The organism is Stenotrophomonas sp. YJH_SMC_46 (assembly GCF_059370315.1).
This window is the reverse complement of record NZ_JCAFTO010000003.1, coordinates 672,548-729,740: the sequence shown is the minus strand read 5'-3', so window position 1 is coordinate 729,740 and position 57,193 is coordinate 672,548. Positions and strand designations below refer to the sequence as shown.

Annotated in this window: 51 protein-coding genes and 1 pseudogene (2 of these 52 cut by a window edge); 15 read left to right on the top strand and 37 right to left on the bottom strand. The window is 63.9% G+C overall.

Annotated elements, in window-relative coordinates; translation table 11 throughout:
• Positions 1-1,533 carry the 3' end of a discoidin domain-containing protein gene (locus tag AC5P8C_RS12955; protein WP_019661350.1) on the top strand. It extends 1,587 nt beyond the left edge of the window, so the window shows 1,533 of its 3,120 coding nt (coding positions 1,588-3,120); its start codon lies off the left edge, out of view; its stop codon occupies positions 1,531-1,533.
• A 59-nt stretch (positions 1,534-1,592) separates the two neighbouring features.
• Here AC5P8C_RS12955 and AC5P8C_RS12950 read toward each other — a convergent pair whose 3' ends face one another.
• The 9 genes from AC5P8C_RS12950 to AC5P8C_RS12910 form a co-directional block, all read right to left on the bottom strand.
• Positions 1,593-2,570 carry an ABC transporter substrate-binding protein gene (locus AC5P8C_RS12950; RefSeq protein WP_019338456.1) on the bottom strand — a complete coding sequence of 326 codons (978 nt, stop codon included), beginning with the start codon at positions 2,568-2,570 and terminating at the stop codon, positions 1,593-1,595.
• A gap of 16 nt (positions 2,571-2,586) precedes the next feature.
• Positions 2,587-4,332 (bottom strand): amino acid ABC transporter permease/ATP-binding protein, encoded by a 1,746-nt coding sequence (locus AC5P8C_RS12945; protein WP_275949185.1) that lies wholly within the window; start codon positions 4,330-4,332, stop codon positions 2,587-2,589.
• Positions 4,329-4,880: a GNAT family N-acetyltransferase gene (locus AC5P8C_RS12940; RefSeq protein ID WP_019661348.1), complete on the bottom strand. Its 552-nt coding sequence runs from the start codon at positions 4,878-4,880 to the stop codon at positions 4,329-4,331. The genes AC5P8C_RS12945 and AC5P8C_RS12940 overlap by 4 nt, the downstream gene beginning before the upstream one ends.
• Complete coding sequence (locus tag AC5P8C_RS12935) at positions 4,877-6,097, bottom strand: M20 aminoacylase family protein (protein ID WP_019661347.1); 1,221 nt, start codon at positions 6,095-6,097, stop codon at positions 4,877-4,879. Before AC5P8C_RS12935 ends, AC5P8C_RS12940 begins: the two co-directional genes overlap by 4 nt.
• A gap of 4 nt (positions 6,098-6,101) precedes the next feature.
• A complete protein-coding gene (locus tag AC5P8C_RS12930) occupies positions 6,102-7,445 on the bottom strand; it encodes an LLM class flavin-dependent oxidoreductase (protein ID WP_019661346.1) in 1,344 nt (447 codons plus the stop codon).
• 18 nt (positions 7,446-7,463) lie between these two features.
• Positions 7,464-8,441 (bottom strand): MsnO8 family LLM class oxidoreductase, encoded by a 978-nt coding sequence (locus AC5P8C_RS12925; protein WP_019661345.1) that lies wholly within the window; start codon positions 8,439-8,441, stop codon positions 7,464-7,466.
• Between the two features lie 14 nt (positions 8,442-8,455).
• On the bottom strand, positions 8,456-8,818 hold the full coding sequence (locus AC5P8C_RS12920) for a DUF3088 family protein (protein ID WP_010484654.1): 363 nt from the start codon (positions 8,816-8,818) through the stop codon (positions 8,456-8,458).
• 157 nt (positions 8,819-8,975) lie between these two features.
• Positions 8,976-9,557 carry an FMN reductase gene (gene msuE / locus AC5P8C_RS12915; RefSeq protein ID WP_019661344.1) on the bottom strand — a complete coding sequence of 194 codons (582 nt, stop codon included), beginning with the start codon at positions 9,555-9,557 and terminating at the stop codon, positions 8,976-8,978.
• 81 nt (positions 9,558-9,638) lie between these two features.
• Positions 9,639-12,215, bottom strand: coding sequence for a TonB-dependent receptor plug domain-containing protein (locus AC5P8C_RS12910; RefSeq protein WP_019661343.1), 2,577 nt, complete (start codon positions 12,213-12,215; stop codon positions 9,639-9,641).
• A gap of 337 nt (positions 12,216-12,552) precedes the next feature.
• Here AC5P8C_RS12910 and AC5P8C_RS12905 point away from each other — a divergent pair, with 337 nt between their 5' ends.
• The 3 genes from AC5P8C_RS12905 to AC5P8C_RS12895 all read left to right on the top strand — a co-directional run bounded on the left by AC5P8C_RS12905 (position 12,553) and on the right by AC5P8C_RS12895 (position 14,657).
• On the top strand, positions 12,553-13,554 hold the full coding sequence (locus tag AC5P8C_RS12905; protein ID WP_019661342.1) for a helix-turn-helix domain-containing protein: 1,002 nt from the start codon (positions 12,553-12,555) through the stop codon (positions 13,552-13,554).
• Positions 13,555-13,648: 94 nt separating this feature from the next.
• The gene (locus tag AC5P8C_RS12900; protein ID WP_019661341.1) at positions 13,649-14,092 is read left to right on the top strand and encodes a BLUF domain-containing protein; all 444 of its coding nucleotides are present in this window, start codon (positions 13,649-13,651) and stop codon (positions 14,090-14,092) included.
• Positions 14,093-14,189: 97 nt separating this feature from the next.
• Complete coding sequence (locus AC5P8C_RS12895) at positions 14,190-14,657, top strand: chemotaxis protein CheW (RefSeq protein WP_026347175.1); 468 nt, start codon at positions 14,190-14,192, stop codon at positions 14,655-14,657.
• An 11-nt stretch (positions 14,658-14,668) separates the two neighbouring features.
• Here AC5P8C_RS12895 and AC5P8C_RS12890 read toward each other — a convergent pair whose 3' ends face one another.
• Both AC5P8C_RS12890 and AC5P8C_RS12885 read right to left on the bottom strand, forming a co-directional pair.
• On the bottom strand, positions 14,669-15,169 hold the full coding sequence (locus AC5P8C_RS12890) for a hypothetical protein (RefSeq protein ID WP_019661339.1): 501 nt from the start codon (positions 15,167-15,169) through the stop codon (positions 14,669-14,671).
• 92 nt (positions 15,170-15,261) lie between these two features.
• Positions 15,262-15,849, bottom strand: coding sequence for a TetR/AcrR family transcriptional regulator (locus AC5P8C_RS12885; protein ID WP_019661338.1), 588 nt, complete (start codon positions 15,847-15,849; stop codon positions 15,262-15,264).
• Positions 15,850-16,084: 235 nt separating this feature from the next.
• On the opposite strand from AC5P8C_RS12885, the gene AC5P8C_RS12880 reads away from it, so the two are divergent.
• From AC5P8C_RS12880 to AC5P8C_RS12870, 3 genes are read left to right on the top strand one after another with little or no spacing between them, the layout of a single operon-like run.
• Positions 16,085-16,540 (top strand): SRPBCC family protein, encoded by a 456-nt coding sequence (locus AC5P8C_RS12880; RefSeq protein ID WP_019661337.1) that lies wholly within the window; start codon positions 16,085-16,087, stop codon positions 16,538-16,540.
• A gap of 11 nt (positions 16,541-16,551) precedes the next feature.
• Positions 16,552-16,866, top strand: coding sequence for an ArsR/SmtB family transcription factor (locus AC5P8C_RS12875; protein WP_005416268.1), 315 nt, complete (start codon positions 16,552-16,554; stop codon positions 16,864-16,866).
• A 2-nt stretch (positions 16,867-16,868) separates the two neighbouring features.
• The gene (locus tag AC5P8C_RS12870) at positions 16,869-17,327 is read left to right on the top strand and encodes an SRPBCC family protein (protein WP_026347174.1); all 459 of its coding nucleotides are present in this window, start codon (positions 16,869-16,871) and stop codon (positions 17,325-17,327) included.
• 111 nt (positions 17,328-17,438) lie between these two features.
• On the opposite strand, the gene AC5P8C_RS12865 is transcribed toward AC5P8C_RS12870, so the two are convergent.
• Complete coding sequence (locus AC5P8C_RS12865) at positions 17,439-17,858, bottom strand: hypothetical protein (RefSeq protein WP_019661335.1); 420 nt, start codon at positions 17,856-17,858, stop codon at positions 17,439-17,441.
• Between the two features lie 103 nt (positions 17,859-17,961).
• The gene (locus AC5P8C_RS12860; protein WP_154081349.1) at positions 17,962-20,190 is read right to left on the bottom strand and encodes an RHS repeat-associated core domain-containing protein; all 2,229 of its coding nucleotides are present in this window, start codon (positions 20,188-20,190) and stop codon (positions 17,962-17,964) included.
• 558 nt (positions 20,191-20,748) lie between these two features.
• Between AC5P8C_RS12860 and AC5P8C_RS12855 the strand changes: the two genes are divergently transcribed.
• Positions 20,749-21,513: a COG4705 family protein gene (locus AC5P8C_RS12855; RefSeq protein ID WP_026347173.1), complete on the top strand. Its 765-nt coding sequence runs from the start codon at positions 20,749-20,751 to the stop codon at positions 21,511-21,513.
• Here AC5P8C_RS12855 and AC5P8C_RS12850 read toward each other — a convergent pair.
• From AC5P8C_RS12850 to AC5P8C_RS12835, 4 genes are all read right to left on the bottom strand, one after another.
• The gene (locus AC5P8C_RS12850; RefSeq protein WP_019661333.1) at positions 21,510-22,292 is read right to left on the bottom strand and encodes a 3-hydroxybutyrate dehydrogenase; all 783 of its coding nucleotides are present in this window, start codon (positions 22,290-22,292) and stop codon (positions 21,510-21,512) included. The genes AC5P8C_RS12855 and AC5P8C_RS12850 overlap by 4 nt on opposite strands.
• Before the next feature lie 1,358 nt (positions 22,293-23,650).
• A complete protein-coding gene (locus AC5P8C_RS12845) occupies positions 23,651-24,130 on the bottom strand; it encodes a hypothetical protein (RefSeq protein WP_245541225.1) in 480 nt (159 codons plus the stop codon).
• Between the two features lie 79 nt (positions 24,131-24,209).
• Positions 24,210-24,941, bottom strand: a complete 732-nt coding sequence (locus AC5P8C_RS12840; protein ID WP_019661328.1) for a hypothetical protein — start codon at positions 24,939-24,941, stop codon at positions 24,210-24,212.
• A gap of 98 nt (positions 24,942-25,039) precedes the next feature.
• The gene (locus AC5P8C_RS12835) at positions 25,040-25,879 is read right to left on the bottom strand and encodes a type 1 glutamine amidotransferase domain-containing protein (RefSeq protein ID WP_495218886.1); all 840 of its coding nucleotides are present in this window, start codon (positions 25,877-25,879) and stop codon (positions 25,040-25,042) included.
• A 96-nt stretch (positions 25,880-25,975) separates the two neighbouring features.
• Between AC5P8C_RS12835 and AC5P8C_RS12830 the strand changes: the two genes are divergently transcribed.
• Both AC5P8C_RS12830 and AC5P8C_RS12825 read left to right on the top strand, forming a co-directional pair.
• Positions 25,976-26,899 carry a LysR family transcriptional regulator gene (locus tag AC5P8C_RS12830; protein WP_495218885.1) on the top strand — a complete coding sequence of 308 codons (924 nt, stop codon included), beginning with the start codon at positions 25,976-25,978 and terminating at the stop codon, positions 26,897-26,899.
• 551 nt (positions 26,900-27,450) lie between these two features.
• Positions 27,451-27,807 (top strand): hypothetical protein, encoded by a 357-nt coding sequence (locus AC5P8C_RS12825; RefSeq protein WP_495218884.1) that lies wholly within the window; start codon positions 27,451-27,453, stop codon positions 27,805-27,807.
• 69 nt (positions 27,808-27,876) lie between these two features.
• Here AC5P8C_RS12825 and AC5P8C_RS12820 read toward each other — a convergent pair whose 3' ends face one another.
• The 4 genes from AC5P8C_RS12820 to AC5P8C_RS12805 all read right to left on the bottom strand — a co-directional run bounded on the left by AC5P8C_RS12820 (position 27,877) and on the right by AC5P8C_RS12805 (position 32,575).
• The gene (locus AC5P8C_RS12820) at positions 27,877-28,476 is read right to left on the bottom strand and encodes a hypothetical protein (protein WP_495218883.1); all 600 of its coding nucleotides are present in this window, start codon (positions 28,474-28,476) and stop codon (positions 27,877-27,879) included.
• Positions 28,477-28,787: 311 nt separating this feature from the next.
• Complete coding sequence (locus AC5P8C_RS12815) at positions 28,788-30,503, bottom strand: hypothetical protein (protein ID WP_495218882.1); 1,716 nt, start codon at positions 30,501-30,503, stop codon at positions 28,788-28,790.
• 77 nt (positions 30,504-30,580) lie between these two features.
• Complete coding sequence (locus AC5P8C_RS12810) at positions 30,581-31,654, bottom strand: RES family NAD+ phosphorylase (RefSeq protein ID WP_495218880.1); 1,074 nt, start codon at positions 31,652-31,654, stop codon at positions 30,581-30,583.
• A 168-nt stretch (positions 31,655-31,822) separates the two neighbouring features.
• Complete coding sequence (locus AC5P8C_RS12805; RefSeq protein WP_495218879.1) at positions 31,823-32,575, bottom strand: hypothetical protein; 753 nt, start codon at positions 32,573-32,575, stop codon at positions 31,823-31,825.
• Between the two features lie 984 nt (positions 32,576-33,559).
• On the opposite strand from AC5P8C_RS12805, the gene AC5P8C_RS12800 reads away from it, so the two are divergent.
• Positions 33,560-35,089: an LA2681 family HEPN domain-containing protein gene (locus AC5P8C_RS12800; RefSeq protein WP_495218877.1), complete on the top strand. Its 1,530-nt coding sequence runs from the start codon at positions 33,560-33,562 to the stop codon at positions 35,087-35,089.
• A gap of 414 nt (positions 35,090-35,503) precedes the next feature.
• Here the strand turns inward: AC5P8C_RS12800 and AC5P8C_RS12795 are convergent, their stop codons facing one another.
• Entirely contained in the window at positions 35,504-35,641 is a 138-nt protein-coding gene (locus AC5P8C_RS12795) for a DUF2274 domain-containing protein (RefSeq protein WP_495218926.1), read from the bottom strand.
• 76 nt (positions 35,642-35,717) lie between these two features.
• Positions 35,718-35,867 (bottom strand): annotated as a pseudogene (locus AC5P8C_RS12790) (TrbI/VirB10 family protein); the annotation flags it as partial.
• A 518-nt stretch (positions 35,868-36,385) separates the two neighbouring features.
• Between AC5P8C_RS12790 and AC5P8C_RS12785 the strand changes: the two are divergent.
• Positions 36,386-37,069 carry a hypothetical protein gene (locus AC5P8C_RS12785; RefSeq protein WP_495218876.1) on the top strand — a complete coding sequence of 228 codons (684 nt, stop codon included), beginning with the start codon at positions 36,386-36,388 and terminating at the stop codon, positions 37,067-37,069.
• Between the two features lie 137 nt (positions 37,070-37,206).
• Here AC5P8C_RS12785 and AC5P8C_RS12780 read toward each other — a convergent pair whose 3' ends face one another.
• The 14 genes from AC5P8C_RS12780 to ndk form a co-directional block, all read right to left on the bottom strand.
• Entirely contained in the window at positions 37,207-37,911 is a 705-nt protein-coding gene (locus AC5P8C_RS12780) for a hypothetical protein (protein WP_495218874.1), read from the bottom strand.
• Between the two features lie 409 nt (positions 37,912-38,320).
• Positions 38,321-39,886: a glutamine-hydrolyzing GMP synthase gene (gene guaA, locus AC5P8C_RS12775; RefSeq protein WP_089240554.1), complete on the bottom strand. Its 1,566-nt coding sequence runs from the start codon at positions 39,884-39,886 to the stop codon at positions 38,321-38,323.
• The gene (locus AC5P8C_RS12770; RefSeq protein WP_019661317.1) at positions 39,883-40,344 is read right to left on the bottom strand and encodes a hypothetical protein; all 462 of its coding nucleotides are present in this window, start codon (positions 40,342-40,344) and stop codon (positions 39,883-39,885) included. The genes guaA and AC5P8C_RS12770 overlap by 4 nt, the downstream gene beginning before the upstream one ends.
• Positions 40,345-40,451: 107 nt before the next feature.
• The gene (guaB, locus tag AC5P8C_RS12765) at positions 40,452-41,909 is read right to left on the bottom strand and encodes an IMP dehydrogenase (RefSeq protein WP_026347169.1); all 1,458 of its coding nucleotides are present in this window, start codon (positions 41,907-41,909) and stop codon (positions 40,452-40,454) included.
• A 459-nt stretch (positions 41,910-42,368) separates the two neighbouring features.
• Complete coding sequence (folD, locus tag AC5P8C_RS12760) at positions 42,369-43,244, bottom strand: bifunctional methylenetetrahydrofolate dehydrogenase/methenyltetrahydrofolate cyclohydrolase FolD (RefSeq protein WP_010484605.1); 876 nt, start codon at positions 43,242-43,244, stop codon at positions 42,369-42,371.
• 168 nt (positions 43,245-43,412) lie between these two features.
• Entirely contained in the window at positions 43,413-45,245 is a 1,833-nt protein-coding gene (locus AC5P8C_RS12755) for a monovalent cation:proton antiporter-2 (CPA2) family protein (RefSeq protein WP_019661314.1), read from the bottom strand.
• Positions 45,246-45,614: 369 nt separating this feature from the next.
• Positions 45,615-46,751: a molybdopterin-synthase adenylyltransferase MoeB gene (moeB, locus tag AC5P8C_RS12750; RefSeq protein ID WP_026347168.1), complete on the bottom strand. Its 1,137-nt coding sequence runs from the start codon at positions 46,749-46,751 to the stop codon at positions 45,615-45,617.
• A 175-nt stretch (positions 46,752-46,926) separates the two neighbouring features.
• Positions 46,927-48,324, bottom strand: coding sequence for a ribosome biogenesis GTPase Der (gene der / locus AC5P8C_RS12745; protein WP_019661312.1), 1,398 nt, complete (start codon positions 48,322-48,324; stop codon positions 46,927-46,929).
• 15 nt (positions 48,325-48,339) lie between these two features.
• The gene (gene bamB, locus AC5P8C_RS12740; protein ID WP_019661311.1) at positions 48,340-49,548 is read right to left on the bottom strand and encodes an outer membrane protein assembly factor BamB; all 1,209 of its coding nucleotides are present in this window, start codon (positions 49,546-49,548) and stop codon (positions 48,340-48,342) included.
• Positions 49,548-50,186, bottom strand: coding sequence for a YfgM family protein (locus AC5P8C_RS12735; RefSeq protein WP_019661310.1), 639 nt, complete (start codon positions 50,184-50,186; stop codon positions 49,548-49,550). The genes bamB and AC5P8C_RS12735 overlap by 1 nt, the downstream gene beginning before the upstream one ends.
• Before the next feature lie 65 nt (positions 50,187-50,251).
• Positions 50,252-51,124, bottom strand: a complete 873-nt coding sequence (locus AC5P8C_RS12730) for a RodZ domain-containing protein (RefSeq protein WP_019661309.1) — start codon at positions 51,122-51,124, stop codon at positions 50,252-50,254.
• An 18-nt stretch (positions 51,125-51,142) separates the two neighbouring features.
• Positions 51,143-51,928, bottom strand: coding sequence for a type IV pilus biogenesis/stability protein PilW (pilW, locus tag AC5P8C_RS12725; protein ID WP_019661308.1), 786 nt, complete (start codon positions 51,926-51,928; stop codon positions 51,143-51,145).
• On the bottom strand, positions 51,915-53,120 hold the full coding sequence (gene rlmN, locus AC5P8C_RS12720) for a dual-specificity RNA methyltransferase RlmN (protein ID WP_019661307.1): 1,206 nt from the start codon (positions 53,118-53,120) through the stop codon (positions 51,915-51,917). The genes pilW and rlmN overlap by 14 nt, the downstream gene beginning before the upstream one ends.
• A 10-nt stretch (positions 53,121-53,130) precedes the next feature.
• On the bottom strand, positions 53,131-53,556 hold the full coding sequence (gene ndk / locus AC5P8C_RS12715) for a nucleoside-diphosphate kinase (RefSeq protein WP_005409295.1): 426 nt from the start codon (positions 53,554-53,556) through the stop codon (positions 53,131-53,133).
• 346 nt (positions 53,557-53,902) lie between these two features.
• Between ndk and AC5P8C_RS12710 the strand changes: the two genes are divergently transcribed.
• The 3 genes from AC5P8C_RS12710 to AC5P8C_RS12700 form a co-directional block, all read left to right on the top strand.
• A complete protein-coding gene (locus AC5P8C_RS12710) occupies positions 53,903-54,556 on the top strand; it encodes a TetR/AcrR family transcriptional regulator (protein ID WP_019661306.1) in 654 nt (217 codons plus the stop codon).
• A gap of 39 nt (positions 54,557-54,595) precedes the next feature.
• Positions 54,596-56,968 (top strand): 3-hydroxyacyl-CoA dehydrogenase/enoyl-CoA hydratase family protein, encoded by a 2,373-nt coding sequence (locus AC5P8C_RS12705; protein WP_019661305.1) that lies wholly within the window; start codon positions 54,596-54,598, stop codon positions 56,966-56,968.
• A 74-nt stretch (positions 56,969-57,042) separates the two neighbouring features.
• Positions 57,043-57,193, top strand: partial view of an acetyl-CoA C-acyltransferase gene (locus tag AC5P8C_RS12700; protein ID WP_019661304.1) — the 5' portion only. 1,058 nt of this gene lie beyond the right edge of the window; the window shows 151 of its 1,209 coding nt (coding positions 1-151); it begins with the start codon at positions 57,043-57,045; its stop codon lies off the right edge, out of view.

Sequence of the window (57,193 nt, the reverse complement as noted above, 5' to 3'; positions counted from 1 at the left end):
ACCGCCCCCGCCGATGCCAATGGCGTGTTGCCCCAAGCGCCTGCGCTGGATCTGACCACGCTGCCCCGCGATGCCAATGCGGCGTTTGATTCACTGGCCACGCAGGCCTCCGCCGACTGGCAGGCACGGCTGGGCCGGGTCGGCCTGCGCCTGCCCGATCCCTCACTGGTCGACATGCTGCGCGCGCAGGCCGCCTACATGCTGATCAACCAGACCGGCCCGGCGATGCAACCCGGCCCGCGCAACTACAACCGTTCCTTCATCCGCGACGGCATGGCCACCTCGGCGGTGCTGCTGCGCATGGGCGAAGCCAAGGTCGCGCGCGACTACCTGGCCTGGTACAGCGAACACGGCGTGCATGCCAACGGCCTGGTCTCGCCTATCCTCAACGACGATGGCAGCGTCAACACCGGCTTTGGTTCGGACATCGAATACGACAGCCAGGGCCAGTACGTGGCGCTGGTGGCCGATGTCGCGCGCCTCGATGGCGGACCCGAATCGGTACGCGCCTATCTGCCGAAAGTGAAGGCAGCGCTGCGCTTCCTGCAGGAACTGCGCGAACGCACGCTGGCGCCCGGCTACAAGGCCGACCAGCCAGCGCCGGAGCGCTTCGCGGGCATTCTTGCGCCGTCGATCAGCCATGAGGGTTATCCGTCTCCCACCCACAGCTACTGGGACGACTATTGGGGCCTGAAGGGCTGGCACGACGGCGCGTGGCTGGCCGAATCGCTGGGCGACCACGAGACCGCAGCGTGGGCACGCGAACAGTACAAACTGCTTTACGACGCGCTGCATGCCTCGATCCGGGCGACGATGGCGTGGAAGGGCATCGACTTCATTCCCTCCTCGGCCGACCTGGGCGATGGCGATCCCACCGGCGTTTCGATCGCACTGGACCCGACCGGCGCACAGAGCGTGTTGCCCGCCGAGGCGCTGCGGACCACCTTCGCGCGCTACCTGGAGGACGTCCGCAAGCGCAGCCAGCCCGGTGCGCTGTACGCGTACACACCGTACGAGATCCGCAATGTGCTGAGCTATGTGCACCTGGGCCAGCCGCAGGTGGCCGATGAGCTGCTGCAGGGACTGCTGCATGATCGGCGCCCGCTTGAGTGGCAGGTGCTGGCTGAGGTCGTGCACTCACGCCTGCGTTTTCCGCGTTACCTGGGCGACATGCCGCATACCTGGATTGGTGCCGAGTACGGCCGCACGCTGTTCGGCATGCTGATGCGCGAGGACGATGATGCCCTCTCACTGCTGCCGGGCACGCCACCGTCTTGGGTGGCTGGCGATGGGTTGGCGGTCGAACGCCTGCCGACAGCGTATGGCACGTTGCAGATGCAGGCGCGGCAACGCGACGGGGTGCTGACGGTGGCGCTTGGTGAGGGGCTGCGCAGCGGGACGGCGGTGAAGGTCTGGTGGCCGGAGCGCACCATGCCGAAGACGGTGCGTGTGGATGGACGTAGCGTTTCCGACTTCGATGCCGAGGGTGTGCGGCTGGTGAAACCGTTCCGGACACTGGAGGCGCGTTGGTAGAGCAGCCGAGCATGGCTCGGCTCTACAAAGACGGAGGTAGCGCCGGGCCACGCCCGGCGTCATTGCAGCGTCGGCAACCCCGGCGGATTGGTCTGCGACTGCGGCACCGCCTCCTCGGCCACATTCCATCGCTTCAGCGCCTGCGCATAGGTGCCGCTGCCGATCTGGGTATTCAGCGCCTGCGTCACCGCGTCGGCCAGGCCGCTGCCCTTACGGGTGGTCACCGAAATCGCCGCAGCGTTCGGCCATCCCCCTGGGAACAGGCCAACACGCCGCACCTTGCCATCGCGTGCCGAATACGCGCCGGTGGCATTGGGCTCGAACGAGACATCGGCGCGGCCGGTGATCACCGCCAAGCGGCCGACCACCGCGTCGTCGAAGTACTGGTACTCCACCGGCTTCAGGCCGGCAGCGATGTTCTGCTGGTCCCACTGGCGCAGGATCTGGTCCTGGTTGGTGCTGGCGCCCACCACCACCTTCAGCCCGGCGACGTCGGCGGGCTTTTCGATCTTCTGTATCGGCCCATCGGCGCGCGTGTAGATGCCCAGCAGGTCGTAGCGATAACTGGAGAAATCGAACTTCTTCTTGCGCTCCTCGGTGACCGTCACATTGGAGAGCACCGCATCGTACTTGCCCGATTCCAGCCCCAGCGGCCAGTCAGGCCAGGCCACCGGTACGATCACCAGCTTCAGGCCCAGCCCATCGGCGATCAGCCGCGCGATGTCCGGCTCGATGCCGACCACGTCCTTGCTGTCGGCACCATAGTCGGCCAGCGGCAGCTGCCCCGGATGAGTGGCCACGGTGAACGTACCGGGGGTGACGAAGCGATAGTCGGCCGGGATCAACGCCTGAGCCTTCGGGTCAAACGTGCCCTTCAGCACGGCCGTGTTCGCACCGGCCAGACTGGTCGCGGCCACGGCGCCGGCATCCGGTGCCTGGCGCACGCGCGAATAGACGATGCCGGCGATGCCGATGACCAGCACGCCCACGATCAACAGGGTGCTGCGCGAGGGGCGACGGGGTGCTGCAGGGCTCATGGTGTTCCTTCCAGGGCTATAGGGTCTTGGCCAGGAAATCGGCGGTGCGTTGCTGGCGCGGGCGCTCGAACAACGCCTCGGGCGTGCCCTGCTCGATCACCCGCCCCTGGTCCATCATCACCACGTGGTCGGCCACGCGGCGGGCGAAACTCAGCTCATGGGTGACGATCACCAGCGTGGTGCCGGAACGGGCCAGCTCCTCGATCACGCTGAGTACTTCAGCCACCAGTTCCGGGTCCAGTGCCGAGGTCGGTTCATCGAACAGCAGCACCTTCGGTTGCAGCGCCAGTGCGCGGGCGATCGCGATGCGCTGCTGCTGGCCACCGGACAGCTGGCGTGGGAAGGCATCGGCCTTGTCGGCCAGGCCGACCCGCTCCAGCAGTGTGCGCGCCTGCTGCTCGGCCTGCGCGCGCGATACACCACGTACCGCGATCGGTGCCTCGATGATGTTCTCCAGCGCGGTCAGATGCGGGAACAGGTTGAAGCCCTGGAACACCATGCCCACCTCGGCACGCCGACGGCGGATCTCGCGCTCGGGAAGTTCGTACAACGTGTCACCCTCGCGGCGGTAACCGATCAGCTGGCCGCCGACAGTCACGTAACCACTGTCCGCGCGTTCCAGGTGGTTGATCAACCGCAGCAGCGTGGATTTCCCGGCACCGGACGGGCCGATCAGCACCGTCACGCTGCCGGCGCGCAGGTCCAGGCTCACGTCTTCCAGCACCGGCTGATCGCCGAACACCTTGCCCACGCCATGCAGCGATATCGCCGCACCCTCGCCCGCTTCCACCTGGGTGGCGATGCGCGGGCGGTTGGCCACGCGCGGCGCAGCATCACTGGATGTCCGCACCGGTGACGACACCCGCGACACCGAGCGCTCGCGCTGCAGCTGGCCGCGCGCGAAGCGCTGTTCCACGCGCCGCTGCAGCAGTGAAAGTACGGTCAGGATCACCAGGTACCAGACCGTGGCCACCATCAGCAGCGGCACCACTTCCAGGTTGCGCCGATAGATCACCTGTACGGTGTAGAACAGCTCCGGCAGCGCCAGCACGTAGACCACCGAGGTGCTCTTGGCGAGGCCGATCACATCGTTGAACGCCGCCGGCAGGATCGAACGCATCGCCTGCGGCAGGATGATGCGGCGCACCTGGCGGCCACGCGGCAGGCCGAGCGCGGCCGCGGCCTCGTACTGGCCGTGGTCAACCGAGAGAATGCCACCGCGGATCACCTCGGCCGAGAACGCTGCCTGGTTCAGGGTCAGGCCCAGCACCGCGGCGGTGAACACACCGATCAGCTGCGTGGTCGGGTACGAGAACAGGCTGATGCCGGTGAACGGCACGCCCAGTTCGATGGTGCTGTACAGATAGCCCAGGTTGTTCAACAGCAACAACAGCACGAGTAGCGGAATCGAGCGGAACAACCACACATAGCCCCACGACACCGCCGACAGCAGCGGCGAGCCGGAGACGCGTGCCAGCGCGAGCAGCGTACCCAGCACGAAGCCGAGGCCGGTACCGAGCGCGGTCAGCAGTAGCGTGCGACCCAGGCCTTCCAGCACCGGGCGTGCGAAGAACCACTCGGCGAAGGTGCCCCAGCCCCAGCGCGGATTGCCCAGCACGGACTGCAGCCCGATCAGGATCAGCGCCAGTGCCAGCACCGTGCCGAACACCTGCAGCGGATGCCGGGCCGGCACGATCTTCAGTGCCGGTCCGGGCGCCGGACGAGCGGCGATGCCCTCCAGCGCGGTCGACGGTGTGCTCATGCGTGGGCTCCGTGCAGCGGTACCTGTGCAGGGGTAACGACAGGCGTCGTCGCCCGCAGGTGCTTCTCGAACGGCAGATGCGCAACCGTTTCCGGGTCGGCCTCCAGATCGAACAACGCGGTGTAGCCGTGGCTCAGGTACAGGCCAACAGCTTCAGGCTGGCGGAAGCCGGTCGTCAGGAACACCCTCCGGTACCCTTGCCGCGCCGCCTGCTCTTCCAGCTCCTGCAGCACGCGCCGCGCAATGCCCTGGCGACGCAGCCCGGGCAGTGTCCAGATGCGCTTGAATTCGGCGGTATCCGGATCGCGGTGCGGCATGAACGCACCGCCGGAAATCGCCACCCCGTCGCGCAGCAGCAGCACGAAGGCGCCCACCGGGGCCGCAAAGGCCTGCGCCGGGTAGCGCTGCAGCTCCTCGCGAGCGCTGCCACCGATGCGTCGGCGCACGTCGGCATAGCGGGTGTCGTACTCCTGTTCCAGGCCGTCGAACAGCGGCCGCGCCAGCGGATCATCCACCGAGGTATAGAGGAAGCGTTCGCTGCTGCTCATGCCACGTCCTTCACCAGATAGTCTTCGGCCAGCCGCGCCCACAGGCTGGCGGCGGGGGCAATGGCGGCGTCGTTGAACACATAGCGCGGGCTGTGCAGCGGTGCGCTCTCGCCGTTCCCGACGAACACGAAGCTGCCCGGTCGTGCCTGCAGCAGGAACGCGAAATCCTCGCTGGCCGTGCGCGGTGCGAAGTCGGGCACCACCTGTCCGGCGCCGAAGCCCTGCACGGCCACCTCGCGGATGTAGGCGGTCTGCTGCGGATGGTTGATCACACTGGGGAAGCCGCGCGGGAATTCGATCTCGGCGCGCGCACCGAACGCGGCGGCGGTCTGTTCGGCAATCTCGGTGACCCGGCGCCGCAGGGTATCGCGCACCTCCGGTAGATAGGCGCGCACGGTCAGCTTCAGCTCGACCATGTCCGGAATCACGTTGGCGGCCTGCCCACCGTGGATCGAACCGACGGTCACCACCCCCATCTGCCGCGGATCGACATTGCGCGACACCACGCTCTGCAGCGCAGTGATGATGTGCGCGGCGACCAGAATCGGATCCACGCTGCCCTGTGGTTCGGCGCCATGGCCACCCTTGCCGATCACCTTCAGCCGTGCCCAATCCACCGATGCCATCGCCGGGCCATCGACAAAGCCGAAGTGGCCCACCGGCACGCCCGGCCAGTTGTGCAGCCCATAGATCGCATCCACCGGGAAACGCTCGAACAAGCCATCGGCCATCATCTTCGATGCGCCCGAGCCCGTCTCCTCGGCCGGCTGGAACACCAGCTGCAGGGTGCCGTCGATATTGCCGTGATGGGCCAGATAATGCGCCGCAGACAGCAGGATGGCGGTGTGACCATCATGACCGCAGGCATGCATCAGGCCGTCGGTCTGGCTGGCGTAGGCCAGGCCGGAGTCCTCATGGATCGGCAGTGCGTCGATGTCGGCGCGCAGGCCGAGGCGACGGCTGCCCTGCCCGCGATGCAGCGTGCCGACCACGCCGGTGCCACCGAGGCCGGTGGTCACCTCATAGCCCCATTGCTGCAGCAGCTCGGCCACGCGGGCGCTGGTGCGGTGCTCCTCGAAGGCGAGCTCCGGGTGCTGGTGCAGGTCATGGCGGATCGCGATTGTGGCCTCGGCGCGTGCCGCGATCTCGGGCAATATGCCACTGGTTGGGGAAGTCCGCCGGGCGTGGCCCGGCGCTACCGCGGTTTCTCCGCTCATCGCCTTATCCCGCCTTCCGTGCCGGCTCGGCGTCGGTCGAATAGCGGCTGGCCTTGTACGGCAGACCCAGATGCTCGCGCAGGGTCTGTCCTTCCAGCTCGCGCTGGTGGTAGCCGCGCGCCTGCAGGATCGGCAGCACCTGGGTCACGAAATCGTCCAGGCCCTCGCGCTGCGCGGCGAAGCCGAGAATGAAGCCATCGCTGGCACCGGCATCGAACCAGCGGATCAGCTCATCGGCCACATGCTCCGGTGTGCCGATGAAGTTCGGCCGTGGGCTCACTGCTTCCAGTGCCACCTGGCGCAGGCTCAGGCCCTTCTCACGCGCATCCTGCTTGATGCGGTCGGTGGTGGAACGGAACGAGTTGCTGCCGATGTCACCCAGCTCCGGGAACGGTGCATCCGGATCGTACTGGCTGAAATCGTGGTGATCGAAGAAGCGCCCCAGGTACGCCAGTGCATCCTCCAGCGTGGCCAGTGCGGCAATCGCCTGATACTTGGCTTCGGCTTCCTCGGCGGTGCGGCCGACGATGGGGCCGATGCCCGGAAAGATCTTCACGTCATTGCCGCTGCGGCCGTGCGCGATCGCCGAGTTCTTCACCTTCTGGGTGAATGCACGGGTTTTTTCCAGCGATGGCGAATGGGTGAACACCGCATCGGCGTACTTGCCGGCCAGCGCGATGCCATCGTCAGACGAACCGGCCTGGAAGATTACCGGCTGTCCCTGCGGCGAACGCTGGATGTTGAGCGGGCCTTCCACCTGGAAGAAGCGGCCCTTGTGGTCGAGGCGGCGGAATTTCTCCGGTGCGAAGAAGGTGCCGCTGTCGCGCTCACGCACGAAGGCGTCGTCGTCCCACGAATCCCACAGCCCCTGCACGACGTCCAGGTACTCATCGGCGATCTGGTAGCGCAGCGCGTGATCCGGGTGCGGCCGGCCGTAGTTGCGGCCCGAACCCTCCAGTGGCGAGGTCACCACGTTCCAGCCGGCGCGGCCGCCACTGAGCAAATCCAGTGAAGCGAACTGCCGTGCCACCGTGAACGGATCGCTGTAGGACGTCGACAGCGTGCCCGCCAGGCCGATCTTTTTCGTTGCCGTGGCCAGCGCCGACAGCAGCGAGATCGGCTCGAAGCGGTTGAGGAAATGCGGGATCGACTTCTCGTTGATGTACAGGCCATCGGCCACGAAACCGAAGGCAATGCCGTTGTCCTCGGCGGTGCGCGCAATGTCGATGTAGAACTGCAGGTTGACGCTGGCATCGGCCGGATTGGACGGATGCTTCCAGGCATGCATGTGGCTGCCGGGGCCCTGCAGCATGATGCCGAACGGAATGTGGCGCGGGGTGGTGCTCATGGGAATCGCTCCTGCAGGTCAGGCCACCGCCGCGCGCGGCGCGGGCGACAGCAGTTCAAGGGATGTCAGGCGTGCGTCGAGGTCGGCCACCGGCGCGTCGAGGATGAATTCGCCCACGCCGAAGCGCCGATGCAGCGCATCCAGTTCGTCACGCACGTGCTGCGCATCGCCGGACAGCACGCTCGGACGCGTTTCCTCGATGCGGAAGTCGGCAACGCCCACCTGGCGCGCGTACTCGGCAGCCGCCTCGGGGCTGGGCAGGTTCACCGCCTGCCCGGGACCAAGGTGCAGCTTGTAGACGCGTAGCGCACCGATATGCCGTGCAGCCGCTTCGGCCGTAGGTGCGGCGAAGGCCACCGTGGCCAGCAGCGGGGGCTGCGAGGAGACGCTGCGGTAGGCGTCGAATGCGGCCTCGATGTGCTTCGGATCACCATCGAAGTGCGCGGCGTAGACGAAGCGCCAGCCCAGCTCGGCCGCCTGCTTCGCGCTCTGCGGGCTGGCACCGAGCAGGAAGCGCTCCGGCGCCTGCTGCGGGATCGGGCGCGCCTGCGCTTCGGCGTCGGTACCCGACAGGTAGCCCTCCAGGTCGCGCAGTTGCTGGTCGAAGTCGGCAAACGCCGGCCGCCCTGCTGCCAATGCAGCCGTAGAGGCCGGCAGGCCACCGGGTGCCTTGCCCACGCCCAGATCGACACGCCCCGGCGCCAGCGCCGACAGCAGGTTGAAGTTCTCCGCTACCTTGTACGGCGCATAGTGGCGCAGCATCACCCCGCCGCTGCCGATTCGGATGCGCCGGGTCTGCGCCAGTACCCAGGCCGCGAGCACTTCCGGTGCGGGGCTGGCCAAGGTCGGCGCGGCATGGTGCTCGGCAAACCAGTACCGGTGGTAACCCAGCTGCTCGGCGCGCTGAGCCAGCTGCAGGCTGTTGCGCAGCGCCTGCTCCGGTGAGGCGCCCTCGGCCGCCGGGCTCTTGTCCAATACGCTGATCTGATAGCTCATCGTCGCGTCCTCGCTCAGGGGTGGGCCACGGGAATGCCGAGCAACCCGTTCAGCGCAGCCAGGATCGGTTCGGCACCGGAGATGTACTGGCGGTTCTGGTGCGCACCACTGGCCAGCTCGCTGTGCACGCCCTGCGGCAGCACCAGCTTGGGCAGCGACTGGTCCTGCTCGCCGATCTCGGCGATCACCTCGCGGCGCGGCCGCGCGAAGCCGATGCGGCGCACGTCCAGCTGCGCGTCCAGGCCGTCGATGCTCGACAGCGCCCCTTCCAGCAGCAGGCTGTGCCGACAGAAGAAGCGCTGGCCGGGAATCTGTCCGTCCTCGAACTCGCGGTCGAGCAGGAACAGGATGGGCTTATCGGTTGCGTCCAGACTCACGGGGTCGTCCTCATCGGGGGGCGGCAATGCGATGCCGCTTCGATATCGATGCTAGAGATGACCGCGACCGCGACAGCGATGCCAGGCGACAATCGGCGGTCAGATTCGGCCACGCAGATGCGCCTTGGCCATAAGCAAAGCGCCGCCGGTTATGCCCTCAGGCGATGCGTCGCAGCGGCGCCGCTACCGCCAGCGACTGCGTGGCCAGATGTCCGGCCGCACGCTCGGTCGCCAGCGCGATGCGAGCCTGCAAGGCCACACTGGTGATGTGCTCACCCTCGAAGTCGGCCGGCGTGGCGTACACCCCGATCGGCAGCGTGTGCGCCTGCAGGAAACTGAACAACGGCCGCAGCTGGTGATCGATCACCAGCGCATGGCGCTCACTGCCACCGGTTGCCGCGAGCAGTACCGGCGTATCCACCAGCGCTTCCAGGCCGATGAAGTCGACCAGATGCTTGAACAGCCCCGGATACGATCCCCGATAGACCGGCGCAGCCACTACCAGCAGCCCGGCCGCCTCGATCGTCTGCAGCGCCTGCTCCACGGCGGGCTCCACTTCGTCGCGCGACAACGACTGCCCCAGCGAACGCGCGATCGGTGCCAGCTCCACCAGATCCACACTGGCATGCACCCGCTGCTGCAGCGACGCCAGCAGGTACCGCACCAACAGCAACGTGCGCGACGTCGCCGAACTGGTCGGCGACCCCACCACTGCAACCACCCTCAATGCAGAAGACATGAACTGCTCCTCGATGATGCCGAACTACCGCCGGCCGCCTTTCGCCTTGTGTAGAGCCGAGCCATGCTCGGCTGCTCCACCTCAGAACCGGTAATTGATCCGCCCGTACCAGAACGCCCCGATGCGGCTCAGCACGTCGCCCGAATCCCAGGTCGTCTCGATGCTCGCCACATCGGTGGCACTGCGCGCGTACTCCGGCACCTTGCGGGTGCGCTTGTCGAACACGTTGTTAATGCCCAGCGCCGCACTCCAGCCCGCACCCAGTTCCACGCCACCGGAGAGATTGGTCACCAGCACCGGCGGCTGTTTGTACTCCACGCCGTTGTTCAGGCGCTTGATCGGGCCGTAGTAGGTGAAGTCGACGTTCGAGCGCCAGCGCCCGTTCTGCCAGCCCAACCCCGCCACCTGCGTGTAGCTGGGCGTACGGAAGCGCAGCGCGTACTCGCTGGTCCTGGTCAACAGGTTGATGTTCGGCAGCCCCTGCAGCGCCGCCGGAATGTCGCTGACCTTCTGGATGGTGGTACGCCCCACGTTGGCCGCATAGCTCCAGCGCAGCTTGCCCCACGCGGTTTCCTGGTTGGCCTCCAGGGTCAGCTCGACACCGCGTGTGCGGGTATTGCCCACGTTGGTGAAGTAGCTGGCGTAGAACGCATCACCCGGCAGGATGCTGATGCCGGCCGAGCCCAGCAGCGCATCGATGGTGTTCTTCTGCGCTGCGCTCAGCACCGTGCCGCTGTTGTCGGTGATGCGCGCCGGATCCTGTGCGTTGTAGCCGATCTGGCTGGACTGCCCAAGCTGGCCACGGATATCGATCTGGTACGCATCCACGGCCAGGTGGAACGCCGGGCTCGGGTCCCAGGTCACGCCCAGGCTGTAGTTGGTGGCTTTCTCGGGCTTCAGCGGCGTGGCACCCAGTGCGATCCCCGCCGGCGAAGACACCTGCGCAACCAGCGTGGTGCCGCAGGGGCAGCTGCCCGTGGCCTGGTAGAACTGCGCGCCCAGGCTGGGTGCATGGAAACCGTTGCTGACCGTCGCGCGCACGCCCAGCGCATCGGTGACGTCGAAGCGCGTGGTCAAGCGCCCGGTGGACACGCTGCCGAAGTCGGAATGGTCTTCCCAGCGCGCGGCGGCATCCAGGTACCAGCGCGAGGTGATGTTGGTGGCCGCGCCCACATAGACCGCCTTGCTGTTGCGGGTAGCCTTCACCGCATCGGCAGTCGAATAGCCGACGAACGCCGCAGCACCAAAGCCGGTATACGACTCCCACTGCCCGGCCCCGCGTTCGTACTTTTCGTGCTGGTATTCGGCGCCCGCGCTCACTTCCAGCGGCGAGGCGAATGCCGCCACCTCGAAGCCACGGCGCAGATCGAGGTTGGCGATACCCTGCTGGTAGTCCAGCTTGCCGTCGTAGAAATCGGTGGGCGAGCCGGGGTACTGCAGCGAGTAGTTCACCGAGTTGCGCGTATAGGTGCGCACCGTGCTGCGGTTGCCGGTAAGGCTGGCGTCGTAGTCCCAGCCTGCGATCTGGCCTTTCACGCCCGCGGTGCCGGTGTACTGCTTCTCCTTGGTTTCCAGCACCGGCAGGAAGCCATCGGGAAACACGCTCAGCACGCCTGGAGCCTTGTAAGTGGTGAAGATGGTCGCCGGCAGGCGGAAGTTCTGGATCGCCTGCGCGGTGCGGTCGCTGGCGGTGGCATTGGCGTAGAACTGCGCGCTGTCGCCCAGGCCATGGCCCACGTTCACCGCGAAGGCCTTCAGCGCATACGACGGCGCGCTGAGGATGGTATTGGCCTCGGCGTTGCGGCTGGCTTCGGCCGGGTTCGGCGTTGCACCGGCCGGCAGCCGGTTGTTCGGACGCAGCGCCACCAGATTGCCGCTACCATCCACCGCCGGGTAGCTCAGATAGCCATCGATGTAGCGGCGGGTACGGATCGCGTGGTGCTGCCGCGTGGTCTCGCCGGACAGGTTGACGAAGCCATCGGCACCCCACGGCAGGCCCACGTTGGCACGCACGCTGGTTCGCGAGCCATCGCCATCAATGCTCTGCCCGCTTTCCACGGCGAGCTCGCCACCGTGCGCCTGCGACTTCAGGATCACGTTGACCACACCGGTAATCGCATCGGAGCCATAGATGGCAGACGCACCATCGCGCAGCACTTCCACGTGATCGATGGCCGACACCGGAATCAACGCCAGGTCCGCCCACGCATGGCCTGGGAAGCCGCCCCCATTGGCACCGCTCACATAGGCACTGGCATTGCGGCGCTTGCCGTTCACCAGCACCAGCGTGTAGCCCGGCGACAGGTTGCGCAGCTGGTAGCCACGGATCAGGCTTTCCTGGTCGCTCTGGTAGCCACCGATCTGGCTCAGCGACGGCAGCGCACGCTGCAACGCTTCCAGCAGGTTGCCCTGCCCGGTAGCGGCAAGGTCCTCGGCAGAGATCACATCGATGGGCGTGGAGCTGTTCTTCACCGTGCGCGTGCTGGTGCGCGAACCGGTCACTACCACTGCATCCAGCGTGGACGCTGCCACGTTGGCTGTCGCGGCGGTGGCGGCAGGATCGGCATCGGCTTCGGCCGCATGGGTGGGCGACGCGGCGAGGATAGCAGTGATCAGAACCGCGAGAGTGCTCAGGACAGGGGTGTGGGCGGCAGGCATGGGGGCTCGTGGGGGTGGGCCGGAAACACGCTTCCATTCAAGGGCCTGTTCACCCACGGCAACAGGCGGGATCGCGTCACCCAGCCGTAACATCCGGCCACCCACATGACCGCTGGTAATGACGTTAGGCCGCAGCACCGGTGCCCTGCATTCTGTAGAGCCGAGCCCACGCTCGGCTGCTCCTCGCGACGGCGTCAGATGCATCCCCCTGCCGGTATTGAGCCGAGCGTGGGCTCGGCTCTACAAGAGGGGAGCGACCGCTCCATATGCCTGGTCGGCATCACCTGATGCCCTCGCACCACGCAGCGCCCCGCATCTGCACCCGTAGCATCAAGCCATGCCCAGCCCACCCGCCGATCCCACCGCGCCGCTCGTCGCCATCGTTGCCTGCCACGGCCAGGGCCTGTTCGAGTTCGGCTGTGCGGTTGGCCTGTTCGCGCCGGTGCGGCCGGAACTCGGCGTAGCCTGGTATCGCACCCAGCTGTGCGCGGGTGAACCCGGTGCGCTGCGCATGCTTGGCGGAACGCAGGTGCAGCTTCCCTACGACCTCAGCACAGTTGATGACGCCGACATCATCGTCATTCCCGGTTGGCGCGAGCCCAGCGAGCGCCCGCCACAGGCGCTGCTTGATGCACTCATCCGTGCCCACGGCCGTGGCGCGCGCATCGCTTCGATCTGCTCCGGTGCCTTCGCGCTGGCGTGGGCCGGGCTGCTCGATGGCCGCCAGGCCACCACCCACTGGCGCCTCACCGAAGCGCTCGCACGCGAGTTCCCGCGCATCGATGTGCGCGAAGATGCACTGTATGTAGACACCGGCAGCATCATCACCTCGGCCGGCTCGGCCACCGGCATGGACATGATGCTGCACATGGTGCGCAAGGATTACGGTGCGCGCGTGGCCAACCTGGTGGCCGAGCGACTGGTACTGGCGCCATGGCGTGATGCCGAACGCAGCCAGCGCGTCAGCCGCGCCATTCCCCATGGCGAGCCCTCGCGTCTGGCAAAACTGATGGAATGGATGCGCCGCAACCTGCGCGAGCCGCACTCGCTGGGCAGTCTTGCCGAGCAGGCCGCGCTCAGCCAGCGCACCCTGCAGCGGCAGTTCCTGGAAGCCACCGGCCTGTCACCCATCGACTGGCTGATCCGCGAGCGCGTGGCATTCGCCCGCGAGCTGCTGGAAACCACTGACCGGCCGCTGCAGTGGATTGCCGAGCAGGCCGGCTTTGGTTCGCAGGAGTCGTTCCGCCGGCACTTCCGCGGCCAGGTGGACGCCAGTCCTACCGAATACCGCAGCCAGCATCGCGGCGGAATTGGCGCGGATCGGCTGGTGGGCTGCTGATCCAACGCATCACTCCCAAGTGATGCGTGAGGAAAGGCTCACGGCAGGCTACGGCGCCCCACGTATAGTGACGGGCGTCACAAGAACCCCTTCCATGCTCCACGCATTTGCCTACTCCAGCCACATGTCGGCTGGGCTTTCCGATGAAATCCTCCGGCAGATCGTCTCCTGCTCTGCCACGTTCAACCGTCGCGTGGACGTTACCGGAGCGCTGCTCGTCGACGGTCAGCGGTTTTTCCAGTACGTCGAAGGTCCTCCCGACGGCCTGGAGGCGGTCAAGCGCCGCATCCATGACAGTCGCTCGCATGCTGCCGTCGTTCCGGTACTGGACATGGCCATCAGCGCGCGTGCTGTTCCCTATTGGGCCATGACCCGCATCGACACCGGGCAGATCATGGTGTCCGGCCTGGTCAATGCGCGATGGGACGAATTTGGCCATGCCGTTCCGGGCATGGATCAGCTCGTCGGCCTGCTGCGTCCGCACTTTCCGCGCATCGGCCCGCTCAGTGCGCACCATGCATCCGTCGGATCCAGCTGAACCGCCGCCTTGCGCGCGTAGTCCCACGCGGCCGCGTACTCCCTGCGCACGTCATCATTCAAGCCGCGTTACCCATCGTTCCTGCCAGATCCACAGCATGCCTGTACCTGCTCAACCTTCAACGGAAACACGTGCCTCGCCTGCCGAGTTGTTCGAGGTTGTCGTCCTGCGCGTAGGCACGGCCCTGTTCGCGATCGACGTACAGGTGGCCGTGGAAATACGCGGCCCCGAGACCTTCGGCCCTGCAGATCAGCATGGCAGGCGGAACCTGGAGGTACGAGGGCAGCCGTTGCCGGTAGCCGACCTGCGCAGGCTCAGCGGTCAACCGGCATTCGGTGGCGGCAGCCCTGCCGTGCTCTTGATCAACGCCGGTAGCGCAACCCTGGCGCTGGCGGTGGATGAAGTGCTGGAAATCGAAACACCGGACGCAACGCCAGACGTATCCGCGCCTGCCGAGGGTCGGGTGTTCAACTTCTGCAGCCGGCATGTTCGGGTGGATGCCACACGTTCGGCTGCGCTGATCGAACCGCAGTCGTTGCTGGCTGAAATGGCCATGCGGGACTGAGGTGCCTCTGCTCAAGGGCGCCTGCGAACCGGTTGAGACCGCATGCGCCAGCACTGCGCGGCAAAGCCCAGCACAAACACTGCCGCCAATCCCAGCAACGTATGCAGCACCACCGGGGCCATCGGCGCGGCAGCAATCGGATGCGCTGCCGGCACGCGGGTCAGCGTTTCGTTGACGCCGGGCACCAGCGACAACAGGAAACTGAACGACAGCGCGAAGGTCGACAGGTAACGCGCTGCGCGCCCCAGCCAGCGCAGCCGGGCGGCCAGCACGCCGCCGAAGGCGACCAGCAGCACGATCAACCCGAATGCGTGGCCCGGGTTGATCCCGCCCGTACTGGAGACGGTGAACGAGGTGGCCACCGACAGCACCAGCCCGAGCAGGTACAGCTTGCCCGCGCGCGTGGCGGGATCGATTGCGCGATGACGAATGAAGGCATACAGGCCACTCAACACCGGGATCAGGCTGACAGCGGTATGGATCACGCCAAGCGTGGACAGAGGGTGGGACATGGGACATCTCCAGGGACAGAATGAACCTACTAGTAGGTAGGCGTTAGACTCAAAAAGAAGGCCCGCGTCACCGCAGGCCGACCACACATCTCTCAGGACGCCGCGCTCACCCGTGCGATCGCCAACCGTGCCAGTGCCGCGAAGGTCGCCGCGTCACCAAAACCGCGCGCGGCCAGCATCGCGCCATGCACCGACGACATGAACGCCCTGGCCTCGTCCGCAGGGGAACCCTGCAGGCGCAACTGGCCCAGCGCGGCGCCCTTCTCCAGCGTCACCGTCAGCCACCCGCTCAGATCCTCGAAATGCCCGCGTACTTCTTCGGCAATCTCCGCAGGGATCATCGGTGCCTCTGCCGCCAGCATCGCGCAGATGCAGAACGAAGACGTGCCACCGGCAATACAGCTGGACCAGTAGTCCACATAGGCGTTGAGCTCCTGCAACGGGTCGCCCAGCTGCCGGTCCAGCAGCGCCAAGCCTTCGCGCGCCTCGGCCCGGTACAGCTCAACCACCGTGCGCACCAGATCCGCCTTGCTGGGGAAATGGTGGTGGATGCTGGCCTTGCTGATGTTCACCCGCGCCGACACGTCGGCGTAGCTGAAGCCGTTGTAGCCACCGGCCTCCAGCAGCGAACGGGCGTGGGCCAGGATCTCCTGGGCCTTGGGCGAGAGCGACTCTTTCATGTCGTCAACCTACTAGTAGGTTGACACGCTGTCAACTCCCCGCTGCCGGGTGGGCAGCATCTGGTAGTGCCGGCCGCTGGCCGGCAACTGCACACCCCCAACTCCACCGGGATGCCGGCCAGCGGCCGGCACTACCAGGGCCGGACGTCCGTGGGCCAGATTTGACATGCAGGCATTTACCTGCATATAGTCCACTCGACGGCGGCGCCTGCCTGCCCATCGCGAGGAACCTGCAATGGTGGATATCGCACACCGGGTCGGCATCAAGGCCCCCGCAAGCCAGGTGTATGAAGCACTGGCCACCCCCGAAGGCGTCGCCGCATGGTGGGCTGAAGACACCCACGGCGACCGCGAGACCGGCGGCACGGTCAGGGTGCGCTTCACGAACAACGGCCAGGAGATCGGCGCCATGGAAATGCAACTGGAACAGCTGATTCCCGGCGAGCTGGTGCTCTGGAAGTTCCTGGCCGGCCCCGCCGAATGGATCGGCACGCATGCACGCTTCGCACTGAAACAGGAAGGCGACTACTGCATCGTGCTGTTCACCCACGAAGGCTGGAAGGAACGCGTCGAGTTCACCTTCCACTGCAGCACCAAGTGGGCGGTGTTCCTGATGAGCCTCAAAGCCCTGCTGGAAATCGGCAAGGGCCAGCCCAACCCGCACGACGTCAGGATCGACAACTGGAACTGAAGACGCCCCGCATGAATGCAGACAAGGTGTTCAAGGCCCTGGCCGACCCCACGCGCAGAACGCTGCTGGACCTGCTCTGCGAAGACAACGGCCAGACCCTGGGCCAGCTCTGCGAGCACCTGGACATGGCCCGGCAATCGGTCACCCAGCACCTGGGCCTGCTGGAAGACGCGAACCTGATCAGCACCGTGCGTCGTGGTCGCGAGAAGCTGCACTTCATCAACCCGGTGCCGCTGCATGAAGTCTACGAGCGCTGGGTACGCAAGTTCGAGCAGCAGCGCCTGAGCCTGCTGCATGACCTGAAACGAGAACTGGAAGGAGAATGACGATGTCCGCAGAGACCACCCGCTTCATCCACGTGATCTATATCGCCTCCACGCCACAGAAGGTGTTCGAGGCCATCACCCGCCCCGAGATCGCCAGCCGCTACTGGGGCCATGAGAACGTCTCGGACTGGAAGCCCGGCTCGCGCTGGCAGCACGTGCGCGCCAACGAAACGCGCTCGGTCGAGCTGGTCGGCGAAGTGGTGGAAAGCACCCCGCCCTCGCGTCTGGTCATCACCTGGGCCGCCGCCTCGCAAGCCGACAACCCGGATGCCTACAGCCGGGTGACCTTCGACATCGTGCCCTACCAGGACATGGTGCGGCTGACCGTTACCCACGACGAGCTGGAACCCGGCAGTGGCATGGATACCGGCATCCGCCAGGGCTGGCCGATCGTGCTGTCGAGCCTTAAGTCGCTGCTGGAGACGGGCAAGGGGTTGGATGTGTTTGCGAAGCCGAGTTGAGAAGTGCAGCTGTGCAGGTTGGCTAGGCAACCCGCACAGCTCAGCTATCGCCATCCGATCGAGGACGTGTGAATGCGGTTGCGGCTGCGACAAGAGCGCGAGAAGGCAACGCTACTTGCACACCCCGACCTGTCTTCCCTGCCATACAGCCTGCGAAGGAGTTAGCTTCTCATTGGCAGAACCGGCGGGACTTAGCGCCCCATCAAGATAGGTTGCACGCATGCCGCTTTTCTCCTTTAAAAGAGCGATGGACTCTGTCTTCCCGTTCAGCAAAATAAGTTGATCTCCACGGACCTCGATCTTCATGACCTCGGGGGTACTAACCTCTCCCTCGTATCTTTGTACAAGGACGTAGCCTCGATCTGCGCCGCCGATGAACGACAATTCCAGTCCTAACAGGTCGCCGGATTCGGGATGCCTGCAGACGTTCGAATAAGTAGGTGCAGGAATTTTAGAACCATCGCCTATCGCGACTCCAGGCAAGAGCAACAGAGTCAGCGTGATGATTCGTGACAGTTGCAAGTTGATCATTTCTTAGTCTCCATTCCTTAATGCGCGAACTTGACGGGCCGCTTCATCTATAAGTGGTTGCCTATCTCCACCTGGCGCGGGATCGAAATAGAAGTGAGGCGGATCACTCGGCCTGAAAGCCCCCCCAAGACAATCCTGCATCCGCAGCCGTACTCCTAATTACACTGCGCTGCTCGTCACCAGTAAGGCCTCCCGGAACGTTTCGCAAGCTGGAATAATTCACATCCACAGCAAACCCAGCCGAATGGAGACTCAGGCGCGCCGGCGTAATAGCGTTCGGATCTCCTCTCAGACCTGCCTGCCGTGCCGCATCTTGATATGCAGAGTTGAAACGAAGCTCAACTCCCTGACCAGAAGCTGAGTCCACCCATTCATCAACACGCGCCGCCATACCTGAATCAAGATAGGACGAACCGAGTCCTGATAGCGTCACCCTTTGCATGTGCACGAGTCCTGAAGCCCCAGTCTCAGCAGGAACCCCGCCTGTTACGGTACCAGCAGTTCCTCTGGCAACTCCTGCATCTCCTGATCGAACGCTTGGTGGCGCAACCTGCATCACTGTCAAGTTGCCTACAGCGGACCCACAAATACGGGAACCCGTCTGGACCGCGCATCTGCCGTCAGGATCCGTGAATCGATATGGGTTGTTCGCCGCGTATCTGTAACGATTGAATGCACCGAGTGGATTGCTGTGCGCGGTTACTGGATCCACGCTCAAAAAGGCGCCCAAGGTTGGGTCATAGTAGCGCTGCTGCATATACGAAAGCCCATTAACCGCATCCGATATGTGCCCAGCGTAGCCAACCCCGTCGGCGACAGGCTTATTGAGCACTTCTCCATATGGGTCATAGAAGCTCCGCTCCAGAACCGCCCCGGACGCATCCGTAACAGCGACAGGAGAGCCGATCACGTCCAAGTGCTGATACTTTGGTCGTGTAACTCCATCGCCCCCCGTTTCCAATGTGGCGACGAGCAGCCCACCCAAGTACAGATACTCTCTTGATTTCCCGTCGCGCTCACTCTGCTGGCGGCGCAGCCGACCTTCGCTGTCGTACATCGAAAGAATGGAACCACTACCCTGAAGCCAAGCCAGCACTCGGCGACCTTGGGCATCGTAACGATAGTTTTCCGGACCTGGAGCAGATCTAAGTCGATTCCCGAGATCAAAGACGAAGGCCTGCCCATTGCGCATTGAGAGATTGCCTTGAACATCGTAGGCCAGTCCAATCGTGGTTGCCCCGTCGGCTGAACGAACGTTCGTTAATCGATTGTTCGCGTCATATGTGTAGGCGTGATCTTTACGCCCTGCAACCTTGGCGCTGCGAATATTGTCCAGAGCATCGTAGGTATAGCGAACAATTCCGTCCCCGCCGAATGCCGGAGATACCGCCTGCACCAGGCGACCCTGCCCGTCATACTGCATCTTCCGATCGCGAGAACCATCCAGCGCATCAACAATATCAATGACATTACCGATCGCGTCATACGAATAACTCAAAATACTAACATTCGTCGATGCAGTAATCCGCGAAGGCAGCTGCCTTCCATTCAGCTCCTGCTCGAAACCTACTCCATTACCATATGTGAAAGATCTTGGTGCGCCATTCGGGTGATAGCTCGCGCCGCTTACATAGCTACCAACGCGAGTAGGTTGGCCGAGCGCGTTGGGCTCCAGCGGGATATAGAGCCCGCTTGGATACTGGATACCCGTCCTTGAGCCATTTGCGTCGTAAGCGTACCCAATTGCCCATGAGAACCATCCATGCTGAGAAGTCGACTCACTAGTCAATAGACCACGCTTGTTGTAGGTGTACACATTTGTGGTCTTTGATACACCACCGTCATTGTCGGTCACGATCTGAGTCGGCAGTCCATTGGAAGCATAGCTCCAAATCTGATTCCCATTGCCATCTGGGAACGCCAGTGAAATCAAACGATTGCGGGAGCTATAGGATCTCTCCACACGCCGACCGGACCCGTTGGCGGCCTCCAGATCGCACCTAGACGAATCGGGCAGATTCAGACCGCTGGCCGACCACAGCATGTTGTTCGCGCCATCGTATGCGACAACAGTGCTGCCCGATTCTGGTTCAATCGCTTTGCAGAGCTTGCCTCCTTGCCCGTAGACGAAACTACGGCGCAGCTGCGCAGACCCATCAGTGCTGCGTCGAATGATCGCCGTAGGCCTGCCGTAACGATCGCGTGGAATATCAGTTATTGCTGATTCTGGAGAACTCACGGAAATCGCGCTGGACTGCTCCGGCGTACCGAAGGCCTGGTACTTCTTGATGGAGATAGCGCTCGCTGATACTCCGCTTCCGCGCAGGTTCAACCGGAGGACCGACGTTTCCTGGTATGGATACGTCCGTTGTCCGGAAGCTTAGCTGGCCGTTGAAAAGCGGGATCTTCTCTCCAAAGGTTCCATCGTTCAGCCGTCCCATTTGCTGGGCCTTGCCGACCTTATTTGCATACTCGGTTTCCGGTTGCACCGTTTCCTGAGCTACCGAGGAAAAGCTCGCCACACACAGCACCGCTGTCACAAAGCGCCAGCAACTGGATCCCATGATGCCCCCAGATAGAATGAACGAACCGTTCAGGTTTGCGGAGCGATTCTGCGCCCATTAGCAGCTTTGATGCACAGGGGTTCTGCTTAATTTTCTGTAGGACTTTCCCTACCCGACTGGCCGATCAAGTCCTTCAATGCCCGTGATAGTCATAGGTTGATGGGGCAAGGCTCGCGCACATCCATCCCACGCCTGCAGCCCCTTGATTCGGCTTTTAAGATCCTCGCGTAGAAGCAACGCCAGCTCACCCTCACCGAACCCGGTTCCGACCGCGCTCCGAAGCCCGCCGCCACAGCATCGCCCGCAGGCTCCCCAGGCGACGTTCCATGAGTGCTTCAGACGCAGAGTCCCTGCACAGCAAAGTGGCGGCGGTCACCCTAGGCTTCTGGGTGATGAAGATCTCCGCCACCACGCTCGGCGAGACCGCCGGCGACCTGCTGTCGAAGACACTCAACCTGGGCTACGTGGCCAGCTCGGCCATCCTGCTGGCGATCTTCGCAGCCCTGTTGGCGCTGCAACTGTCGGCGCGGCGCTTCCACCCGGTGCTGTTCTGGTCGGTGGTGCTGGCCACCAGCACCGCCGGCACGACCATGTCGGACCTGATCGACCGCACCCTGGGGCTGGGCTACGCCACCGGCGCCAGCCTGCTGGCCGGCTGCCTGGCGCTGGTGCTGCTGGCCTGGCGCATGTCGGAGAAGTCGATCTCGGTCAGCAACATCGAATCGCGCCGCGCCGAAGGCTTCTACTGGACCGCCGTGCTGTTCTCCAACACGCTCGGCACCGCGCTGGGCGACTTCCTCGCCGACGATTCCGGGCTGGGCTTCACCGGCGGCGCCCTGCTGATCGGCAGCCTCATCGCGCTCACCGCACTGGCCAGCCGCATCAAGGGCATCAACCGGGTCATCCTGTTCTGGATCGCTTTCGTGCTCACCCGCCCGTTCGGCGCCACCTTCGGCGACCTGCTCACCAAGCCGCTGGAGAAGGGTGGCTTGGGCTTCGGCACCGTAGGTTCGTCGCTGGCGCTGTTCGCCCTCCTCGCCACACTGGTGGCACTGCCAATGCTGCAGCGTAAGGCGCAGCCGGCAAGCTAGCGCGCCGTCCAGCCCCCATCCACCGGCAGCGCCGTGCCGGTAATCTGCGCCGCCGCGTCCGAGGCCAGGAAAACCACCATCTCGCCCAGTTGCTCGGGCGTCACAAACTGCAACGACGGCTGCTTCTCAGCCAGCAGCGCACGCGCGGCCGACTCCTGATCCGTACTCTCGCGCTCGGCCAACGCGGTGATCTGCTGCTCGACCAGCGCCGTCCGCACCCAGCCCGGGCAAATGGCATTTGCGGTGATGCCGGTGCCGGCGTTCTCCAGCGCGGTCACCTTGGTGAACCCCACCACGCCATGCTTGGCCGCCACATAGGCCGACTTGTTCACCGAGCCCACCAGCCCGTGCACCGACGCAATGTTGATGATGCGGCCGGCGCCCTGCTGCTTCATGTGCGGCAAGGCCGCTGCCGTGGCATGGAATACCGCCGAGAGATTCAGCGCCAGGATCGCATCCCACTTCTCGACCGGGAACTCCTCGATCGACGCGGTGTGCTGGATGCCGGCATTGTTCACCAGGATGTCGATGCGGCCCACCGTCGCGACGGCATGCTCAATCATCCCGCGCACTGCCTCGCCACGGGAAAGATCGGCGCCGTCATGCGCCACGCGCACGCCGAACTCGGCTTCCAGTTTGGAACGGATGCGTTCGATCTCCGCCGCATCGCCGAAGCCATTCAGCACGATATCGGCGCCTTGCCGCGCCAGCGCTGTGGCAATTCCAAGACCGATACCGCTGCTGGAGCCGGTGACTACTGCAACCTTTCCACTGAACATGGGCGAGTTTCCATTAGGCGTAGGTGGCCAGTGTAGCTTCACCGGCGCGCCCCTTTAAGCGGCGCTACCTTGGTCAATCAACGGTTAAAACGCGTTGGGTACCCGCCGAGGGAAGTGTCCAGCGTTCATTCAAAACGGACGGTACGCCTCAGAGGGGGCGCAGCCGTGGCCTGCTGGCGATGCTGTCCGACTCCCACAAGGGCAATGCATCCATGCTTTGCCCGGCGGATCGAACACGTCCGAAAATAGCTTCTGCGGCCGTTCTACTCCCCCCACCTCCAACCGGGCGGAGCGCCTTTCATCCAGCAGATAAAGACAAGGACCAACACTACGGCCCACGTGTAGAGCTGAAACGCGATGGGCTCGCGAAATGGAGAGAACAGAAACGGACCCGCCAGCAGCAGGCCGAATGCGACTGCGTACACAAGCCAGCCCTGCCACGCGCACGGCATCCCCCAACCCCATCCGTACTTTTTCCTGGTAAACCAGTACTTCTTGTTGATCATTGCAATCTTCCTCGATGGCCGCCGGTCTCACGTACCTGATCCAAGCATGCTTTGAGCTGTTCGTGAAGACGTCGGTCCAGAATCAAGTCAGTATCCCCTCTGGTTGTGACGAGAACAGAGCTACGGTCCGTGCGCAGCACGAAGACGTTGCGACCGTTCTGCATGCGGAACTTGCCAAGTTCAACGCCCCCTGTGCTGGTCCCAAGTTGCCGGTGAGGCAGCGTGATCCTTGAAGCATCGGAAGCGTCCTGCCACGAGACACTGGAAAGCGGGAGCTGCAGTCGGACAAACGCTGCTGACCCAATCAGCTGGCCATCTTTAACGGCGATGTACGCTGTCCGCGCTTGATATACGAGGCCAAAGGCAACTACGACAACAACGGCCAGCGCCGAGCCGAGCGCAATATTCCTGGCTGGCACCCCGCCGGAGCGGGATGCAAACCATATTGCGATCAGAACCACGGCTGCTGCCACGCATATGCCGAGAGGAAGCGCGTAGGCGTGAATCAGGGATACATCCAGCGTCGATCGGCACATCATCAGGAACTACTCCGCAGAGATTGACCGCATGCCATAAACGTAAATCGTCTCGACAATTGTCTCAAATGCGTCTTCGTCACAGGTGACAAGGCCCACGCTTCGCATCGCGCGCAGAAACGAGCGGACCTCGTTCCATGTTACGGGCTTTGCGTGTTCATCGCAGATCATACTTGCACTGCCACGCATGAGAATGCTTCGGCATCAGATACCGCGCAACAAACGCCCATCTCTCATCGATCACATCGGTCGAACATGGGCTGCGCGCTGTGATGCCATTGCAGTGACACTGTTCATACCGAACTTCAAACACGCTCTAGAAGAGAACGCTCGCTCGATCAACGGTCGCGAGCGGGTTGGCCTTCCGCACCGCCTCCAGAAAGAGCAGGAAGTCGCGGTTGAACAGCGACAGGTTGTTGGTGAACGTCACGCACTTTCTACCCGATGCTCTGCTGAAGCACACCTGCCAGACATAGCGCGAATAGATGACGTCGGACGTTCGTGTGACTGAGGTGATCTGCGAAAGCGGAACCGCCGTGGGCACCGGCCCGCGCCGCAGGTAAAAGGACTCCGCATCAAAGAAATAGTGCTCGCGATCCTCTTTGCCATCCACCATCACCAAGGTCATGGATGTTCCGGAGATCCGGCGAGGGGCATGCAAATGCAGCCCCGATTTCACGGACGAGCGAGCAGTTGCTGACATTCGCCGAAGGGTGAACCAGAGGATCACCAACGGAAGTGCCGCGAGGATAATGAAACCTACGGTCTTCAAAACAGTTTCCAGCGTGCTGGGCACACAGATCTCCAGGATGAACGTTCAGGCGATACCCAAGTAGATCCACGCCACGCGTGGATGCTCTGGCTTCAACACCCCATCACTTCCAATGATCCGGCCCCAGAAACGGCAGGCTCAACACAAACACCGGCACCGCCACAGGGATCAACGCCGCGCCCAGCACCTTGCCCGCCGCCGAACCCACACCCGGCTTGTCCTCCCTCTCCGGCAGGATCCGCTGCGCCCGCGCACTGATCGGCTGTGCCAGCTTCCCCTTCTCCGCCAGCGCCGTAGCATCCGGCAACTTCACCCGCTCGCCGTCGCCCTCGAACAGCGCGCTGTAATAGCTGCCACCCTTCTTGGAAAGATTGCAGGCACGGTCAAACGCCAGCGCGTAGGGGGTCCGGTCCATCGGCAGGTAGTAGCGCGCCCGCTCCTCCACGGCCTTGGCCTCGCGCGGGGGGACCTCAATCCGCTCCAGCTTGAACTGCGCGGCCTGCTCCGGCGTCACCTGCTCCGGCCGCAGCAGCAGCGCATAGCTGCCGTGCACCTTGGCCTTGTTGGCCGGGTCGCGCCAGTCTTCATGGAAGTACATCTGCGCGCAGGCCACCGCCTCGCGCAGCGGGCTGTCCATCAGCGCCCGATATTCGCGGAACGGCGCGGCATTGAAGCGCATCGGCGCGTCATAGCGCGGCAGCAGGTACAGCTGGCCGTCGTCGGCCACGAACGCACTGGTGATCTCGCGGCTTGAGGCGTGCTCCTCCGGGCCACTGGCACAGCCGGACAGCAAGCCAAGCCACAGGGCGGAGAGAATGAAAAAAGACGTTCGCATGTCGTGTTGTAGGGCTTCCGTGGAAAACCGGCCCCGCCCGGAAGAACGAGGCCAGTCCGCCATGGTGCCACGGCACCGCATGCGATGCTGAATCCGCCCTACTTCAACCGCTCCACCAACCGCTGCCCCACCTCCAGCGCCGAAGCCGGGTTCTGCCCGGTAATCAGCTCGCGGTCCACCACCACATGCCCGGTCCACGGCGTGGCATTGCTGCTGAACGTCGCGCCCGCCTGCTGCAACGCCGTCTGCGGGTAGAACTTCATCTCACCGCCGCCCAGCAGCGGCTTGGCCTGTTCTTCTTCCTGGTTGCTGATCACCGTCATCCGGTAGCCCCTGTAGATCCACTTCGGCGCGGCCGGCATCGCACCCGCTTCCAACTTCGCCACGAAACCCGCAGCATCTGGCAGCGTGGACAGCAGCGCGATCGGCCCGTGGCAGACCAGCGCGGTGGTCTTGTTGCGCTGGTGGAAGTCGGCCAGCAGCCGGCCCAGCGCCGGGCTCTTCAGCAGGTCCTGCATCGGCGCGTGGCCACCGGGAATATAGACCGCATCGAAACGTGCGTAACCCTGCTGCTCGACGCGCGCCAGGCTGACCACCGGCGAGACCGTCGGCGAGGTCAGCGCCAGCTTCTCCAGCAGATCCTTGTGCAGCGCCAGCTGCGCGGCATCGTTGCCGAAGTACGCCGGCGTCACCGAAGACGCATCCACCGTCGGCGCCCGCCCCTGCGGCGTGGCGAAGGTCACCTCGTGGCCCGCGTCCAGCAGCAACTTGACCGGCTGCATCAGCTCGTTGAGATAGAAGCCGGTGGACAGCACCTTGCCGTCCTTCAGGTCCAGGTGGCTTTCGTCGGACAGCACCACCAGCACGTTGGCGGCCTGCGCGCCGTTTGCGGCCAGGGTCAGGGCCAGCGCTGCGGCCAGCCGGGTCATCAGGTTCATGGGGAGCTCCTATCGGGGAATGGCCGCCACTTTATTCATCGCCCCAGCGGCGATAAATTGGCCCCATCGCAAAACATCTGTTCCCCGGAGAGCCAAATGAGCCGCAAATTCGACTACCTGGGCGACGTGGAAGTGTTCCTGGCGGTGGTCGAGCACGGCTCGTTCACCGCCGGCGCGGTGGCGCTGTCCACCACGCCCTCGGTGCTGAGCCGCGCGGTCACCCGTCTGGAAGCGAGGCTGGGTCGGCAGCTGCTGCAGCGGACCACCCGCCGCGTGGGCCTGACCGACGCCGGGCGGCTCTACCTGGAACAGGTGCGCACCGCCTTCGGCCTGCTGGACGACGCCGAGCGCGACGTACTGGCCCAGGACGGTGCGCTGGCCGGCCGCGTGCGCCTGAGCGTGCCCACCACCTACGGCCACTACCGGCTGCCGCCCGTGCTGGCGCGCTTTGCGCAGCAGTACCCGCAGGTGCAGGTGGAACTGAACATCACCAACCGCAACGTGGACCTGGTGGCCGAAGGCTTCGACCTGGCCATCCGCCTGGGCCAGCTGCCGGACAGCGGGCTGGTGGCGCGTAAGCTGGAAGACTCCCCACTGCTGCTGGTGGCCGCGCCGGACTACCTTCAGCGCTGCGGCACCCCGCAGACGCTGGACGACCTGCAGCAGCACCTGTGCCTTCCGTTTGTGATGCCGCGTACCGGGCGGCTGGCGCCCTGGATCTTCCGCGATGACGGGCGCGACGTGGACTGGCTGCCGCGCTCGTCCATCGAGACCTCCGACGATGTGCTGGGCGTGGTGTCGCTGGCCGAACAGGGCATCGGCATCTGCCAGAGCTATGAGTTCATCGTGCGCGAGCGGTTGCGGCGTTGGCAGCTGGTGGAGGTGTTGCCGCAGCTGCGGGGGAGATCACGGCCGTTTTCGGTGATCTATGCGCCGCATCGGCGTCAGTCGGCGGCGGCGCGGGCGATGATCGAGTTGTTGGTGGGGAATGCGGCGGTGGCTGAGGACAGCGTTGGTTGAGGCTGCGAAGCTCGTTGGCGATGTCGTGTTTGAACCGATTGTTGGGGCGTGCGGCTGATCGGGCGCCGTTGTCTGCCGAGGCTGACTAAGAACTGTTGTAAAGAACGCCGTCGCGCTATCCGCTTGCGGCATGGGCGATTACGCCACTTTGATTCGTAATCAGCAGAGCATCTGCGCGAATGCGTCTGATGGCGTCGCGTGCTGCACGAATGATGCGTGCAACAATAGATCTTCGCTCTCGAACTCCGCGATTCCTTCGCGAATTTCTATTGGCATTCGAAGCGGCTGCGTAAACACCATGACGTGCCACCGACAACGGGTGGCTCCGGGTCTGCAAACCCGCGATGAGCAACGACTGTTGTTTACGCTTGCCCGTCGGCACCGTCCTTAACCGGTGCCGGCGGGCAATCCGTCGGCCTATCTGGCGGGCGGTGCGTGGGGGTCTTCGGACCCACCGGTCATTCGTTGCTTCATCCCGGTTTGCAGCCACGCATCGTCCGCCACCCGCTTACGCGGTGGCGCTGTTAAGCACAGCCAAGGAAACCGACGCCATGAACGAGTCCGACACCTTCTCTTCGTACACCGCCGTTGAGCCCATCAACGACGACACCCCGCTGCCCGACTTGAACACCTTCTTGGGCATCCTCAAGCGCATGCGCGGCTGCGAGGGGGCGGATGGGCATCCCTGGCCAGAAACCGATGTGTCACCCGGCCGCCGCGTCAGCCTAGCGAGGACCGAGCGCGCGTTGGTGGGGTTGCTGACGGTGCTGGAAGTGCTGCACTCGGCTGACCGCTGCCGAGTGACAGCGGAGCCAGAGCGGCATCTGGACGAGGGGGTTGTCGATGGGCTGTTTCTGGCTTGCCGGGGGTTGGCTGAGTGGGCTTGTCGGGAGGTTAGGCCGGAGTGACTTTGATCCAAACCACATCAAGCAGAAGCCTAAGCCTTATCAAATACTGTTCGCACCCCAGCATAGGATTTAGACGTGGGGCCACAGAGAGGCGACATATGAAAGCTCCGCATCCACCATCGGCTTGAAGTTCTTCCCCGTTGCCGAATAGGTAAACAACTTACTATTTCGGACATCAAGAACACTGAAACTTACACCCGCAGGCTGAACCGGGCCTAGAACATGACTCATAAGCGTAACAATGAGATCGGCCTTTGTTTTAGTCAGAGCATCGGTCTTCAAGTAGAGCTTTATGACGTGTGGATCGCCGTTGATCCTTAAACCAAGCTCTGGACTTACGGCCACGTCAATCCCCGAATGGCTGTATATTTCACTGGGAGGCAAAAACCAATCAAGCTTCTTCTGCCCCCACCATTTCTTATACCCCGCAACCATGGGTGGATAGTTTGCCAACTTCTTTGGATCCAAGAGCATCTTCGTCAACCCAGACAAATCCGCTTTGACGCCATGCTTCTTATGTATCGAAACCAACCCCTCCCGGAGAGCCTTATAGAAATCAGTAGCCGGGTCATATGCCTGCCTGTTCTTTAGCTGGCTGACTTTAGTTGCCTTTGGGCTTCCCGACTTCGTCACCACCTCAATAAGATCTGTGAGCGTAATTCTTGGCACAAGACACTCCTTGCAATCCCTTAGGTAAGAGGAGGACATCCCGAAGCAGGACGCCCACAGGCTCAAGAAATCAATTACTTCCCACACCACTAGACCAAAGCAGATACAAAAACTTCCACTTTGGAACTATTATGCAACGACAGCTCGCGCAAACATAGGCCCAGCCCTCAACTCCGCTGACCGTGTGCGCACGCAACATACTGATCCTTTGCAGGCGCTAACTCCCGAGCGACTGGCCGGTCCGTTGACCGGGACATTATCGCCTGACTTCGCCCAAAGTCAGGCACCGTACCGATCCAGCGGCCTGGTAGTCAATCGAGCTTGATCGCGACACCGAAGGTAGTGAGGATCCTTATGAAGGTTGCATCGCATTCCCCTGCCAGCGCTGTGAAGTGCGCACGCAACGTGCCATGTTCAGTACGCGCCTGTTTGGACGCGGCCGTGCGCTCGGATGGCGCCCCATGGCCCTTCAGAACGCTACGCAGCTTGTGCAACCGGACAAGAGGCTCCATCACCACCTTCGCCTCCTCTGCGTTACAGCCTTGGGCTTCCAGATAGTCCTGCAACAGCCGCAGGGATTGCCACTGTTTGTCGATCATGCGTCCAGCTTCGGCAGCAAGCTTCTGCAGCGGCCTTTGCAGGAAGCCCTCCACCACTAGCTGGTCTAGCGCGAGGATCTCATCTCCCCACTCCGATACCGAGTCGGTCGCGGGATACCGAGCCGCATCCGAAAGCTCGCTTCCGCGCGGCTTCCACCACGGCGGCGGCGCTTCGTCGAGTTGCCGGATCTTGTACTTGAGCATTTGCAGCGGGTCGTATTCACTACTGAACTGGGCTTGGAAATCGTTTTCGAACGCCCGCTTGGAAATTGGCGCCTTGGGCCACTCGTTGAAGGACTGCCAGTACAACTGCTCTTCGTAAGGCAAGTCAGCCAGATAGCCGATATACGTGTGCACTTGGCCTGCTTCGTTGATGTCGTACGTTTTGAGGTACCAGGCGTTGCGACAGCTGATGGTCCGGTCGGTCAAGTCGTACTTCTCCGGATCGTTCTTGAAACGAGCCAGTACATCGGGTCGGAAGAAGACGGGCGAGATTTCATAGGGCTTATCGGACTGAGTGAAGTAGTTGCACAAAAACTCTGGCGCGCAGGAGGTCTCGACACTGCGCTGATTCTTCCAGTCCTGGATCTTGAACGTCGCATACTGCTTCGTCGTCGGGTCCTCTTCCTCTTTCCACTGCTGAATCAATTCATCCACAGTGACGGCCGCTCTCAGGATCATGCAACCGTTGGCATAGCTCGCATTTGTCGAGCGGCCGGCGTTGTAAAACAGGTCGGGGCCCAGCTTGCGGCTCGATTGGCGATCCTGCGCCCATCCAGCGAAGTTATCGGGATCGAATCGAGTGAAATCGAACTTTATGACCAGCGACAGGTCCGACAACGCCATGTAGGTCGCCAGTTCCTTCATCAGGATCGTCACAACGACCGCGCCGGTTTCCGATTCGGGGGCTTTGAGCCAGATCACCCTGATTACGTCTTCAATATCTCCCTTACTATCAAGGCGCGAGTAAGCGCTACGCTCGGGCACCCAGTATAGTTCTAGGCTGTGCACCAGCTTCTGGCTCAGTTCGATAGGTGCTGGGCCGGCATCCACACCTGTGAACGAGCGGCGGAAGATCAGCTTCTCGCCTCCGGCCAGCGACTTGCATCCCGGATGCGTCAGTGGCGGTTCGAGGTAGATCCTATGTCCCTGCCCTCCACCCCATGACTTCTGGATGCACCAACTGTCGTCTGACATCACGTGCGCGCCGAGCAGGTCGGTCTGATCTGCCGGAGTAACCTGCGCCGTCGGGGCCAAGACCCCATGGATCAGCACCGCGCCGGCGCAGGCGTAGATCACCAGTTCCTCGCAAGTCGCGTTGCTCTTCAGGAACTCAATGGCGCCCTCGGCATCCAGCAGCCAAGCGGCTTTGTCCGGCTTAGCAGCCCAGGCGATGCCACGGAATTCCTTCTGGTCAAATCGTCTCACGTCATTGGTCTCCAATTGCCCGGCCAACTTGCTCCAAGGCCCAGTAGATCATTGTGCCCGTCACTCTCCAATTGAGACTAGGCGATTGCCGGTCCATGATGAAATTCATAGGCCACGCGGTTGATCACCAGCCGATTGATGCTGTCGACCTCCACCATTCCCTCTGCGATGGGATAGCCAAATAGCGCCAGATTAGGAACGCTCAATGACTGCTCATGAGCCTTGGCGCCACCGAAACGGCGCCGGGTGATTCCGTAGACGGTCTGAAACGGTCGTTCACCGTGGTAGTGGCTACTGAAGTAGGAGGGGTACACCAGTCCATCGAAGCCGTTGTCCCTGGCCGCGCGCGCTATCGCTCGCGCTGTGCCGTAGGCTTCCCTGCCTCCAAGGAACAGCATATGGACCGCCATGTCGAGGCTATCGAACTCTGTCACCTCCTCGTCCAGAACCACCGTTAGATCGAGGAGGCGCAGTTCCCGCCGTGGATTGAGGGAGGCGACGAACAAATCGTCCTCGATCGTGTAACGGCACTCGTGCACGCACAGGTCGATCAGAGGAGAGGCGTACATGACGGGCAGCTCGCCTGAACTCAGTCGTCCATCCTGTGGGACGTTCGGGGGCGGGGTGTCGTATTCAAGGGGATTGGTCACTGACCCCGGACTCTTCCGCACCCGATAGAAGGTCTCACCCATCCCGACCGTCCTTGCCGGGTACTCGGCGAGGATCCGCTCAATGACGGCTGCACGCTTCCCTTCATCCAAGAGAGCTTTCAGTGGCTCAACCTCGCCGATCATCCATAGCCGAGGGCCGTAATCAAAGAACCCCACTCCCAAAACTCGCTCGAAAACTCCAATGTCATCCTTCAGCACAGCATCAACCTCGATACTGGTCTTCTGATGTTCGTTCAACTGGATGGCAGGAGCTCCGCCAAATTCACACTTGTGGAAGGATCCGTCGACAAAGAAGCGTTCGGCCAAGTATGCCAGGGGCGCTCTGCCCAGTTTGATGCCATCCTGCCGGCCGCAATTGGGACATGCTCCTACCTCCACCCTGCCGTATTGCATGGCGTCGAGTATCAACCCGCGGTTCTTGAAGCAACGACTGCAGGCAACTGCAATCAGTTCCTGTGGCATTTCCGACCATTCACTCACGATTCGCCTCCATATGGATTTATGAGAGGAAACACCGACAACGACCCAGCCCGGTTAACCAGCTGCCGCAATCATGGCGAAGGAGCCGGTCGCCGCATGGAGGCCCCCATCGCGAGTGAAGGCGGGAGTAGACGCCATCTAACGGACTCTCCGCAGCGAAAGATCGATTCATATCCTCTCGAGCCGATCCAACACAAAATCCCTATCCTGGTAGCCAGTGACCATGGACCAACCGGCAAACAATTCCCAAAGGAAGTTGGCCAGGTACTTGATGTCCGAGTTTTCCGAGCCATCTCGAAGGACTACAATCGCCCGGTTCAATCTCTTGAGAAAAGCATAGACTTCTTCATCGTCAACATCGACCGCAGCGAGGGTGTATTTCAGTTCCTCAGCCAGGATTCCCAGCTCTACGACGATGGCGCTGACATGTTGTGCCTCCAAACCATTCATGACGTCGTACCACTTCTCTCCACCGGATGGCCCGGTGGCATTGAAGTAGTCCCGAAATTTCTTGATGTCGGCAAGATTTTCAACCACCTCCGAATCAGCGCCCCCTTCGCTCGCGAATAGCAATTGATAAATGCACTGCTCTTTGAACAAAGCGTAGTGGTGCTGAAGGTTCTTTCGGACTCGTTTTCGTTTGGCATGTCTTGGCAGCCAAACCACGAGCACATACATCGCCTGACTGACGAGAACCCCGACCGCCACGTTGAATATGATCTGATTTCCAACAGGAAACAGTGTCAAGGCAGTCTCGGCCCAAGTATCCTGCAACGGACCTATCAGTGGCTCTTCGCTAGCTTTGAACATCAGCAGCGCGCTGACGCCGAACAGACCCCATAACGCTCCTCCTAGCGCATGTGCCCTAATCCCCTTTGCAAAGGCTTGGCCTCGACCTGAATGCCGTGAAGTCGAATTCATCCCCCCTCCTGGTTAACCACAGTACGGAACGCTGGCGACAGCGCGTCATTGGCTCAGTGTTACGACAGAGCTTCCAAGGCGTCAACGGTGTCGAGGAGCGAACGCGGAGCAGCCGATTGCCATCGCTATACGGGGCGCCCTCTCAATGAACGGAAGCTACGACAATGGACCACCACCTCCGGGCTTCCGGCCAGTGAGAGCTCCTCGGCCCCGTTACTGGATCTGGACCGGCTTCGCCAGCGAGCGCGCAATGCCGACATTCATTACTGCGCGCGTTCACGGCTTGCCATTCATCCGGTGTGGAATAGCCCCGCGTGTTGCCCCGGCCAGAACAGTATTGCCATCCCCTCCCCCTCCAATCGCAGACACTTAATAGGCGGTCGTGACGACCAGACGTCCCGGCGTTGCGCCGACGGGTTCGCGGGCTGCGCCTCGTTCCGAGTCGGGGCCATTCGGCGTTGACCCCTGACGCCTGCGGCCCTGTCGGTTCCGCGCGCTCCGCTTGCCCGAAAGCAGAGTCCGTGCGGTGGGCGGGTGTGGGCGGTCCTGCTGTTTCCTTCACCCTATCAAGGCGCTCTCGCCGTTGAGGGCGGCACGCGCGATGCGCGCAGCCGGTTGGGGGCTTTGCCGCGTCGCTTTTGGGAGCCATCTAAACAGCGGCCGCCAGCACCCAAAGGGACCACTCCATTCAGAATCGGTCGCCGACATTCGTTGCCCATACGCGGAGCAGCTTTGGACTTCTGGAACTGCGGCTCCAAGCAAAGCCACGTTACCCTTAGCCGCTGAAACGACATGCAGCGACCAATCCGCCTCGTCACGACCATGCCGCTCCGCCGCAACGCCTATGACCTGCACCTGCCAGCAGGTGCCCTAAGGCAGCCATAGCCTTGGCACCGCCTGGTCCGCCGGCCCTCACTGTACGAAACGATGACTACCCCTGACCTCGAATATCTGAAAAAACAGTGCGAACGCAGTATCACGAGAATGAGTGATGCCGTGGCACTGGAACATATTGCCCTGCTGATCGATGCAAGCTTTGAGGCTTCGTTCGAACGTGGCATCAGACGTGCGCTGACTCTTCTCGACATGTTGTCCCAACGCGACCTCACGGACTCCGATGGCGCGGTGATCGAGTACTTCCGGGCCAATGCGTGGGCCGCAATGTCGAGCATCGCCAACGTCCGGCGGTCTTGGTCTTGGGAAGCGCCGGAGCGGCAAGAGGAACTGCTTGCGCTGTCGCGTGCCGCGAATCATCCGGGTTTCGCGAGCCTCGACAAGGTTCGTCGATGCCAGATCCTCACCAACCAGGCCAACCTCCTCAATACGGTCGGTCGCACGATCGAGGCGATCGCTGTTTGGGATGCTGCTCTCAAGATCATCCCTAGCTTTGCGATGGCCCGAGGCAACCGCGGTAGTGGGCTCCGGCACTATGCCGGCATGATGCCGCCCGATCGCGAGCGCGCGATCCTGGCTTTGCATGCCTTCGATAGCCTTCGTTCCGCGGTTGCCGAAGACGCATTCTATGAGTCCGCAGACCTGGAAGGCGCAAGAGCCCATTTCACGAACCATGCCGCACAGCTCGCTGCTGCCGTCGATACTGACGCGGTCCGGGCGATGCAAAACCTCGACCACGGCCGCGAGGGTCGCTCGAAGATCGAACGGGCCTACCGCCACTGGTGCCTGGAGCACCGCCTCTTTTTGAACCCCTTGAACGACCTCGGAGCCTACCTTGCAGCGGCTACCGACGAGTTCATGCTGCCGGCCATCGTCGAAGGGAACGATGAGCGTCCCAATGGCCACCTACCACCACCCATCGTTGGTTTCTTCAGTCAGATGAAGCAGGAGTACGTCTCCGCCCGCTTCATGCTGTTCGAAGGAATAAGCAGCACTCAGGTTCATTTCTCCGATCGCGGGGTCACGCTCACCGACACACTCGACTATCCGCTGTATTCGTTGGCGAGCGAGCGAGTGAGGACAGCTTTCCGCATCGCCTATTCGATGCTCGACAAGGTCGCCTTTCTGGTGGATTGCTACTGGAAGCTGGAAAAGGATCCGACCAAGATCAGCTTCAGGAGTGTCTGGATGATTGAAGGTAAGAAGGTCTTGCTTCCCCAGTTAGAACAACGCCCGAACCCTCCGTTGCGCGGTCTGTTCTGGCTCTCGAAAGAGCTGTTCGATGACCAGCTAAAGCAGACCACTGCAGCCGACGCGCGGGAACTTCATCGCATTCGCAACGCACTGGAACACGCCTACCTTCGCGTCAACGAAGGCTGGGCCAAGCCCTTCCTGATTGGTGCGGCGAACAACGGCGGGTTGGGCATTGCGATCGGGAGCGACGAGCTGGAGGCCAAGGCGATCCGAGTCATGCAGATGGCGCGGTCCGCGCTGCTTTATGTCTCATTAGCGATCGGTGTCGAAGAGCGGGATAAGCGAATCGCGAATCCCAATCAATTCATCGGATCAATGCCACTCTATAGCCTTGACGAGAAGCGAAAGCGGCGCGACCCGAATTAAGGCTACCCGGGAATGCCTCTGCGCTTTTTCTTCTCCAGGGCATCAATGTCAGGATCGCGGAGCCACTAAACCATTGAATACCCACCACTGCTACTACGCAAGCTGCAAGAGAGCTCCGAGCCCTGGGAATGACCACTTAACGCATTGAGCGCATTGAGCGCCTTGCGCGCCTTTTGCTCTGAGTTTCACATGCGGCGGGAGAATGCGAAGATTCGGCTTCGTGTGTTTGCTGCATCTTTGACGACCGAGGAACTCGACGCACTAAGCCCCACAATCAGGCACGCCACCTATTGGCACCAAACCAAGGCCATGTTCTAGTGGCTCTCCGCTCTGGGGCCAGAAAGACGACACCTTCAAGCAGCGTTGGAGATTCCTAGAAGCGGCCGCAATGATCCCTGACCGCTGAAGGGACGCCTACAGATTCCGGCGCCTGAATCCCCGGTCCCTCGCCATGAACGCCTCCAGCACCAGCGGAATAAGCGCCACCGCGTCGACCGCCTCGCCGTAGGTCTGCGCATGTAGCGCAGCGTACCGATCGAGGTCAGCCTTCAGGATACCGGGGCAGACGAAGGTCAGCGCGTGGATTCCAGTCTGGGCAGCGGCCCGAGCCGCAGTTTCTTGCCGGCGCTCATCGCAGCGCTCCTCGCTGAAGGATCAGCGGCTGATAGGGCCGCAGCACCAGGTCACGGGCAACTATGATCCGCACCGGCAAGCCTGGCCGCGCGGTCAGGGTTGGCTGCACGTTCATGTTGCGCCGGGTCATCTCCTGCCCGAGCTGCGCGGAGCGTGGTTGACCTCACATTTAGCACGAGGGGCTACAGCCAAAGTTCTGCGATCCCAATTTCAACCATTCTGAAATGTGATAGATCGACACTAGCCGCCGCGCCAACAGGCAATCAGGGAAAAGATCGATCGCCGAAACGGGCTTGCGTAATGCCCTACGTTCGCCTCTGGCCAGACCCGGTGAAGGACGCTTCACTGCAGAACACCACAGGACCTTTCCCACTGCCCGCCTATGATCGGGTGTATTAGACAAAGCCGCTGAGAAGTCGGGTACTGCTAGAATGAAAGTTGGTCAAACCACTTCGCCGTATGCCCACTATTTCGTCATCCATTGTGCCTCCGCCCAAATCCTGGGATGAGCTTGAGGATATCTCACTTGCCGCTGCCAAACTACGCTGGAACTCGACGGATTTCTTCCGGCACGGGCGACAGGGGCAGGCGCAAGACGGCGTGGACATCTGGGGGCACGACGACGACGATCGACATATTGGCGTGCAGTGCAAGAACACAGTCATGGGGATCACGCTGACCGTTGTTGAGTCGGAGATTGAGAAGGCCGAGAGTTTCGTTCCCAGACTGGATCGGCTCTACATTGCAACTACGGCACCCAGAGATGCGCCACTTCAGAAGGCTGTGAGGGACATTTCTCAATCGCGTGGGCGCGAAGGGAAGTTCAAGGTGGACATTCTGTTCTGGGACGACCTATGCCAGGATCTCGCCATGGATGAATCCGTATTTTTCAAGCATTACCCTCAGTTCAGGGCTGGCGATGATCCAACGCGGAAGCATGACCAAGCGCTGTGGAGAGAAATAACGAAACTACTCCACTCAGATGGAGTCATCGGATTTCTGGATCGGACGAACATGGCTGGATTCTCTTTCGAGACGGAAAAGCTGAAACCGCTGGGCGATTTCCGCGACAAAGGCAACACTCCCGAGTGGGAGTTCATTTCACCTGAGCTTGAGGCAATAAGAAAGGATCTCTGGAGCGAAGTAGACGGCTACCTCCATCTGATAGGACTGCAAACCTTCCCAACGCACAACCTTGGATGGAATAGCGTTCCTGCCGATTGGGAGTTTGAGAAGCCGGAGCAGTTCTGGCGTACGGTGGAGGGCCTGCACGCACGGGCCGAAAAGATCGTTAGCCTGCATGCATCCTTGGTCCGTGCAGGTCGAGGCAAAGGGTACAGCCACTAGCGTCAGACGAGCTGGCGAGACCTCTTCAGCGGCGCGTTACGAGAACTCTCCGCAGAGGGCCCGTGCCCCGCGCGAGGAACGTCGCGTGTGACCGCTGGAGAGCAGGCTGGGCGGCCGACGCCGGCTGATCGGTTGCTCTAGATCGGTTTGACCAGCGAATACACCAGCGGGCCAGGAAACTGCCAAATGCGTGAGTCATCAAGGACAAAGACAACGTCAAATATCGCAAACGCGCCCGCCTCCCACAGGAGTGGAGCTAGGTAGCTGGCCGCCTGAGAAGCGTCGATCGCCGGCAACGGCCAGTTGTCGTAAATCATGAGCCAATTCGCTGGATACCGGACGAAGCCAGGAGCGCCAGCCTTTCGCATCTTCTCTTTGACAAAGTACGCCATTGCCGCGGCCCATTCACGTTCCGCCGAGTCTCCTTCCCAGCCCTGACCCGAGTCGTCGAGATCGTGAGATAGGATCTCATCACGAAGTTCGCCAAAGGTCTTGCGAGGCTCCCCCGGCAAGGCTCGGGGAGTGAAGTAGATGGCAGACCCGAGACCTTTCTCTCGCAGGAACATTGACTGTGCAACGTTCTCCGGTACTGCTTCAGTATGTTCGATTCCTACATCGGCCACCGGCATGGTCAGGACGAAGTCAGGCCTGTCGGAATGGACAAGGGTCAGCGGAAACGAAAGATGTTCTGGCGGGATTGTGGCAAGCAAGTGAACGACGCAATAGCGTTCCACGTGGTCAGTACGGCGCCCCTCTGACCTCGGAGGCACCGCTGTATCAAGTTGGCCAAGTTTGATTTGAAGTTCGGCTGGAGTAGCTGCAGTCAGGATCGTTTCTGGCATCGTAGCTTCCGCACTGTGGCTTAATTTTTCATCTCTTGCATTTCCGAAGCCATTCTCGGAGGCATCAGCATCGAGCTTGCAACTGCACCAAGTTCGCCGCAACTCGCTGCAGCAGATTGTGCCGATGGCCACCGGATCCCACCCGTCAGGGACCTGGAGACCTGCTGTTGCCTGGAAAGCCCCATAAAACAAGCTTTCCCGGGAAGACTTTTACCGTCAAAGACGGTAAAAGTCTGAGTAGTGAATGAGAGTGTCTTAATCTCGCCGCGATTTTTACAGTCAGCTCTACCGCCAACCTTCTCTGCTGGTCAGCAACAGTCACCGATAAGCACCGCAACGAATTTATTCCAGATTCAACGCGTTGCGACAGCTTTTCGATAGCTGGCTATAGCCCTCGAAAGACCTAAATTCACTCCCACTCAATAGTAGCCGGCGGCTTCCCCGAGATGTCATAAACCACCCTCGACACCCCCCGCAACTCATTGATGATCCGGTTGCTCACCGTACCCAGGAACTCATACGGCAGATGCGCCCAGTGCGCCGTCATGAAGTCGATCGTCTCCACCGCACGCAGCGCAATCACCCACTCATAAGCCCGCGCGTCGCCCACCACGCCCACCGACTTCACCGGCAGGAACACGGCAAACGCCTGGCTGGTCTTGTCGTACAGGTCCGCCTTGCGCAGCTCATCAATGAAGATGGCATCGGCCTTGGCCAGCAGTTCGGCGTATTCGCGCTTCACTTCGCCCAGGATACGCACGCCCAGGCCCGGGCCCGGGAACGGATGGCGGTAGACCATGCTGCGCGGCAGGCCCAGCTCCACGCCCAAGCGGCGCACTTCGTCCTTGAACAGCTCGCGCAGCGGCTCCACCAGGCCCAGCTTCATGTGCTCCGGCAGGCCGCCCACGTTGTGGTGGCTCTTGATCACATGCGCCTTGCCGGTCTTGCTGCCGGCCGACTCGATCACGTCCGGGTAGATGGTGCCCTGCGCCAGCCACTTGGCGTTCTTCAGCTTGTTCGATTCTTCGTCGAAGATCTCAACGAACAGGTTGCCAATGATCTTGCGCTTGGCTTCCGGGTCGCTCACGCCTTCCAGCGCGTTGAAGTAACGGTCGGCGGCATTCACCCGCACGACCTTCACGCCCATGTGCTCGGCGAACATCGCCATCACCTGGTCGCCTTCCTGCCAACGCAGCAGGCCGGTATCCACGAACACGCAGGTCAGCTTCTCGCCGATGGCCTTGTGCAGCAGCGCAGCCACCACGGACGAATCGACGCCGCCGGACAGGCCCAGGATCACTTCGTCATCGCCCACCTGTTCGCGCACGCGGGCGATCTGGTCGTCGATGATGTTGGCGGCGGTCCACAGGGTCTGGCAGCCGCACACATCCACCACGAAGCGGCGCAGCAGCGCCTGGCCCTGCAGGGTGTGGGTCACTTCCGGGTGGAACTGCACGCCGTACCAGCGCTTTTCTTCGTTGGCCATGGCGGCCACCGGAATGCGGTCGGTGGTGGCGGTGATGGTGAAGCCCGGCGGCGCAACGGAGACGTGGTCGCCGTGGCTCATCCAGACATTCAGCTTCGGCTCGCCGCCGTGGTCGCTCAGGCCCTTGAACAGCGCATCGGGGTTGATCACGTTCACTTCGGCGTGGCCGAATTCGCGCTGGTCCGCCGCTTCGGTGGCACCGCCCAGCTGCGCGGCCAGGGTCTGCATGCCGTAGCAGATGCCGAAGATCGGCAGGCCGCTGTCGAACACTTCCTGCGGCGCGGCCGGGGCACCGGGCAGCGTGGTCGATTCCGGGCCACCGGACAGGATGATGCCCTTGGCGCCAAACGCGGCGATCTCGGCCGGGTTGTGGTCCCACGCCCAGATTTCGCAGTAGACGCCCAGCTCGCGGATGCGGCGGGCGATCAGCTGCGTGTACTGCGCGCCGAAATCGAGGATGAGGATCTTGTCGTTATGGATATTGGTCATGGTGCCGTTCCAGTGGTGTTTTTCGCAGCGCCCGGCGCTTCAAGGCTCTGCGTCAGCGTGGCGATGAACGCCTCGCGTTGTTGAATATGTGAGGTGTCTTCCTCGTCCCAGCGCAGCATCAGCAGGCCGTGCGGTGCGGCGGGGTTGGCGCGGTCGGCGCGCGGCAGCTCGGCGATTTCCTGCACTTCGGTGCCGGGCACGATGCGCCGTTGCAGCGCCGCCATCGAGGCGCCCCAGGACGCCCATTGCACGCTCATCCGTGCAGGCTCCAGTGCGCCCAGTACCGGTGTCAGCACCGGATCATCCGGCCCGTGCAGCAGCTCGGTAATGCATTGCACGGTGACCTGCAGCGGGCGCTCGCCGGTGCCTTTCAGCAGCCAGCGCTGCTCGCCAGCGGCCTGCACCTGCCAGCCCTTCGGCAGCGAGAACGCGTTCTGGCACGCCTGCACGGCCTGCAATTGCGAAACCGCCGCGCCCGGAGACCCGGAGCGCGGCGGCGGTTCGGACAACGAACAGCCTGCCATCAGCAGGCTGCCCGTAATCGCAAGAGCAGTTCGCAAGCGCATCAGGCGCGGTAGTTCGGCGGCTCTTTGGTGATGGTCACGTCGTGGACGTGGCTCTCACGCTGGCCGGCGCCGCTGATCTTCACGAACTTGGGCTTGCTGCGCATGTCTTCGATGGTGGCGCAGCCCACGTAGCCCATGGTGGCGCGCAGGCCGCCCATCAGCTGGTGGATGATGCCGCCCACCGGGCCGCGGTACGGCACGCGGCCTTCGATGCCTTCCGGCACCAGCTTGTCGGCGGTGGCGGCGTCCTGGAAGTAGCGGTCCTTCGACCCCTTCTCCATGGCAGCCAGCGAACCCATGCCGCGGTAGCTCTTGTACGAACGGCCCTGGTACAGCTCGGTCTCGCCCGGCGATTCCTCGGTACCGGCCAGCAGGCCACCGACCATGATGGTCGAGGCACCGGCGGCCAGCGCCTTGCCGATGTCGCCCGAGTAACGGATGCCACCGTCGGCGATCAGCGGGATGCGGTCCTGCAGCGCTTCGGCCACCAGGTCGATGGCGGTCACCTGCGGCACGCCGACGCCGGCGACGACGCGGGTGGTGCAGATCGAGCCCGGGCCGATGCCGACCTTGACTGCGTCCGCGCCGCTGTCCAGCAGCGCCAGTGCGGCTTCGCCGGTGCAGATGTTGCCACCGATGACCTGCACGTGCGGGAAGTTCTTCTTGACCCAGCTGACGCGGTCCAGCACGCCCTGCGAGTGGCCGTGCGCGGTATCGACCACGATCACGTCCACGCCGGCGGCGACCAGCGCTTCCACGCGGCGATCGGTATCGCCACCCACGCCGACGGCAGCGCCGACCAGCAGGCGGGTCGACAGATCCTTGGCAGCGTTCGGGAAGTCGGTGTTCTTCTGGATGTCCTTGACGGTGATCAGGCCACGCAGTTCGAACGAATCATTGACCACCAGCACCTTCTCGATGCGGTTGCGGTGCAGCAGCTGCAGCACTTCATCAGACGCGGCGCCTTCCTTGACCGTGATCAGGCGATCCTTCTTGGTCATGATGTGGCGGACCGGATCGTCCAGCTCGGTCTCGAAGCGCATGTCGCGGTGGGTCACGATGCCGGCCAGCTGGCCGTCGCTGCCCACCACCGGCACGCCGGAGATGTTGTGCGCCTGGGTCAGGGCCAGCACGTCGCGGATGGTGGTTTCCGGGCCGACGGTGATCGGGTCGCGGATGACACCGGCCTCGAACTTCTTGACCTTGGCCACTTCCGCGGCCTGCTGTTCCAGGCTGAGATTCTTGTGGATGATGCCCATGCCGCCGAGCTGTGCCATGGCGATGGCCAGGCGGGCTTCGGTGACGGTATCCATGGCTGCGGACAGGATCGGAAGCTTCAGCTTCAGGTCTCGGGTCAACCGCGTTTCGAGGTTGACGTCCTTGGGCAGGATGGTCGAGTGAGCGGGGACGAGCGAGACGTCGTCGTAAGTGAGTGCTTCAGCCTGGATGCGCAGCATCGGCATACCCGAGATGTGGGGAAGCGCGACATTTTACCCCTTTTCAGGAGCCAAGAACAGCATTTTGGGTAGCCAGAATTGGAACTTCGCGCGACACAGTGTCGCACCCGCTCACCTGTAGAGCCGAGCCCATGCTCGGCTGCTTTCCGCCAGACCGCGATGAGCCGAGCATGGGCTCGGCTCTACAGGAGGCCCGAGGCCCGGTACCACCAAGCGGTGCCGCAGCGTCGCGCGGGCGGTGATTGGTTCAGGGGGGCTTGGGTGGGTGCCAGATCCGTCCGCACCGGCACCCCAGATGGGCCGATGGCTCCGATGGATGTGTGCCAACCAAGGTTGGCACCTACCAGGAGCGGGTCGCCGGGAATCGCGGGGCATCAATGCAACCCCGGTAGCGCCGGGCCATGCCCGGCGAGCGCAGCGGCGCCGCAAACATCCGCCGGGCATGGCCCGGCGCTACCCTCAGGAGGCTTCCGCCGCTTCCAGGGTGTTCTGCATCAACGTGGCCACGGTCATCGGTCCCACGCCGCCCGGCACCGGGGTGATCCAGCTCGCCCGCTGGGCGGCCGCTTCAAACCCCACGTCGCCCACCAGGCGGCCGTCGTCCAGGCGATTGATACCGACGTCGATCACCACCGCGCCCGGCTTCACCCACTCACCCGGCACGATGCCGGGGCGGCCCACCGCCACCACCAGGATGTCGGCGTTGCGCACGGCCTGTTCCAGCACGTCCTTGGGGGTGAACTTGTGGCAGCTGGTCACGGTGCAGCCGGCAATCAGCAGCTCCAGGCCCATCGGGCGGCCGACGTGGTTGCTCACGCCCACGATGGTGGCATTGCGGCCGCGCACCGGCTGGTCGGTGTGGCCCAGCAGCGTGGTGATGCCGCGCGGGGTGCACGGGCGCAGGCCGAACTCGCGCAGGGCCAGGTGGCCGACGTTTTCCGGGTGGAAACCGTCCACGTCCTTGCGCGGGTCAATGCGCTGGATCAGGCGGCGCGCGTCGGGGATGCCCGGCAGCGGCAGCTGGATCAGGATGCCGTTGATCTTCGGATCGGCGTTGAGCTGGTCGATGAGGTCGAGCAGCTCGGCCTCGGTGGTACCGGCCGGCAGATCGTAGTCATGCGCCTCGATGCCGACCTTCTCGGCGGCACGGCGCTTGTTGCGCACGTACACGGTCGAGGCCGGGTCGCCACCGACCAGCACCACGGCCAGGCCCGGGCGGCTGCCGCCGGCGGCCACGCGGGCGTCGACGCGCACCTTCAGGCTGTCGAGCAGGTCCTCGGCGATGCGGCGGCCATCAAGGATGCGGGCAGGATGCTGGGGGGCGGAATCGGTCATCGGAGGCAGGCGTGGGGCGGCGGGGACGCTATTGTCCCCGATTCAGGCCCCCTCGCCCACCGCCAATCCGGGCGGCCGCTGCGCTCGCCGGGCATGGCCCGGCGCTACCCCACCCGTGCGCACCACGGTAGCGCCGGGCCACGCCCGGCGAGCGCGGTGCGCGGCACCTCATTCTTCCTCTTCCGGCACATCCTGCGGGTTCAGTGTCTTGCTCTCCCGCTTCGGCGCGGTGAACGGCGTCGGCGTCGGCACGCCCTGCGGACTGTTGCCATAGATCATCCGCGCGCCGGCATTCAAACCACCACCGGCAATTTCCAGCTCGAAGCGCTCGGCATCGCGGCGACGGATCTGCTCGGCAATCTCCACCGCATCGTCTTCGTCCGCACCCAGCTCCACCAGCGCGGCCTGGCCGAACAGCACCGCCGACTCGAACGTCTCGCGGATCTGGAAATCGACACCGGCATGGATCAGCCGCAGCGAATGCTCGCGGTCGAACGAGCGCACCATGAGCTTGGCCTGCGGGAACTCGTGCGACACCAGCTCAACAATGCGATCAGCCGCCTCGGCCTTGTCCACGCACACCGCAATCGCACGCGCGGTGGCCGCGCCCGAGGCATGCAGCACGTCCAGTCGCGTACCGTCGCCGTAGTAGATCTTGAAACCGAAGCGCGCCGCGCTCTGGATCATCTCCACATCGTTGTCGATGATGGTCACGTCCACGTCGCGCGCCAGCAGCGACTGGCTGGCGACCTGGCCGAAGCGGCCGAAGCCGATCAGCAGCACGCTGCCGGACAGGCCCTCGGCCTCGTCCACGCCGTCCATGTTCACCGTCGGCTTCGGCGCGATGCGCTTGTAGACCAGCACCACCAGCGGGGTCAGCGCCATCGACAGCACCACCACGGCGGTGAAGTTGGCATTGATCTCCATGTTGATCACGCCGGCCGATGCCGCAGCGGAGAACAGCACGAAGGCGAACTCGCCGCCCTGCGCCATCAGCACGCCACGGTCCAGCGCCTGCGCGTGGTCGCTGCCCATGATGCGCGCGACCACGTAGATGCACAGCGCCTTGGCCGCCATCAACGCCAGCACCAGGCCCAGGATCAGCTGCCAGTTGCCCGCCACCACGCCCAGGTCCAGCGCCATGCCCACGCTGAGGAAGAACAGGCCGAGCAGGATGCCACGGAACGGTTCGATGTCCGCTTCGATCTGGTGGCGGAAGGTCGATTCGCTCAGCAGCACGCCGGCCAGGAACGCGCCCATCGCCATCGACAGGCCGGACAGCTGCATCAGCAGCGCCGCGCCCAGCACCACCAGCAGCGCGGCGGCGGTCATCACCTCGCGTGCCTTCGATTCGGCCAGTACGCGGAACAACGGGTTGAGCAGGAAGCGGCCGACCAGCACCAGGCCGACGATGGCACCCACGCCGATCGCCACCGACAGCCAGCGCGAACCCTCGCCATCGGCACTGCCCGCGCTCGGGCCCATCCAGGCCACCAGCGCCAGCAACGGGACGATCAGCAGGTCTTCGAACAGCAGGATGGAGACGATCTTCTGCCCCGACGGCAGCGCGATGTCACCGCGCTCGGCCAGCAGCTGCATCACCACCGCAGTGGAGGTGAGCACGAAGCCGGTGGCGCCGATGAAGGCCACCTGCCACGGCAGGCCGAACAGCTTGGCGATGCTGGTCAGCACCAGCGCACAGGTGACGATCTGCAGCGTGCCCAGCCCGAAGATTTCCTTGCGCAGGCTCCACAGGTGCGAGGGCCGCATTTCCAGGCCGATCACGAACAGGAACATCACCACGCCGAGTTCGGCGGTATGCAGGATCGCCTGCGGATCGGAGAACCAGCCCAGCCCGAACGGTCCGATCGCCAGGCCAGCGGCGAAGTAGCCCAGCACCGAGCCCAGACCGGCCCGGCGGAACAAAGGCACCATCACCACCGCCGCGCCCAACAGGGCCACGACCTTGACCAGCTCGCTGGTCGCTGCTTCTACCGCCATGCGGTGTTTTCCCCAAGATCCAGAATCGGGTTCAACAATAGAGCAATGCCGATGACGGCAATAGCACGCATGTTGCGCCGGATTGTCTTGGCGATGGAACGATGCAGGGAGTGAGCCCCGGCATCATCCCGAAACCATGCACATGCTTGGGTGGGCGCCATTACCTGTAGAGCCGAGCCCACGCTCGGCTGCTCTTCGTGCCGAGGCCAGAAGCAGCCGAGCATGGGCTCGGCTCTACAGTAGATCCACGCCATGCGTGGATGGACGCCCAGCCGTCATGCCCCGGTAGATCCACGCCATGCGTGGATGGACGCCCAGCCGTCATGCCCCGGTAGATCCACGCCACGCGTGGATGCCGCCCGGTCGGATTCACCCGCCCCGGCAGAACGCGGCGTAATCGATATACCCCGGGAACGGCACGCCCGGCGCGCACACCGGGCACTGCGGGTCCGGCCGGATGCCGGTCTCGCGGAAGCGCATGCCCAGCGCATCGAAGCGCAGCAGCCGCCCCACCAGCGGTTCGCCGATGCCCAGCAGCAGCTTCAGCACCTCGGTGGCCTGCAGCACCCCAGCCAAGCCGGGCAACACGCCCAGCACACCGGCCTCGGAACAGTTCGGCGCAAACTCCGGCGGCGGCGGTTCGGGGAACAGGCAGCGGTAGCACGGCGCCACGCCACGCTGGCGGCCGGCATCAAACACGCTGACCTGGCCATCAAAGCGCTCAATGGCGGCATACACCAACGGCTTGGCATGCTTGATGCAGGCGTCGTTGAGCAGGTAGCGCAGCGGGAAGTTGTCCGAGCCGTCCAGCACCACGTCCACGCCGTCCAGCAGCGCATCCACGTTCTCGGAGGTGACCCGCTCGGGCACGGCCTCGACCTCGATCGACGGGTTCAGTGCCAGCAGCCGCTCGCGCGCCGAATCGACCTTGAGCTGGCCGACGCTGGCTTCGGTATGCACGATCTGCCGGTGCAGGTTGCTGCGCTCCACGCGGTCGTGGTCGGCGAAGCGCAGGTGCCCTACCCCCGCGGCGGCCAGGTAGAAGCCGGCCGGGGCACCCAGCCCGCCCGCGCCCAGCACCAGCACGCGCGACTGCTGCAACCGGCGCTGGCCGGCCTCGCCGACTTGCGGCAGCAACAGATGGCGCGAATAGCGATCAAAGAAATCGCGGTCGGCGGCGCTGGCCAGCGGCTGCACCAGCGGTAGCGACTGCTCGCGCCAGGCCACGGTGCCGCCCGTCACGGAAGCGACGTTTGTGTAGCCGGCCTCCAGCAGGAACTGCGCGGCATCGGCCGAGCGCTTGCCGCTCTGGCAGATCAGCAGGATTTCCTGGTCGTGCCGCGGCAGGTGCGCGGCCGGGTCGGCCTGCAGCTCGCCCTTGGCCACGCCGCGCGCGCCCTCGGCCATCCCGCCGGCCCGCTCGTGCGCCTCGCGCACATCGATCAGCACCGCGCCATGGGCCAGGCGCTCGCGTGCCTGCGCGGGGGAAAGCTCTTGGATGCTCATGGCCGCATTATCGCGCACGTGGCGGCAGGCCGCCTTGACCGATACCTGCAAACATGGGGTAGTGCCGGCCGCTGGCCGGCATGGCCATGAACGCACCGGACGACGCGAGGTTGCCGGCCAGCGGCCGGCACTACCACAGACAAGAAAGGCGGCCCTGCGGCCGCCTTTCTCTGAATCACTTGCCCTTGACGTGCTTCATCAAGCGCCGCTTGGACTTGATCTGCCGCTCGGTGAGGACGTTCTTCTTGCCCTCGTACGGGTTGGTACCCTCGCGGAAGATGAAGCTCACTGGCGTGCCGATCAGCTTGAAGCGCTTGCGGAAGAAGTTCTCCAGGTAGCGCTTGTACGACTCCTGCAGCTCCTTCAGGCGGGTGCCGTGCACGATGAAGGTCGGCGGGTTGGAACCGGCCGGATGCACGTAGCGCAGCTTGGAGACATGGCCGCGGATGGTCGGCGGCGGGTTGGTCTCGTAGGCCACTTCCAAGGCCTTGTTCACTTCGCTGGTGGTGAAAGTCTTGTTGGCCGACTCGTGCGCACGGTGCACCGCACGGAACAGCTCGCGCAGGCCCGAGCCGTGCTTGGCCGAAATGCGCACCGATTCGGCCCAGGGCACGAAGCCCAGCTTGAGCGACAGCATGGTTTCAGCCTGTTCGCGCTGGTACTCGGTCAGGCCATCCCACTTGTTGATGGCGATCACCAGCGCGCGGCCGGCGTCGAGCACGGCACCGAGCACGGTGGCGTCCTGGTCGGTCACGCCTTCGGTGGCGTCGAGCATCAGCACGGCCACCTGGCACTGCTCGATCGACTGCATGGTCTTGACCACCGAGAACTTCTCGACGACCTCGTCCACGCGCGAGCGACGGCGCAGGCCGGCGGTATCGATCAGGCGGTATTCGCGACCGTCGCGCTCCAGGTCCACTGCGATCGAGTCGCGGGTGGTGCCCGGCACGTCGGAGGCGATCATGCGCTCCTCGCCGAGGATGCGGTTGACCAGGGTCGACTTGCCCACGTTCGGGCGGCCGACGAAGGCGATGCGGATGCGGTTTGGATCGTTGTCCAGCTCTTCGCCGCTACCTTCTTCCGGCAGGCGCTGGATCACTTCGTCCAGCAGGTCGTCCAGGCCCTGGCGATGCGCGGCCGAGACGGTCAGCATTTCGCCGAAACCGTAGCGGGCGAACTCGGAGCGGACGCTGTCCTCGTCGGTACCGTCGATCTTGTTGATCAGCAGCAACGTCGGGCGCGACAGCTTGCGCAGCCACGCCAGGATCTCGTCGTCCAGCGCCGAGGTGCCCTCGCGGGCATCGACGACGAACAGGATCAGGTCCGCTTCGGCAGCCGCCGCACGCGCCTGGCGGGTGGTGGCACCGGCCAGGCCTTCGTCCTCACCGGCAATACCGCCGGTATCCACGACGAGGAAATGATTGTCCTCGTCGAGGCGGCAGACGCCGTAGTTGCGATCACGGGTGACGCCGGGCTGGTCATGGACCAGGGCGTCACGGGTGCGGGTCAACGCATTGAAAATGGTCGACTTGCCGACATTCGGCCGTCCAACCAGGGCGACCAAAGGCAGCATCGCGAGTACTCCGTATTAATTTGCCAACCGGAAGGCGGTCAGCTTGCCATCCACGTTCTGCACCAGCAGCACCCCGTCTGCGACGACCGGCTGGGCCAGCAGGGCGTCACCGCCACTCTTTGCCCGTGCCGCCATCGCACCATCGGAGGCCTGCAACCAGTGCACGTATCCCTTGTAGTCGCCGACCACGACGTAGTCGCCATGCAGCGCCGGGCCGGTCAGCGAGCGACGGGCCAGTGCGGTCTGCGACCACATGGCTGCGCCGCTGGCCTTGTCCAGGCCGAACACGCCGCCCTTGTTGTCGGTCACGAACACATTGCCCGACGACACCGCCACGCCACCCGCACCGCCATGGTCGCGCGCCCACAGCGGGCGACCGGTCGGGCCTTCGATGGCCATCGTCTGGTTCTTGAAGCTGCTCACGAACAGGGTGTTGCCATCCAGCACCGGCGCGCCGTCCACATCGGCCATGCGCTCCAGCTCGGTACGGCCTTCACCGTTGCCCACGTTCTGTTCCCACAGGGTGCGGCCATCCTGCTGGGCCAGGGCGGCAACCGCGCCCTCGTCCTTGCCGATGAACAGCACGCCCGGGCCGGTCACCACCGGTGCGTTGCCACGCACGGTCAGCGCCGGCAGCTCGCTCGGGTTGAACCACTTCTGGGTGCCGTTGCCGGCATCGAACGCAGTGATACGGCCGTCGTTGCTGCGCACGTAGACCGCGCCCTGGGCAATGGCCGGCGCGGCGATGACTTCACCCGGAACACGGGCGCGCCACTTTTCGCTGCCGTCGTTGATGTCCAGCGCGATGACCTGGCCATCGAGCGTGCCGATCACGACCAGGTTCTCACCGACACCCGGGCCACCGGACAGGCGCAGCTTGGCCTTCTTCTTTTCCTTCTGCGGCTCCCAGGTCCAGACCTTCTTGCCGGTCTGCAGGTCGATGGCGTGCACGCCACCGGTGATCGCCGCAGCGAACACGTGGCCGTTGGCCACGGCCGGGCCCTGGCGCACGCCGATGCGGCGCTCACCCTTGCCGAGGTTGACCGACCAGGCCTTGTTGACCTTCAGGGTCGGCTCGAACTTGACCAGCTCAGCCGGTTCCTGTGCCTTCTTCGCGGCCGCGTCCTTGCCGGCGAACCAGCCCTTCATGGTGCTGCAGCCGGTCAGGGCCATGCCCATCAGGAGCACGGTGGCGACGCGGGTGATCATGACCTTCTGACTCATCAAACCGACTCCGCAGGGGCGGCGACGGTGCCGCCGGCGTCCATAACCTTGGTTTCCAGCAGGCGCCGCTGCGGCGCTGCCACGTCCAGCGTCTTCAGCGCCTTCTCGTACTGTGCGCGGGCCTCATCGCGCTTGCCCTGCGCCATCAGCGCATCGCCATGGATTTCCAGGCTGCTGCTGTCGGTGGCGCTGCCCAGCAGCTTGATCGCCTCGTCGCTCTTGCCGGTGGCCACCAGCAGGCGGGCCACGCGCTGGTCGACCACGCGCTGCAGGTCACCTTCAACCTTCACGCCGCGCAGGGTAGCCAGGGCTTCTTCGTTCTTGCCGGCATCGACCTGGGCCTTGGCCAGCTGCAGCGCCGCCAGGTCGCCGTAGATGCTGGACGGGCCGGCTTCGAGCGCCTTGACCGCCTTGGCGGCGTCGTCGAGCTTGTTCTGCTGCAGGCCAACGAGCGCCTTCTGGTACTCGACATTGGCCGAGGCCAGCTTGCCGCCCTGATCCTTCTGGTACCACTGCCAGCCGGCAATGGCACCGATGGCGATGACCACGCCACCGAGGATGCTGGCGCCATTCTTCCGCAGCCAGCTGCGGACGCGTTCACTTTGTTCGTGCTCGTCGAGCAGATCGTCGATCGCCATGCGTACTCTCGCCCCGCCCATCGGGAGGGACCATTGGAATTAATCGAAGGTGGTGAAACCGCGCCTCAGTGCGAAACCGGGACTACGGAGCCTTCAGAGGATACCTGAAAGCGTGCCACGTTGGCTCGCTGGTAGGGGGTCAGATCGACGATAGCGCCGTTCTGCTGAACCTGGACCGCCGAGGCGTTGCCCAGGGTCACCCGGGTCACCTGGCCCGGCGTGAAGCTGCGGCTCTCGCCGGATTTGATCAGCGCCTTCTCGACAGTGCTGCCGTCCGGGCCGCCGATATCGACCCAGCTGTCGCCACTGAACTGCATGTCCAGCGTATTGGCGGCAGCGGCCGGTGCCGGGGCTGGACGCGGCACCGGGGCCAGCGAGGCCACGTACGGAGTGGCGGCCGGCTTGCTGGCCGGAGCGCTCGCCACTTCAGCCGGCGCCGAGGGCTCGACACCCGCAGCGGACGGGGTCACCGGCACGGCGGCCGGAATCGCGTCCAGCGAGGCGGTGTTCGGCGACGGCGTCGCACTGCCATCGAAATGACCACGGGTGGCGAACCACACCGGCACTGCCAGCACCGCGGTGATACCGACGTACAGCACGCGACGGCCGAGATTCTCGGCAATGCGGCGCGCACGCGGGGTATGGGTATGGCTGACCAGGGTAGGCGGCACCACCGGGCCGACCTGGGCCTGCTCCAGCAGCTCTCCCACGTCCACGTCCAGAAGCCGCGCATAGCTGCGCAGCTGGCCGCGCACGAACACCGGCGCGCCAAGCTTCTGCCATTGTTCTTCTTCCAGCGACCTGACCACCTGGACCGGCATGCGCAGGCGCGAGCCGACATCTTCGAGGGTCAGTCCGGCCGCCTCGCGGGCCTGGCGCAGGCGGGTGCCGCAGCCGGCCGCAGTCTCGAGAGCGCTCACAGTCTGGTCATCAATCACAATGCATCAACCCTGGAGTTAGGAGCCCGCTTCCTGCGGAAATTCCTGTCGAATCCGCTGAAGATAGCGATCAGATGCCGCCCGATCACCCAGCCGCGCTTCGATTTGAGACGCAAGTTGTAACACGGAACGCGTTGCGGGTGCAGCCGCAATCCTACGTTCGGCGAAGGCCCGCGCCTCCATGAAGCGGCCCTGGCGGAAGCTGAGCTGGGCCATCGCCTCCAGCGCGACCGGGTTTCCCGGCAGCACCGACAGCGCCGCGCGCAGGTCGCCTTCGGCACGTTCAAGTTGGCCAGCGTCCAGTGCACAGCTGCCCGCATTGGCCTGGGATTCGGCCGGTGTGGCGTAGCCCGGCGCCTGCAGCGCTCGATCGAACCACGCCAGCGACTCGGCCGGCCGCCCCTGCTGGCACAGCCACGCCCCGTAATTGTTGAGGATGTCACCGCGCTGCGGCGCCTGTTCGGCCGCCCTGCGGAAGCTCTCGCCCGCTTGCTGGCTCCGGCCACGGCGCTCATCGATGCCGGCCAGCAGCACCAGCGCATCCGGCGAGTCGGGCGCCAGCTTCAGCGCCTCGCGCGCCTTGCGTTCGGCCGCATCTAGGTTGCCGACCTGCATGTCACGGGCAGCCAGCGCCAGCAGATCCTGCAGGCGCACCTGGCGCCGCACGCTGTCCGGATCGCGCACCGAATAGACCGGCGCTTCGCTGGGGCCCAGCTTGGCCTTGGGTTGGGATTTGCAGCCACCGACCGCAACGGCCAGCACGCCTGCGAACAGAGCCAGCCAGAGGCGGTCAGGCCGCGGCATCGCTCCCCTTCCCCGCCTGCAGCGTCTTGTTGAACTCCGCCTGGCGGCGGGTGCGGTCCATCACCTGGCCCTTGAGCTGGCCACAGGCGGCGTCAATGTCGTCGCCACGGGTGCGGCGGACCATCGTCAGCACGTTGCTGTCGAGCAGGATCTTCTGGAAGGCGCGGATGTTGGCCTCCTCGGAACGCTCGTAGCGGGTGCCCGGGAACGGATTGAACGGGATCAGGTTGACCTTGCCCGAATCCTTGGCCTGCACCGCGTTGTCGAACTGGCGCATCAGGCGGGCCAGTTCGCGGGCATGCTCGGGCTTGTCGTTGATGCCCTTCATCAGGGTGTATTCAAAGGTGACCGATTCGCGGCGCTTGTTGGCGCGCAGGTAGCGTGCGCACGAGGCCATCAGCTCGGCGATCGGGTACTTCTTGTTGAGCGGCACCAGCGTCTCGCGCAGTGCGTCGTTCGGCGCATGCAGCGACACCGCCAGCGACACGTCGCTTTCGGCAGACAGGCGGTCGATCTGCGGCACCAGGCCGGAGGTCGACAGGGTCACGCGCTTGTTGGCCAGGCCGTAGCCCAGGTCGTCGCGCATCACGCTCATGGCGCGCACGACGTTGTCGAAATTCATCAGCGGCTCGCCCATGCCCATCATCACCACGTTGGTGAGGCGGCGCATCTGGTGCGGCACGTTGCCCAGGTGGCGTGCGGCAACCCACACCTGGCCGATGATCTCGGCGGTGGTCAGGTTACGGTTGAAGCCCTGGGTGGCGGTGGAGCAGAACGTGCAGTTCAGGCCGCAACCGACCTGCGAGGACACGCACAACGTGCCGCGGGTCTTGTCCGGGATGTACACGGTCTCGATGGCGTTCTTGCCATCCACGCCCATCGCCAGCAGCCACTTGTGGGTGCCGTCGGCGGAGGGCTTGTCGAACACGATGTTCGGAACCAGCACCTCGGCATGGGCCTGCAGCTTGGCGCGCAGGACCTTGCCGAGGTCGGTCATTTCATCGAAATCGGTGACGTAGCGATGGTGGATCCACTTCATCACCTGATGGGCACGGAACTTCTTCTCGCCGAGAACCTCGACGAAAAACTTCTCCAGGCCCGCGCGATCGAGGTCGAGCAGGTTCTGCTTGCCAGCCGTGGGTGCCGACTTCGGCAGCGGCTGGATGGCGGGGGACTGTACGACCTCGTTCACGGCATTACTCTCAGCGCGAGACGACTTCGGTGGCGGCGAAGAAGTAGGCGATCTCAATCGCGGCATTCTCGACCGAGTCCGAGCCGTGTGCGGCGTTGGCATCGATGGATTCGGCGAAGTCGGCGCGGATGGTGCCCGGCGCGGCTTCCTTCGGGTTGGTGGCGCCCAGCAGGTCGCGGTGGGCCAGGACGGCGTTCTCGCCTTCCAGGGCCTGGATCATCACCGGGCCGGAGATCATGAACTCGACCAGCGCGTTGAAGAACGGACGCTCGCGGTGCACGGCATAGAAGCCTTCGGCTTCACGGCGCGACAGCTGCTTGTACTTGGCGGCCACGACCTTCAGGCCGGCCTTCTCGAAGCGGGCGTAGATTTCGCCGATGACGTTCTTGGCAACGGCGTCCGGCTTGATGATCGAAAGGGTGCGCTCCAGCGCCATGGGATGTCTCCAATGGAATCGGGCCGCTGATGGCCCGAAGGGTAACATGAAAAAAACCCGCGTCGGGACGCGGGCTTAGCCTGATAAACGTAGGCGAATTGTAAAAGATAACGTGGCCGGGTGGTAGAGGGCCATGTGGCCCTGTTGTAGCGCCGAGCCCATGCTCGGCTGGCCTTTGGGCCGAAGAGCAGCCGAGCGCGGGCTCGGCTCTACAGGTTCAGGTCCACCCATTCACCCACCTGAGTGAAATCTGACCGGAGCGGCCGATTTTGCTGCACTGCAAAATGCCATACGCTACCGTCTGGTCCTAGTATCAAACAATCGTTTGATTAAGGTCTGCCCGCCGATGGCCAAACCCGCCCACTTCTCGACCAAGGACCGGATCCTCGGCGCGGCCGAGGAGCTGTTCGCCCAGCACGGCTTCGCCGGCACCTCGCTGCGCCAGGTGACCAGCCAGGCCGACGTCAACATTGCCGCGGTCAACTACCACTTCGGTTCCAAGGAAAACCTGGTCAATGAGGTCTTCCGCCGCCGCATGGACGAGATGACAGGCGCGCGCCTGGCGCAGCTGGAGCGGGCCCGCAGCGAACACCCCGGCGAACTGCGCCCGGTGCTGGCCGCCTTCGTCGAACCGGCGCTGGCGCTGGCCCAGGACCGCCAGAACGGCGGCGCCTTCGTGCGCGTGATCGCCCGCGCCTACGCCGAGAAGAACGACAACCTGCGCAAGTTCCTGTCCGACCACTACGGCCACGTGCTGCGTGCGTTCGGCAAGGCCATCGGCGAGTGCGTGCCCGGCCTGAGCAAGGAAGAGCTGTACTGGCGCCTGGACTTCCTGGCCGGCTCGCTCACCTATGCCATGGCCGACTTCGGGCTGATCAAGCGTCCCGCCGGTGTCACCGAAGCGGCGCATCGTGCCCATGCCGCCCACGAACTGATCCATTTCGCCGAAGCCGGGTTCCGCGCCGCCGCACGTGCCAGCGCCCTGCCCGCTTCCCGTTGATTCCACCCAGTAACTGCTGACCAACAAAGGCCCTACACCATGTCCAATTCCCTGCTAGTCCGCCGCGCCGCCGTGCTGGGTGCCGGCGTCATGGGTGCCCAGATCGCCGCCCACCTCACCAACGCCGGCGTCGACACCGTGCTGTTCGACCTGCCTGCGAAGGAAGGTCCGGCCGATGGCATCGTGCTGAAGGCGATCGCCAACCTGGGCAAGCTGAGCCCGGCGCCGCTGGCCAGCAAGTCGCTGGCCGAAGCCATCACCCCGGCCAATTACGACTCCGGCCTGGAGCAGCTGAAGGACTGCGACCTGATCATCGAGGCCATCGCCGAGCGCATGGACTGGAAGCAGGACCTGTACAAGAAGATTGCGCCGTTCGTGGCCGACCACGCGGTGCTGGCCTCCAACACCTCGGGCCTGGGCATCAACAAGCTGGCCGACGTGCTGCCCGAACAGCTGCGCCACCGCTTCTGCGGCGTGCACTTCTTCAACCCGCCGCGCTACATGCACCTGGCCGAGCTGATCCCGGCCACCACCACCGACGCCGCCGTGCTGGAAGGCCTGGAAGCCTTCCTGGTCACCACCCTGGGCAAGGGCGTGGTGTACGCCAAGGACACCCCGAACTTCATCGGCAACCGCATCGGCGTGTTCTCGATCCTGTCCACCATCCACCACACCCAGCAGTTCGGCCTGGGTTTCGATGAAGTGGACGGCCTGACCGGTCCGCTGGTCGGCCGCCCGAAGTCGGCCACTTACCGCACCTCCGACGTGGTCGGCCTGGACACCATGGCCCACGTCATCAAGACCATGGGCGACACCCTGCCGAATGACCCGTGGCATGAATTCTTCAAGTCGCCGAAGTGGCTGGACGCGCTGATTTCCAAGGGCGCGCTGGGCCAGAAGACCGGCGCCGGCATCTTCCGCAAAGTCGGCAAGGACATCGTGGTACTGGATCTGGAGAAGCAGGACTACCGTCCGGCCGACCGCACCGCCGCACCGGAAGTGGTCGAGATCCTGAAGATCAAGAACCCGGCCGAGAAGTTCGCCAAGCTGCGCGAGAGCCAGCACCCGCAGGCGCAGTTCCTGTGGGCGACCTTCCGCGACCTGTTCCACTACAGCGCCTACCACCTGGCCGACATCGCCGAGACCGCGCGCGACGTCGATCTGGCCATCCGCTGGGGTTACGGCTGGTCGCTGGGCCCGTTCGAGACCTGGCAGGCTGCCGGCTGGAAGCAGGTGGCACAGTGGATCGCCGATGACATCGTGGCCGGCAAGAGCATGAGCAGCGCCCCGCTGCCGGATTGGGTGTTCGATGGCCGCGACGGTGTGCACGCCGCCGAAGGCAGCTACAGCCCGTCGCGCAACGCCAAGCTGCCGCGTTCGTCGCTGCCGGTGTACCAGCGCCAGCGGTTCCCGGATCCGCTGCTGGGCGAGCAGTTCGCTCCGGGCGAAACCGTGTTCGAGAACGACGGCCTGCGCATGTGGCACGACGGTGACGGCATCGCCGTGGTCAGCTTCAAGACCAAGATGAACACCGTGTCCGACCAGGTGCTGGATGGCCTGCAGGAATGCGTGAGCCGCGCCGAGAAGGACTTCCAGGGCCTGGTGATCTGGCAGCAGAAGGAACCCTTCTCCGCCGGTGCCGACCTGGCCGGTGCGCTCGGCCTGCTGCAGGCCGGCAAAGTCGACCAGTTCGAGGAAATGGTCGCCAACTTCCAGCGCACCAGCCAGCGCATCAAGTACTCGCTGGTGCCGGTGGTGGCAGCGGTGCGTGGCCTGGCCCTGGGTGGCGGCTGCGAGTTCCAGATGCACAGCGCCAAGACCGTGGCCTTCCTGGAAAGCTACATCGGCCTGGTCGAGGCCGGTGTCGGCCTGCTGCCGGCCGGTGGCGGCCTGAAGGAACTGGCCGTGCGTGCCTCGCAGGCCGCGGGCCCGGGCGGCGACGTGTTCGCCGAACTGAAGAAGACCTTCGAGACCGTGGCGATGGCCAAGGTGTCCAACTCGGCGGTCAACGCCAAGGAACTGGGCCTGCTGCGCAGCACCGACAAGGTGGTGTTCAACAGCTACGAGGCGCTGTACATCGCCAAGGCCGAAGCACGCGCCCTGGCCGAAGCCGGCTACCGCCCGCCGCTGCCGGCACGCCGCATCCAGGTCGCCGGTGACGTGGGCATCGCCACCTTCAAGATGATGCTGGTCAACATGCTGGAAGGCCGCTTCATCAGCCCGTACGACTACGAGATCGCCGAGCGCATCGCCACCGTGCTGTGCGGCGGCAAGGTCGACCGCGGCACCCTGGTCGACGAAGAGTGGCTGCTGACCCTGGAGCGCAAGCACTTCGTCGAACTGGCCCAGCAGGAAAAGACCCAGGCCCGCATCGCGCACATGCTGAAGACCGGCAAGCCGCTGCGTAACTGATCGCCCATCCCTGCTTCCGGTGGGTGCCGACCGTTGGTCGGCACTCCGGCTAAAAAATTCAAGAGATCACTGCAATGACCAAGCAAATCCAGGACGCCTACATCGTCGCCGCCACCCGCACCCCGGTTGGCAAGGCGCCCAAGGGCATGTTCCGCAACACCCGCCCCGACGACATGCTTGCGCACGTGCTGCGCAGCGTCGTCGCCCAGGCCCCGGGCGTGGACG

Excerpts from the sequence above, each read along its gene's own strand:
- msuE (WP_019661344.1), bottom strand. The coding sequence starts at position 9,557 with ATGTCTTCTGCATTGAGGGTGGTTGCAGTGGTGGGGTCGCCGACCAGT.
- AC5P8C_RS12870 (WP_026347174.1), top strand. The coding sequence starts at position 16,869 with ATGTCCGCAGAGACCACCCGCTTCATCCACGTGATCTATATCGCCTCC.
- ndk (WP_005409295.1), bottom strand. The coding sequence starts at position 53,556 with ATGGCGCTGGAGCGCACCCTTTCGATCATCAAGCCGGACGCCGTTGCC.
- moeB (WP_026347168.1), bottom strand. The coding sequence starts at position 46,751 with ATGAGCATCCAAGAGCTTTCCCCCGCGCAGGCACGCGAGCGCCTGGCC.
- AC5P8C_RS12950 (WP_019338456.1), bottom strand. The coding sequence starts at position 2,570 with ATGAGCCCTGCAGCACCCCGTCGCCCCTCGCGCAGCACCCTGTTGATC.
- AC5P8C_RS12905 (WP_019661342.1), top strand. The coding sequence starts at position 12,553 with ATGCCCAGCCCACCCGCCGATCCCACCGCGCCGCTCGTCGCCATCGTT.
- AC5P8C_RS12835 (WP_495218886.1), bottom strand. The coding sequence starts at position 25,879 with ATGAACCTGATGACCCGGCTGGCCGCAGCGCTGGCCCTGACCCTGGCC.
- AC5P8C_RS12895 (WP_026347175.1), top strand. The coding sequence starts at position 14,190 with ATGCCTGTACCTGCTCAACCTTCAACGGAAACACGTGCCTCGCCTGCC.
- AC5P8C_RS12945 (WP_275949185.1), bottom strand. The coding sequence starts at position 4,332 with ATGAGCACACCGTCGACCGCGCTGGAGGGCATCGCCGCTCGTCCGGCG.
- AC5P8C_RS12805 (WP_495218879.1), bottom strand. The coding sequence starts at position 32,575 with ATGAATTCGACTTCACGGCATTCAGGTCGAGGCCAAGCCTTTGCAAAG.
- AC5P8C_RS12710 (WP_019661306.1), top strand. The coding sequence starts at position 53,903 with ATGGCCAAACCCGCCCACTTCTCGACCAAGGACCGGATCCTCGGCGCG.
- AC5P8C_RS12850 (WP_019661333.1), bottom strand. The coding sequence starts at position 22,292 with ATGTTCAGTGGAAAGGTTGCAGTAGTCACCGGCTCCAGCAGCGGTATC.
- AC5P8C_RS12840 (WP_019661328.1), bottom strand. The coding sequence starts at position 24,941 with ATGCGAACGTCTTTTTTCATTCTCTCCGCCCTGTGGCTTGGCTTGCTG.
- folD (WP_010484605.1), bottom strand. The coding sequence starts at position 43,244 with ATGACCGATTCCGCCCCCCAGCATCCTGCCCGCATCCTTGATGGCCGC.
- AC5P8C_RS12800 (WP_495218877.1), top strand. The coding sequence starts at position 33,560 with ATGAGTGATGCCGTGGCACTGGAACATATTGCCCTGCTGATCGATGCA.
- AC5P8C_RS12780 (WP_495218874.1), bottom strand. The coding sequence starts at position 37,911 with ATGCCAGAAACGATCCTGACTGCAGCTACTCCAGCCGAACTTCAAATC.
- AC5P8C_RS12825 (WP_495218884.1), top strand. The coding sequence starts at position 27,451 with ATGAACGAGTCCGACACCTTCTCTTCGTACACCGCCGTTGAGCCCATC.
- AC5P8C_RS12890 (WP_019661339.1), bottom strand. The coding sequence starts at position 15,169 with ATGTCCCACCCTCTGTCCACGCTTGGCGTGATCCATACCGCTGTCAGC.
- AC5P8C_RS12830 (WP_495218885.1), top strand. The coding sequence starts at position 25,976 with ATGAGCCGCAAATTCGACTACCTGGGCGACGTGGAAGTGTTCCTGGCG.
- AC5P8C_RS12735 (WP_019661310.1), bottom strand. The coding sequence starts at position 50,186 with ATGGCGATCGACGATCTGCTCGACGAGCACGAACAAAGTGAACGCGTC.
- AC5P8C_RS12910 (WP_019661343.1), bottom strand. The coding sequence starts at position 12,215 with ATGCCTGCCGCCCACACCCCTGTCCTGAGCACTCTCGCGGTTCTGATC.
- pilW (WP_019661308.1), bottom strand. The coding sequence starts at position 51,928 with ATGCCGCGGCCTGACCGCCTCTGGCTGGCTCTGTTCGCAGGCGTGCTG.
- der (WP_019661312.1), bottom strand. The coding sequence starts at position 48,324 with ATGCTGCCTTTGGTCGCCCTGGTTGGACGGCCGAATGTCGGCAAGTCG.
- AC5P8C_RS12940 (WP_019661348.1), bottom strand. The coding sequence starts at position 4,880 with ATGAGCAGCAGCGAACGCTTCCTCTATACCTCGGTGGATGATCCGCTG.
- AC5P8C_RS12855 (WP_026347173.1), top strand. The coding sequence starts at position 20,749 with ATGAGTGCTTCAGACGCAGAGTCCCTGCACAGCAAAGTGGCGGCGGTC.
- guaB (WP_026347169.1), bottom strand. The coding sequence starts at position 41,909 with ATGCTGCGCATCCAGGCTGAAGCACTCACTTACGACGACGTCTCGCTC.
- AC5P8C_RS12930 (WP_019661346.1), bottom strand. The coding sequence starts at position 7,445 with ATGAGCACCACCCCGCGCCACATTCCGTTCGGCATCATGCTGCAGGGC.
- AC5P8C_RS12705 (WP_019661305.1), top strand. The coding sequence starts at position 54,596 with ATGTCCAATTCCCTGCTAGTCCGCCGCGCCGCCGTGCTGGGTGCCGGC.
- AC5P8C_RS12885 (WP_019661338.1), bottom strand. The coding sequence starts at position 15,849 with ATGAAAGAGTCGCTCTCGCCCAAGGCCCAGGAGATCCTGGCCCACGCC.
- AC5P8C_RS12900 (WP_019661341.1), top strand. The coding sequence starts at position 13,649 with ATGCTCCACGCATTTGCCTACTCCAGCCACATGTCGGCTGGGCTTTCC.
- AC5P8C_RS12785 (WP_495218876.1), top strand. The coding sequence starts at position 36,386 with ATGGGGATCACGCTGACCGTTGTTGAGTCGGAGATTGAGAAGGCCGAG.
- guaA (WP_089240554.1), bottom strand. The coding sequence starts at position 39,886 with ATGACCAATATCCATAACGACAAGATCCTCATCCTCGATTTCGGCGCG.
- AC5P8C_RS12755 (WP_019661314.1), bottom strand. The coding sequence starts at position 45,245 with ATGGCGGTAGAAGCAGCGACCAGCGAGCTGGTCAAGGTCGTGGCCCTG.
- AC5P8C_RS12875 (WP_005416268.1), top strand. The coding sequence starts at position 16,552 with ATGAATGCAGACAAGGTGTTCAAGGCCCTGGCCGACCCCACGCGCAGA.
- AC5P8C_RS12925 (WP_019661345.1), bottom strand. The coding sequence starts at position 8,441 with ATGAGCTATCAGATCAGCGTATTGGACAAGAGCCCGGCGGCCGAGGGC.
- AC5P8C_RS12865 (WP_019661335.1), bottom strand. The coding sequence starts at position 17,858 with ATGATCAACTTGCAACTGTCACGAATCATCACGCTGACTCTGTTGCTC.
- AC5P8C_RS12935 (WP_019661347.1), bottom strand. The coding sequence starts at position 6,097 with ATGAGCGGAGAAACCGCGGTAGCGCCGGGCCACGCCCGGCGGACTTCC.
- AC5P8C_RS12880 (WP_019661337.1), top strand. The coding sequence starts at position 16,085 with ATGGTGGATATCGCACACCGGGTCGGCATCAAGGCCCCCGCAAGCCAG.
- bamB (WP_019661311.1), bottom strand. The coding sequence starts at position 49,548 with ATGAGTCAGAAGGTCATGATCACCCGCGTCGCCACCGTGCTCCTGATG.